Origin of the sequence: Faecalicatena sp. Marseille-Q4148 (assembly GCA_018228665.1) — a bacterium.
Classification (GTDB): Bacteria; Bacillota; Clostridia; order Lachnospirales; family Lachnospiraceae; genus UBA9414.
The window spans coordinates 2,985,300-3,042,970 of record CP073692.1 but is presented as its reverse complement, the minus strand read 5'-3'; the positions used below and the strand labels follow the sequence as shown (position 1 = coordinate 3,042,970).

Genomic DNA, 57,671 nt, shown 5'->3' with positions numbered 1-57,671 from the left:
ATCATAGAGGATGGGACTCCCGGTCCAATAATAGAATCAAGTCCTAATGCCCATTTCACACCGTCTACTTTCTCAATCTCATTTAACATGCTCTCTTTCTCTTTGCTGCTCATACCGTTTTTCACAAGCACCATGTGCACGTTATTCATTTTAAAATCTTCCTGCAGCTTCTTATTCGCCACATTACTCTCAAGAGATGCCGGAAGTGACTTATCAATGTTGTAGTATACTTTTACATTATTATTTCCGTAAACTGCAGGCACGATCAGAATCAGGAAAATCACAAGCCAGAGTTTCTCGTGCTTTGTAATAAATGCAGAAATCCGATCCATATTCGGGATCAATGCTTTATGCTTTGTTTTTTCAATCAGTTTATCAAAGATCAATATCATAGACGGAAGGAGTGTAACACAGCAAAGCACACCGATTACAACGCCCTTTGCCATGACAATACCAATATTCATTCCAAGCTTAAATGTCATAAAGCAAAGTGCTACAAAACCTGCGATCGTCGTAACAGAACTTCCAACAACCGATTTAAATGTATTTGCAATCGCATGCCCCATAGCCCGTTCTTTCTGTCCCGGAAAACGAAGCTTATTATCTTCATAACTATTCAGAAGGAAGATAGAATAATCCATCGTCACACCAAGCTGAAGTACCGCTGTCAGCGCCTGTGTAATATAAGAAATCTCCCCAAGAAAAAGATTGCTTCCCAGATTGTATAAAATCGCAGCTCCAATACTGATCAGAAATAATACCGGAACAACGAAAGATTCCATTGTAAGTCCCAGTACAATGAGACAAAGGACTGCTGCAATGACAACATACATTGGCATTTCTTTCAATGACAGATTTTTAATATCTGTAACAATTCCTGTCATACCGCTGATGAAACACTCTTTTCCAACAAGATCTCTCATCTGGCTTACCGCCTCCATAGAAGTATCTGAAGAAGTCGTATCATCAAACATAACTGCCATCATCGTAGCATTTCCCTGAAACAATACATCCCGAATCTTTTTCGGAAGCATATCTGCCGGCATGGAAAGATCTGCCACACTGTCATACCAGAGTACCTTCTCTACATGATCAATCCCCTCAATCTTTTCTTTCAATGCAGCCACGTTCTTCAAAGGCATATCTTCTACAACCACCATAGAAAATGCACCTGTTCCAAACTGATCTACCATGATTTCCTGTCCTTTGACTGTTTCCAGATCTTCCGGAAGATAACTCAGAATATCGTAATTTACCTTTGTACGCGAGATACCGATTCCAGCCGGAACAAGTAACACAATCGCCAGCAGGAAGAAAAACCATTTCCATTTGGCAATTTTCTTACCTATCTTTACCATCATTTTCATACACCCTTTCCATTTATGACTAATAGTCATTTATTTCATACTATGGTATACGCTTAAAATGACTAAAAGTCAACTACTTCATTTTCAATTTAATAAACTTTTAACAAATTGACTATCAGTCATAAATTTTCTATAAATAAATCAAAAGATCTTAAGAAAATTGTATGAATTTCTTTAGAAAATCGTATCCGTTTCATTATTGAAGTATTCTCTTTTCTTATGTTACAATGCTTTGCGAAGAATTTCATAACTCAGGAGGAAAATTACATGAAACTTCAGAACAAAAAAATAACCATATTTTTGTTTGGTATTTATTTTGCCGCATTGATCTGGATTATCTTATTTAAAATGGATCTGTCCATCCTCTCTTTTCGCCAGCCACGCAGCATGAATCTCATTCCATTTTCTGCATCTGCGATTTCTAACGGCACTATTGATTTATCTGAGCTCTTAAACAACATACTGATTTTTATTCCTTGCGGGATTTATGCCTGTATGTTGCTCCCGGAACGTTCTTTTTTCATTAAAGTACTTCCGGCATTTTTCATAAGTCTTGGTCTGGAACTCTTTCAGTTTCTTCTTGCAGTCGGCGCCTGTGATATTACAGATCTGATCAATAATACCTTCGGAGGAATCATAGGTATTATCCTATATTGGATCTTTTCAAAAATATTCAAAAAGCACACCAATGCCATCATAAATCTCCTGGCATTCACTGCCACAACACTCATGCTTGCCTTTATTGCCATACTTCTTATTGGAAATGCATAAGGAATCTCCGGTCTGCCTTGATCGTGCCGCAACAAACAGTGAAATAAACTAACAGTTAAATTTTCTATTCAAAAATGAACATACAATCAATTGTGGCGTTTCCTGCTGCTTGATATAATAACTATATGAAAAATCAACAAACAGGAATCTGGTTTAACGCATGGAATCAATGCATGAGGTAGGTAGCATATGAAAATAAATGAAATGATTAAACAAAAACGTATCGAACAGAAACTGACACAGGAACAGGTCGCAAAATATCTTGGCGTATCGACGCCTGCTGTGAACAAATGGGAAAAAGGAACTTCTTACCCGGATATTACCCTTTTACCTCCACTGGCACGATTGCTGCATACTGATCTGAACACGCTGCTTTCTTTCCACGAAACACTCACTGACCGGGAAATTTCATTATTTCTCAATGATTTATCCGCAATTGCAGACCGAGACGGATTTCAAACCGCTTACGATACAGCCTTAGAGAAAATCCGCCTCTTTCCGACTTGTGATTCTTTGATTTTAAACAGCGCTCTCTTTTTGGAAGGATGCCTTATTTATAAGAAGGGACATCCTTCCAAAGACACAGAACAATATCAGGAAAAAATCGAAAACCTTTTTCTTCGCGCCGCTGAAAGTAATGATCTTAATGTCAGAAGTCAGGCACAGGCACAACTCATTTCCAAATACATCGAACGTAAAGAGTATGAGCAGGCACAGACACTGATCGATCAGCTGCCGGATGCTATCTGGACAGATAAAAAACAGCTGCAGGCGAATCTCTTCATTGCCAGCGAACGCTACAGCGACGCCGCAAAGCTGGCCGAAGAAAAACTGCTGTCACAGGCTTCCGAACTGCACTGTACACTTATAACACTTTTGGAAATTGCACTCAAGGAACAGCGGAATGAAGATGCCGAATATATTGCAAATGTTTCCAAATCGACTGCAACGGCGTTGGATCAATGGGAGTATGCAGCCTATGTAGCTCATTTTCAGCTCCACTGTGCCAGAAAAGAAAGAATCAAAACACTGAAAACTTTCCTTCAAATGATTCGCTCACTTTCAAAAAAATGGGATCTGAATGCCTCTCCCCTCTATCGCCATATCAAAACAAAGTCTGTCGATACAGCTTTTGGCAGCACAATAAAGAAGACTCTTCTCAACTCACTGAAGGAAGAACCGGAATATGATTTTCTAAATATCAGTGAAAACATCAGCGAAGACACCCTGTCTGAGCTTTTAGCTGCAGAAGAAGAAAAGGAATTGCACCATTAGAAACAGACTCCACAAGAAAAAAACGGAAAGAGCTTATCTCGCTCTCTCCGTTTTTTTCCATATAATATAATTTATCCCAATACATACAAGTGGAAACAAAGCTGCAAGCAGCAGACCGATTCGAAGTCCCGCCTGCTCCGGAGTCAATCCTGCAATCCCAAATACATTTGTGACGCCGGATACCGCAACTGTATCTGTAATCCTTCCAATCAGAAAAGAACCTGCAGAAGCACCCACATCTCCTCCGGCAGACAGAAGGGCAAACATCGATGCACCTGCCAACGGAAGTTCCCGCGCTGCAATCACAACACTTCCCGGCCATAGAAGGCTCACACACAGTCCTGTTAGAATACACGCTGCAATTCCAATACATGGATTATGACTTACTGCAGCTATCACATAACAAACGGTTCCTGCAGAAGCGCCTAAAATCATAACTTTATGAATAGAAATCCGGTCTCCCCAGATTCCATAAGAAGTTCTTCCAATGGCAAGCATTAAAGAAAAACCACAGACACCAACCATATCTCCTAAAATTTTCGGCAAATTTAGTCCCCGTTCTATAAACGCAGAAGACCACTGTGCCATTACAACTTCAGCAGATCCTCCCGTAATGATCGCCAACATCACAAGCAAAAAAACCGGACTTCGAAACAGTTCCCGCACTTTCATGGCTTTCGCTCCACTTACTTTCTGATAAAGTGGAACTTTCGCAAATAACCATACATTCACAAGCGGAACAGCCGCCCAGATACAGGCAATCACCTGCCAGTATTTGGCCTCAGCAAAATAGACAAAAAGCGTAGTAGTCAGTACTCCAAAAATCTGTCCCCACGCAAAACAGGAATGCAGCATACTCATGCGCTTTCCTTTTTCTTCTTCCGGAATCGGAAGTGCATCCATAATCGGACTTAACAGAAGCTCCTGAAGTCCAGCGGCTGCTGCAAACACAAACATTCCAAAGCAAAATCCCGGAAATGGATGCCCGGGAAACAAAAACGGTGCCATCGCAAACAAAAACAGCCCAAGTGCACTTAAAACCGGCGCTCCAATTGCGAAGCGCCGAAATCCATATCGTTCTACCGGTTTGCTAAACAATACATCACTGCATACCTGTGTAATAAAATTAATCGTCAACAGCAATGCAAACTGCGTGTAACTAATTCCATACAACGTGCGAATCGGAATAAACAGCACTGCAAAAATTGATCCGGCTGATTGAAAAAAATTCCCAAGATAACAGGCTTTGATCGTATCTCTGTAAGTAAATTCCTTTTTCATCTGTCTTTCTTACAGCAAATCCTTTCTCTCCAAAATTGCTTCTACCGCTGCACATGCCGGACAATCACAGTATTTTGCTCCTGCTGCTTTGATTTCCCTTGCGTGGGCTGCCACTTCTTTTGCATGATCCGCACCAAATACACCTGCACCTGCTTCTGACTCTGCAAATGCGATCAGACCATCCACCGTCACGATATCTTCCTCAAGCTCTGCAATATATTTCTTTGTCTCTTCTTCCTGACGCTCTGTTCCAAGTGCATCAAGCCAGGCCTGTGCTGCTGCTTTTGCCTCTGCACTGCAGGAAAATGCAGCAATCAGTTCTTCTGTTTTTTCTTTTACAAAATTAACCGCTTCCTGATTCATCTTTCTTTCCTCCTCTTAACAATACTGATCTCTGTTTGGATTCACATCTTTTTCAAGGGCTGTAATCCCAATTATCTCCACACCCTTCTCCCGAATACACGCCTTTACCTGCTCCAACTCCTCTTCTTTTACAATCAGCGAAATCCCGCAGCACTTGCTTGCCTGCCTGGGCGTCGGTGAAATCTGAGACTTCAGCCCTGCTGCCCGCAGCGCACGGTGGAGACGCATTCCATTGTCATGATTCGGGAACAATACATAATGCACCGTTTCTTTCATATCATTCTACCACTAGTTATTAAGCATTTCAATAAACGCGCTGATTCTTGTTCGAAGCTGCTGCGCATCACTGTCCGTATAATCTGTCTCAATACCAAGTTAATGTTGTAAGCACCCTTCTTCAAATGCTCAAACATCGCCTCTGCAACCCCGGGCGCCTTTGAAAATGACGTACTCCCATTGTCAAAATAAATTTGTTCTGCCATATTCGTTCTTGTCTCCTTCACTTTCTTGCTTAGATAAATCATATCAGATCTATGGAAACATTATTGTTATAAGCAATGGCTCAAAAATTCTTCCTCCGGAATCACTGACATACGGACCGCTTTCACAATCGCCTGCTCCATCACTTTTTCACTGAGAAATCCCGCAAGATTTATATCACACGTCTCTTTTCCGATACTGCATGCATAAATACTGTCTCCATCTGCCATCGTTCCAACCGGTTCAATACATCTGGCATAAGCATTTCTTGTCATTGACGCAATTTTATTTAGTTTCGCCTTATCGAACTTGGCATTCGTTATCACACAACCGATTGTCGTATTCATCCGTGCCTCATCATTCCAGACTTTCTCTTTATTTTCCGCTGTTTGAAACAAACTTGTCGGCGCCATTACCATCTGGCAAAACTGTCTTCCGATATCCTCAAAACTCTCACGCTTCGAATCCATCAAACCAGCCAGTTTTTCTCCGCTGTCCGGATCATACACATCGCCAAATGCATTCACAACAACAACTGCCGCAAATTTTAATGCTCCCATCTGAACTGCATGAATTCCAAGGCCCGACTTGGATGCCTGACGCATTCCACATAATTTTCCAACGCTGGCTCCAATACCGGCGCCAACATTTCCCATCTTAGTATCACTGCCTTTCAATGCACGCTCACAGGCTGCATATCCCATCTCAGCGCCTGGACGCACATCATTTCGTCCATATCCAAGATCATAAATACATGACTGGCACACAAGCGGTACACGCGCATAACCGGTAGCAAATCCAATCCCACGCTCTTCCAGACATTTCATAACTCCATCGCTTGCAGCCAGTCCAAATGCACTCCCGCCAGAAAGTACAACTGCATTCAGCGGATTGTCTGCAGTCATACTATCTGTCAGCGGTGTTTCTCTGGAAGCCGGCCCGCCTCCGCTGATATCGCATCCGGTCTGTGCTCCATTTTCAAAATAAAGCACACTGACTCCTGTCTTTGCCTCATCATCCTCAGCATGCCCAATGGAAACTCCTTCCATCTCCTGAAATGGAATTTCACGGATCCATTCTGTCATTTCTGATAATTTCATTTACCGGTCACGCTCCTCTACCAAATCCCGCACAAAACATCGAATAAAATCCTGACATTTTCCACAGCCTGTCCCAAACTTTGTCATCTGCTGCACTTCTTCAAAGGTACTTGCCCCCGCTTTCACAGCATCTTCAATCATTCCATATGTCACATTTTTACAGTGACATGCTTCCTTCGCTCGATTCATACCGTTCCTCCTTTTTCCAAATATTACCGCACAGGTACCAGCAAAACTTTTCCCGTTCCACGATATACATTTACCAGACCTTCTCCGGATGCCGCGGATCCAATCAAACTCTTTCCAGAGCGTTCTACTGTAAAATCAAGACTTCCGCTCCATGCAATCGCAAAGTTTCCATCTACTTTTAGAACATCTTTTTCCAATGTAATCTCTACCAATTCTTCTCTTGGACAAGGTGATTCCAGACAAACAACTCCTCTTCCCTGAATTCCCAGGTTAAACAGACCTTCATTGCCGGCAACTGCAGAAGAAAAATTAGAGCGCATCACCGCCTTATGTTTCAATGTGGCTTCACAGGCAAGAAACAATCCGTCATCCAAAACAATAGAACCATTCCAGTCATCCAAATCTACCAGGAGAATATGCTTATAAGTCGGTTCTAATACAAGCGTTCCACTTCCGGTATACTCCGGTTTGATAGCAGATTCTCCCGTCACAGAACCACGGACTGCCTTCCCAAATAAATCTCCCACACCTTTCAATCCTGTCGTCGCCTTCACATCTCCGACCATCCACTGCATCGCTCCTGCCTGCACTGTCACATTTGCTTTTGCCACATCACAGACAACCTGTCTCTTACGCACATTCATCTGACTTGCATAATATGCTTCCATAGCAGTCTCCGGCATCACACTCAAATCTTTTTGATATTCTACTACCGAAAATGCTCCTAAAGAATCAATTACATTCACATCATCATTTTCCATAAAATTTTTAATCCGATACATAATTATCTCCCTTTTCTTAATTGACTGGTTTCTATCGCTGCATAATCCCCTGTTCCTCTATATACACTATATTATACTATAGGAGTTCTAACTTCAATCAGATTACCGTCCGGATCATAAAACCGAACCATTTTTTGTCCCCAACTAAATGTTTCTAACTGATTCACATACTGAACAGAAGGATAGCTGTGTTCCAGTTTCTGAAGAAGCCTATCTAAATCCGTTTCTTCAAAATACAAAGCGCAGGCATTATTGTTTGGAATTACCTCTTTGCCCAACGCCTCTTTCCAGATCTTCTTCTCCTGAAGCACAAGCCCTTCCGTTAACATTAGATTTCCCTCTTGCTCTAATATCGTATCCAATCCAAATAAATCATGATAAAACTGTTTCGATTTCTCAATATCTTCTACGACAATTAATATGTTCTTCAATCTCATTTCATCAATCCCCTTTCTAAAAGAAAATAGCTTTCTTAAATCTGATATTGATAATAGCTTCCAAACTTTTTAACAATTCCTCTTTCTGCAAATCGCTCTAAAATTTCTTTCGTTTCTTCTTCGTCGCAAAGACATTTTCCTTCCTGACGATACCGGCATTCATATTGATTGTTACAACATTCTCCCTTCATTCCCTGCAGGATTCGTTTCGTTGCCCGCTTCTTTTTCTGATGAAACAATTCTTTCGCAATACATTTCTCTCCATTGTCTTCACAAATTTTTAAAATTATCCCGTCTGGCACCCCTAACAGCGTCAACAGCAGTTCTATACCGCCTGCTGTCAGATTTGTATCAAGAAGCCACGCTAAAAATATAAGGAAACTTTTCTTCATATTAATATAATAATCAAATCCCGGCAACATATAACCATTCTCACTATGATCACTTCTTTTGCGAATAAATGTTTCATCTTCCGGAAAAACCTCTGCCCATAATTCCAGACTCTGAAAAACCCGTTCCACATCTTCAAAAAGTGATAACTGTTCCATCTGCTCCAATACCATTTTCTTGGAACCCTTCATAATAAGCCTGTCACTCATCGTCCATACCACCCTTCTTTTCGCAACAGCCCTGTCAAAATTTCCCCAAACAGCCAAAAATAGAAATAACAGCCCCACCTATTCTCTTTTTCAATAGCCTTCACTCTTCTTTCCCAACAAGGATATCCATTACTTTCTCCATATTTTAAATAATATCCAAACAATTTATTTCTATCATTTTCAAAATATTCCTTCGTATAATCCTTTTTCTTCATCAGAATCTGATTGATCTCTTTCCACTCATCTACACTAATTTCATCCAATTCCATTCCCAATTTACCTGCCCTTAATTCTGCCAGCTGCTTCCAATATTTTTTATTTGCATAAATACTGCTCGCTAACAAATGTACCACTAGCAAACATCCAAAACATAGAGAAATCTCTGCTGCCAGACCAGATTGCAACACTACGGCACAGACAATCAAACATACATAGATCAGTACCAATGAGCCGAATGCTGCTTTTCTCAACCCCATATTTTTATCATCCCGGTATTTAATATGTATCAACTCATGTGCCAAAATCATTTTCATTCCGGCAGATTCCAAATTACTCTTCTGCAGCTCCGAAATAGTACCTCTTCCAACAAGTATATGCCATCTGCCACTCGCTTCTTTAGACACCGACGCCGCAATTTCCCTTTCACATTCTTCAAGAAGAAGATTCTGAATGTGCATCTGACCACACAAATCTTCCATTTCTTCCCGATACTTGCTCAACTCCTCCCCTTCAACTAAAATCTCCTGATCCACTTGTTTCTTTTTCTGTCTCATTTCATGAAACAAAATCCATATTCCCCCTGCTGTGCACACGAAAAAAGCTGCCTTTGACGGTAGAATCTGATATAGCTTCCATGTACTAATCATCATGCTAAATCCGAGCATTACAAGCAAAATCATATATGTAAACTTCTTAACAGACAAAACATTTCTTCTTTCTCTTCATATAGTTTGAACCAAATCATTCCATTCCGGCAGATTTCCCAAATAAAAAACTAAACTCTGCCTTTTATTTCTAACTGTTCCATAAATCTGCTTTAAAATACTACTTTCTCCTGCAAAGCCAATAAATAAAGCCATCCAAATTCCCATATCTTTTGCTGCACCCGATACAAGCACTGACAAAATCATCGGATAACATAATATAATGATAAATTCCATCCCAAAAAGCTCTATTGCTTTCTCCATTTCTATATGTATTTCCTGATGTTGTTCCCTTTCCCGTCCAATTCCTTTCGAAAAGCTTTCTGCCAAATATAAAAACGGCAGACGTATCAGATTAACGCCTGCTCTTCTTAACTCTCTCCCCAAATGCAGTCCCAATAATTCCGGTTTTAGCAGTTTGTTGTAACAAAGCTTTAAAAAAAGCAATTCTATTCCTCCAAAAACTATTATCAGCAACATTTTCAAGCCCTCACTTTTCTCCCGGTATCCTCTATACTTTTCCTAAATCTCTGCATCTGAGAATTCTTCATATTCCATAAGCATTTCCCGCAGTTCATACTTTATTTGAAAATACTGATCTATCGTAAGCCGAAGCGCCCGAATAATTTCCCAGTCTTCCTCTCCGCGATAAAGATGCCGCAGAATCTGATACGATAATTCTCCACAGTTTCTCATATCCATCCAAAAACAACTTGTATTTACAAAATTTCCCTGTATCGGAAATAGTCTTGAATAAACAGGCTCCTTTCCTTCCGCAAATGTCATATCCAGCGATAACATTCCTTCCAGCCTGTATTTACAATTCCTGCTCTTCCGTTCTTTCTGGAACGCTTCCACAATGGCCTTTCTCGCATTTATCCACAGTAATTCTCTGTTATAGAATTCCCCCGGCTCTTTTCGTGTCTTTATATATTCTAACCATGCAATACTCTGACATTCTTCCCACTCTAATCCTTGTCCGTATTGCTTATACAAACGATGTACGAATTTGTTCATCTGAGCAAATTCATACGCTGACATTTCCTGCTGTTTTTTCATAGGCCTGCCTCATTTTCTAAACTTTCGGAGCCTCTGACACTTCCTGAAGCACTCCGATTCAGATTCCCTGCTCCTTATTCCATTCTCCGCAATAAATTGCCGGCAACAGATATCCAAAATTCTGCATCGCATCTTTCCATTCTTTATATTTCATCGTTCCTGCCTTGGGGATTCGAAAATTACCTTCCTGTTCCGGTTTAATCGCAATAGTACGATAGTCCTCCGAATGTCGAAAGTCAACTTTCATTCCTTCATTATCTCGACGCACACCATCTATGATTGATTTACTAAAATAAACCTCTCCCTTCAAGTCTACTTTAATCTTAGATGCGTGATTAGCTCTGGACGGCATTGAAAACTTAACCAACTTATTAAAATCAAATTTCCCATTTCCTTTCACCATAACAGCAACCTCCCTTACCATTTTTTCATATTATAACGCATTTTTTTAAGTGTATAAAGATAAACCCCAACATGAGATATGAAATCTTCCATCATTTAACTACTTCACACTCTCTAGGTGTTCCTGCTTCCTTCTCCGCTAAATCCATCTTTTTCTTCTCTTTAAATCCATCTATCACTTTACAAATCACTTTTGTTCTTGTAATAAACATCACTTCTACCGTAAATTTCTTTTTCACCTTATGTGCGATTCCTCCCGCACTTTTCGTCCCGGTTGCAACCGTATATGGAGAATTTGCAACATAACCAACCGTCCCAATCTGCTTCATTGTAGCTTTAATTGCTTCTCCATCATATGGATTATTTGGTTCTTTGACACATTTGATCTTTTTCCCAATCTTAAATGGTGTAACTCCGTAATAATGATTAAATCCAACAATCGTAATGTACTTTTCCTTCATGAATATCTCCTCCTCAAAATCGTTCTCTTTGATACATTAATAATAAAAAATAAGGTGTACAAAAATCTGTACACCCACACATTCTAATACTCCTGCAAAATCTCCTGCAGATATTTTTTGTATTCTGTTTTCACAAATTCTGGAGATTCTATCTTCATTTTCTTTCCAATACCAGTCAGCCATCCAAAAAATTGACTGCTTACCGCCACCAATAGATGTACTCGAAAATGCTCTGCATCTATTGGAACCAAACTCGTTTCCTTGCCAAAACGATCTATAATGACACCAACTAATTCGTTGCGACAAATTAAAGTTACCTCAACTTCTTTCCCTCCGTACATTCCAAATGTTTTCTTTGCAAATTCAGCCAAATCAAATTTCTGAAACAGCTCTCTGCCCACACGCTCTTTTTCAATCGATTGAACCTGTTGCATTTTATCCACCCTGTAATGCTTGATAACATCTTCTGCTTCATCATATGCAATCAGATAATATTTTTCAGCATCCCATGTAAGCGCCCACGGACTTACTGTATATATGGCTCCATTTTTCTTTGGCACCAACTTTTTCTGCACCGTCCACTCCGCATATTGATACCTGATTTGATGATTTTCTAATATCGCTGTATGTATTTCATTTACATTATAATAAATAGTTTCATTTCCTGTCTTGGAACGATTGTAAATAAACACATTTCGCTGTAACAATTTGGCATCGTATTCATTAGTCAGATTTTCTAGTTTCCGAATCAATTCCTCTGACTTTTTACAACTAATAAATTTAGAAGCCTGTACAGCATCCACAAGCAGCTTTAATTCCGGTAATTCAAATTCTCTGCTGCCGATATAATGTCCACCATTTGTTCCTTTTACTTGTATAATATCAATGTGAAACTCTCTCAATGTCTCAATATCACTATAAACAGTCTTGCGATCTGCCTCCATTCCATAGTTCTGAAGCAGTCGATTGATATCGGTCGCCGAAAGCGTATGCCTTTCGTCCGATTTTTCAAATAATATTTTCATGATGTAAAGCATTCTTAACTTTACTTTCGAAACTGCCATAGTTCTCCCTCCCCAATTATCAACATTGACCAATGTAATCCGTTCTTTCTCCACCAAACCTCATTGGAATGTAAATGTAATCATATTTTAAAAAATTTCATTGAACTTTTCCATCATGCTTTCCTGATATGCCGCTCTTCGTTTCTTATACATCACTTCTTTTATTTCCTGAAGTTCTTGAATATAAATCTGCTCTAGCTTCTTTATCCGCCTGTCACTTAGTTCTACTTCCGATAAATATGTTTCATACAAATTCACCTCATACTTCCAAAGCTTCAGCCTCTCTCCATACCGAAGTTTTAACTTCTGTGCGATCAAAAGCCCCTCCGGATCAAAATCTCCCGCATACCAGAAAATGGTGTCACATGCGAATTTATCCATAAGAACAAGCACTGCCAGACGCAATTGTCCATTCCCACAAATCACAGTCTGCTCCGGATGCTCTCTTATCAATCCAGAAAACACTGCCGGATTTTCTACAACATATATCTGTTGGCTCTGTCCACAAACTTTCTCCAATCTTCCGATTGTCTGTAAAGTCAATTTTACCGGCTCTTGATTCTCAAAAAAACCTTCAATCCCTTCATGCAGACTCCCCTCCGGTTTCCATCCATGAATCCCATATACTAGCACATCATTTGACACTTCATCTTTCAGGATCCCCGCCTCATAATAAATTCTGTTTTTGTATTCCACTCTGGAAAGTCCTTCCTGTTTTAAATCGAAGTTCCTTTCTCTGAGATAATTAAAGAGTAGTTTTTCACCTGTCTTCCCTTCATCAAAATAATGTGGATTCCCTGTAATATTTGCCGAAAACACCGGTAACAATTCTTTCTGGCTTTTATCTTGAAACACTTTCAGGTTTGCAATCCCTGTCATTACATACGTTAAAATGTTCCTCAACTCCTCTGGTTTTTCTTTGTATAACTGCATGATAAGCAAATAGCCCTCTTTCTTTTCTTCCAGTACGCGATGCAGCCATTCTCGTCCACTTTCATCAGAAATACTTTCCAGTATCTCCGTAAAATAATCTTCTCGTCTTTTAGACTCCGCCAGTTCGATTTCCTTTTTTACTTGCAGCGGCTCTCCAAAATAAGTTTCCAGAATCAATTCCCAAGTTAGTCCCGCAAATTTACTGGATGCCAGACACCTTTTCATTAAATCCGCAGAAATTGTTATTGTTTTATTAATTGTATAATCCCTTTGAAAAAATCCTCCCAATTGCTCTTTCTCTTCTCTACTCAGTGACGCAAATAATACTGTCCCGCCAAAATGTCCAAGACCGGCATATTTATCCCTCATTTTCAAAAACAATTTTTGATATACCGGGCGTGCCTTAAAATACAGCATACATTCTTCTAACAACTTGTTTTTCTCTGTTTTATCCATGACTCAAGTCCTTTTCCAGCACCATACTTTTTACGTTTCCATTCCAAACATATCGAATAACCGTAACATATTTTGCATTTTCCGGACGGACAAGCTGATAAATTGCCAGTCCCGGAACCGTATCATAATCCCCCCAAAGAATCTGTGAGTTAATCATAAAATTAAAGTCAAACTCCACCATCAGCCGAAACATGTCTCGAATATTCATCTCATCCACTCCGGCAAAAGCTTCATCCAGTGAAATCAAATACGGTGCATCCTGTCTTGCCCCTGCATATTTTGCTACTACTGCCGAAAATAACGGCACATACATCGCCATGGCCTTTTCTCCACCACTAAAAGTAAAGAATACCCTGTCTGTCAGCTCCCTTTTCTTCTCTCCTGTTTTTTGACATTCCAATTGAAATTCAAACCATTGACGATAATCCAGCACATTTCTCATAATCGCATGAAATGACTGCACATTTCCCAGATCATTTGCAAATTTTCTCGCCTCTTCAATCTTAGACCGAAAATGTCTGGATAACTGCTGCGCCTCTTCCGGACGCATAATCTCAGCATCCTTTTGCAGAAGTTCTACAAGTTCCCTCGTATCCAGCTGCTCTTCTTTCTCTGCCCGTTTATTTTTCCAGCGCAGACTCAGCGTAAGTCCACTGGAAGTCTTCATAGACTCCATCAGTGTATTCATCTTCTCAATCCACCGCTTACTAGCCTGAATTTTTCCACGAATTTTCTTACTGATTGTATTTGCAAGAATGTCTTCAAATAGCTCTCTGTCCTTATCACTCAAAAGCCGGCGTTGCACTTCTGCATCTTCCTTCATTCTGGCAATCAACTCTTTAAACTTGATCGTGATTCCTCTGTATTTAGCCGAAATGTCAATTCGTCTCATACTTGTGTCAAAAACTCCATTCTCCTCATCCAGCTCTTCAAACAATGACTGCAGTGTAACCTGATATTCCAACAGATATCCTCTATTCATATGGTATACATTTTGAAGATTCTCCAAAATTTCACTGTGCTTTTTATTTCCAAAGCTTCCCATAAACATCCTGCATATCTTCTCTGCCTGTTCTTCCGGATCATCGCTCACTGCTGCCTGATACTCTACATATCCAAGTTGATACTCCATTCCAAAAGCAGCACAAAATCTGTTTTTCCGCTGTCTGGATGTTCCGACTGAAACCTCTATATCTCCCAATTTTTCCAAGAGTTGTTTTTCTTTTGTTTCCAAATGAGAGTTTTGCGTAACACTCGCCTCGATCTCTAACGGCAGTTTCTCCAATCGTTCCACACAATGTTCCAATCGTTCCCTGATTTCCTCATAATCCGTCAAAGCAATCTGTTCCAGCACCGAATTTAGACTTCCTCGTTTTTCCCGTTCATTTTGTATCATGTGGTTCAAATCGTAACGAATATCATCTAAATCAGCGTCAATTCCTTCCAGATATTCCTTCTGCACCTTTACAAAACTAATTCCATTCCTATAATTTCCATAGGAAATCTGTACCCTCATCAGCTCTTCTTTATACTCCGCCAAAGCCTTTTCCGCTTCCGTAAACACGTCCAAACGCGGTGTCAGATAACACTTCTGACATACTTCCTGCACCCGCAGCCGAACCGCATCCAGACTTTTTCGTTCTTTTTCTACAATGCCTTTCTGGTTCTGTACTTTACACTCTATCTCTTCCAGAATATTCTTTTTCTTTTCTAATTCTTTTGCCGCAACCTTCAGATCCTGTTCTTTCGGAAATGATTTCCACTCTGTTTCCAGACGGCTTTTCCTTCCCTTTAATTGTGTAATTTCTTCTTCCACTATTTGAATGATATCTTCCAGTCTCTGACTTTCTGCTTCCAGTTCCTGTATCTTCTTTATGCGATACTGTTCTCTTGCAGAAGCTCCTATAAAACATGGAGTATAATTTTTCGTAATCGTTCCTTCGATGATTCCAATTCCATAATTTCCTTTTCTATCAATCCATGTCCTATTTTTTTCTACAGATTCATTTATTGCCGCTTCACCCTGTTCTTTCCATCCAATTGCCGTTAATATGCGGGAAACATTCTGATACAGGAGAATATCCTCTTCTTCATTGTCTACATCCAGAAAATCCATAATGTTATTTCTTACATATGCAGCGTCACTGAAAATATAGCGATCGCATCCCCCTGCATCCAACGCCAGCACCTGTTCTCTATATTCTTCCGAAACAATCAACGCATCCAATATTCCCATATGCAATAGCGCCTCTTCCAGATATGCCCGTTGTGATTCATCCAATTTACTGTCAAAATCAATTACTTTATACAGCTGTAAATATGGAATTTCTTTTTCTTCCAAAAGACGTCGATTCTTTTCCACCGCTTCACTGCATTCCGGCTCCGGTTCCTTTTGCTCCTTCCACTGTTCCAGTTCTTCGTAAATTTCTTCTTTCTCCAAACGCTTATCGGATAATTCCCTGCTCAGCCGCAAAATCTCGCCTGAAAGTTCCTGATTTTTCCGCTCAAATTCACCATTTGCCAATCCGCGGATATCCCAATAATCCGTTTCCGTTGTGTACTTCTCAATCTCTCTTGCCATTTCCTGCAATATCTCTGACTGCAAATGTAACTCCGTATTCTCCTTTTCCCAATGGTAAACTGATTCAATTGTCTCCTGTTTTACTTCATGGAACTGATTTTCATATTGAAAGACTTCTCGTTCTGCTCCGTTCTTTTCTTCCTGATATGTGTCCAATTCCTGCAAAAATTTACTATATCTTTCCTGACACCCCTTTTCTTCTTCCAGCGTCGTTTTTCCAAGATGAACTTTTTCTATATAATCCTTTAATAATTCCGAATGAGATTGAAAAGAATACTGTTCCCCTTTCTGCTCTATCAGCTCTTTCTTCATAAATACAAATTCATCAAAAGGAATCCCCTCTATCTCTTCCTCCATATACTCCAAACTGTTTTCAATTTCCTCCCAAAGCATTTCATTTTTCTGAAATTGAAGTTTCATTCTCTGCTCTGTTTCCTGATATTTTTCTTTTTTCTCCTCTTCTTGCTGCTGTTTCCCGGTAATATTCTTTTTTAACTCTTCTAATTGACTTCGGATTTCAACCTCCCGCTGCTTTAACTTCACTGTATCACTATCAGACAGAGATTCCTTTTCCGCTTGACAAATTTTTTGTTCTTGTTTTAATTCAATATAATGTTTCTCTTCTTTCTCCCGCATTCGTTTACAGTCATCAATTTCCTGCCTCAGCTGTTCTGCCTGTTTTCTAAAACTATCGTATTCTTCTACCGACTTTCGAAACAATAATGCTTTATCATATAACATAATTTCATTATACTGATCATATACTTTTTCTATCTGACCTGCCGCCCCAATACTTTCATCCAATGTATCCAGATTTGTTTTCAAGCCGTCCATATTTTCAATTGCCTCAGACATCGGACGCAGATCATCTTCTGAAAGAGTCTGTAACGAACTGCTTAGAATCTCATTGATCACTGTTGGCTTAAAATCCTTTGATAGCTTTGGCGTTCTCAGCTGAATCAATAGATCCAGTAACTCCTTATATTCTTCCTGCGTTTCAAATCCAAATAAAATCCGGTTTACGCACTGGGCATATTCTCCCTGCGTCTCCATCACGCGTCCGCCGTCTCCAATCCGATTTCGAAGCTCCAGCTTGGTACAGGCAATCTTGCTCTGTCCTTCTTTATACAGATAAAAATCCTTTCCAACTCTCCGTCCATCTGTCAGACAAAAATACCACGACTCCATTTTCTTATTTTTACGCGCTCTCATTCCAATTCCAAGCGTCAAAAATTCATCACTTTCCGTCCGCTTCATTTCCATATACAGATACCCGGTCCGCTCTTCCCGTTCATCATTTTCTTCCAGAAGATAATTTTCCATTTTACGAGCTCTGGAACCAAATGGATCCAAACGCTCCGGACGCATATTTCCATCCAGCAGCAGCGGTATAAAACTCTGCATCGTAACAGATTTCCCGGAACCATTGGCTCCTCTCAGCAGCATCCTTCCGTCCAAAAAATAAAATTCTTCTTCATCATAATACCAAAAATCCACGAGTCCTACTCTGTGTATCTGCCATTTGCTATTCATCTCTTCCTCCGTTCTCTAAAAACTCTTTTGGATAACGTCCTGTAATCTTTCCAACTGCCGTACGGATTCTAACGATATCTTTTTCTAAAAAAATCAGTCCTAGTTCCAACATATACCTTTGCACACTTTCAAAAAAATCTCCTGTTGTCATTTCACGATATGTTTTTATAAATCCTTTCCCATATCGTTCTTTACACTCCTCAAGAATCTCCCGAAATTTTTCCTTCGGAATTTCGATTGTTTCATCCACAGTCACTTCAATCCTTCCCTGCTGTATCCAGTCTGAAATGATGCCATGTATCAAAAGCACGATATCTGACAATGTATTTTCCTCAGGAAAACATTTTCCCATTCTGCAGTCCTCGCCCAAAATAAGAAATGCACTTGTCCTATGCACATGCAGTTCACAATCAAAAAGCTCCGACAACTCGCCCTGAATCATATTGCGGTAGTTCCGGACATAGGCAAAATCTTCCTCTGTCTCGGGACTTTTGTACATTCCCATAGTCATGAGAAGTTTCCGATACACCCGCTGTCTTCTGACAATCCCCCGATCTTCGTTCACATCAATCCATTCCTGTTTTTCAAAATCTTCCGGCGTAGTATATCCCATAATATCCTGTGTGAAATTTTTCATAAAATATCTGGAGACGCCTGTATTTTCATAGAGTACTTCGCTTGTATCATCTCTCGCAAAATTCTCTTCACTTCCATCATTCAAATTCAGGATTCCGCAATTCACACAATACTTAATTACCTTAATCAAATGTCTTCGATACTGATATATCGTCCAGTCAATCTGCTCCTCCCTGTACTGCCCCTGTATATATTCTGTCAGTTCTGAAAGCACAAATTGCTCTTCGGCTTCTTTTTCTTCCAGAAACATTAAAATCATACAGAAAAAAATGTATTCTATTTTCCGGGTAAATTCTTGAATTCCCATCCAGTTCTCCGGTGTCGCCGGCATCTTTTCCACTTTTACAAGATAAGGATTCACGATTACCTGATACCCCAACTTTTCCATCAAGAATTTCTTAACCGTCCCCAGTTCATCCTTTATTTGATAATATAATTCTTTTTCCCGACTCTTTAATATCCAACGCCGTTCCAGCAAAATTTCTAATGCTCTCATAACTTCTTTTCAAATTCCCTTCACTCATTTTTTTCAAATACAATCACATATGCCGGCATTTGCAAATTACCGTCCGGCGATTTCAAAATGCATATTTCCTCTGTATCAGACTTTTCCACATGATAAACCTGCCCATCCTCTGTTTTTCCTTGAAGACTTTTATTCTCCAACGCTTTGGAAAGCCATGTCAGAAATACATCCCTTACATGCGGTTCTATCTCCGGAAGTTTCGCAAACTCCAGACGATTATCCCGAATATAACTTTTCAAAAGCCTGCGTTCTTCCTCTAATCTCTGTATCGTAACAAGTCTCATTTCTTCTTTTTCTTTCGAACGGTCAACAATCCCGCTCCGTCTTGATTTTTCTTTGTATGTGCGAACTCGCGGCGTTACTGTTACAACATATGGCTCCTCCTCGAATACACCACTGTTAATACTCTCTGTCTGACGCCCCGGCAGTCCTTTTAAATGCAGCGGCTTTTCAATTCCAAATACAACAGCAGCTAATCTGTGCGCCTCAAAAATGTCCTTACATTTTGAAAACATCACAGCTACCTTATGATATTCTTCCCGCCGATTTGCCCCTGCATTGCTCATTTCACTAATTCTTGCCGCATACCTTGTAATCTTTCGTATAATTTCATTCGTTGTATCAAATACTTTTGCCGCCTCGGAATCCTTTCCTTCCGCTCCGGTAAACCATTCCTCCAGGCTTTGCCATCGACCATATACTTTATCAGCAATTAAATCTTCCTTTACTTCCACATCGATTCTCGGAATCAACAATTCATATTGTACAACTTCCGCCAGCAGGCACTTCAAAACCTCTCTATCTGTATTCTTCAGGCACTGCTCTATAGATGCTGCATTGACCTGCAGACTCTTCACGAAACTTCTCAAATACTCAATTAAACGGTCTTTGAACACAAGAAACTCTGTCGTCTTCATCATTTCTTCTGCCTTTACACTGTTCAACTCCCGCATATAATCCTGATAATTCTGATTCAATCGCATAAAATCATTATTCAAATCATTCCACCATGCATATATATGCTCCTGATCTGCTTTCGCAATTTCAGAAAATTTACTCAGATTAATACGAAGTCTCTCCAACAATGTTGGTTCCAGCGAAGAACTTTCAATAAACAGATTCTCTACCCGGATAACCATTCGCTCAATTTCTACTGTAGCTTCAGATAACTGATATCGGAACTTTTTATTCTTAAACTCCTCAATAGTCGCAACCTTTTTCGTATCCTGAATGGTTACCAGATTCCCCCATGCAGTCAAAGCTGCCAAGTCCTGCTGACACTGCTCCGGTGTATATTCTCTAAAGTATGCATCTTCCTTTAATTCCTCATATACCTCTTCCTGATACAGCCAATACTTCAGCTTTTCATACTTCAAATAAAAAAGCCGGATGATCGGACGATATCTGTCCGTATTATCCACATTCAGATATTTTGCTTCCGTCATCGGCTTTCTTACTGTTTCCTGTATTCTCATCACTTGCCATGCTCCTCTAAAAGATAAAACTTTGTTATTGTTTACTAAGGATATTATAAAATATCAAGTGTACAAAAGTTTGGACATCTAAACCTTTTTCTGCTTCTTATAATTTCATCAACAATTTCTTTTAAATAATTCTCCTATCTACCACTAGTATATAGCAAATTCTATAAAATTCAACGCAAGATTTTACAGTTTTTTTATTAAAACCAGTATTTAATCTAATTCTTGCATATTCCACGAAACCTTCACACCTCTCTTGCTCAGATGAACTGGAATTTGCAAGTTCTTTATATAAATATTGTCGCTTTGCAAACTCCCTTAGCGCCTCCACGTACTTTCTTTCCAATATCACAACGACTGCCGTGAACAGGATTCGTAAAAAAAGACCCTAAGGTTTTTCATCCCTAAGGTCTGATATTACTTCTGTATTTTTTCTTATCTGCCATTCTTCCCACGCTAACGCTTTTGTTAAAAAGAGGATAACGAAGGTTGTTAAATGACAATAGCAACTATTCAAACTCGGCGTGTTCTTCGTCATTCTTAACTATATTTGTTTATGTTTTATGTGGATACACACCTGTTTTTACTTCAATTACATAAATTATTCTGGCTTACTGATTTTCTGTTGCCAAAATGTTGCCATAAAAATATCATAACATAAACATGCCACTGGAACAACCATCTCTTTGTAAAAATGTTGATTTAATTTCATTTTTCACTCATTTTACTTGCTTTTTATAAATGACCATGCGTATTCTCTAGAATCTACATTTTGTGCAGAAAACGCTTCCTCTCCATGCATCGTAATATCATAAATGATATACGTATTTTGTAATTCTTCTTCTGATACTTCTGACATCGATTGATAATTTCCCTGCCCATTTCCCTCATATTCTTGAGATAACACGATAGAGTATCCGTTAATTTCCCCTATATACCCTGTATATATTGCACCAGATGCATTATATGTCCAGTATACTTTACCATCTTCAAAAATTTCCACTTTTCTTCCTGCCTTAGCTTCCCAAATTCCAATTAGTTCATCTGGAACATTATTTAAATCATATACACTCTCTAATTCACTATTGCTGTTTTTATCACTTAGTTTCATTAATAACACTACATTTCCTATAAGTGATATTACCAAAAAAACACTTAGCACTAATACAATCCTCTTCTTCATTTATTATGTATCATCTCCTATATAGATCAACATTAATTCCATCTCATTTTGTTTATAAAATATTATTTTTCTACAAGTTCCCAGTTTCTTACACCTTTACTGATATCTAAAATATACTTTCGCTTACATTTCTCACAAGAAATATATACATCGTGGTCACGAAATCCAGGTATATTATCATGTTCTTCTTGGTCATTGCAGGCAAAGTTCCCAGACGTTATTTAGAAAAACGCTGGTATGGTTACGGTGCGTAGAAAGGAGAGGTAAGACATGAAAGCTGAAAAGGATCCTAAAACTGGAAAATGGTTAATCCAGTATCGATTTACGGATTGGCAGGGAAAGCGCCGGAAATCAACAAAACGGGGATTTGCTACCAAAAGAGAAGCGGAGGAATGGCTGAGGACTTTCCTTGTCACACAAAAAGCCGATTTCGATATGAAATTTGAGGAGTTTCTGAAGATGTATTACGCAGACATGGAAACACGTCTGCGTGAGCATACCATGAGAACGAAAAAATATATTATCGATTTGAAAATTCTTCCGTACTTTGGGCAGAAACGTGTGAATGATATTACCGCTGCGGACATCAGACGATGGCAGAACGAACTGATTAAAAAAGGTTACTCCCATATCGGTCACAAGCGTTGCCGGAAGTCTGTTACAATTCCAATCTTCTTTTTGAATCTGTATTCCAAACCTTTTACAATGCTCCTGCTTATCTCCTATCACATTTAGCATTAATCCTCTCAGACTGTATGTTCCACCTTCCCATGTTAAAGAATATCCACAACACAATCCACTGTACGCATCTATACAAGCTGTAAGAATCGGTCTGCCTATCAATTCCCCAGCATCATTTACAAGGTAAATATCACAGACCGTTGCATCCAGCATCCCTACCCCAACATGAGGGGCAAACTCCTGTATTCCATCTCCTAAAAGCGGTCTATGATTCTTTTGATAATCCTTTAATCCATTTCTTGATATATAATAGTTCTGTCTTTTCCTGTATTTCTTTTCAAAGTATCGGAATTGATTGATACTCGGATGTTCTGGAAGAATCACACCGTTCTTATCACAATATTTCGCACGTAGCATCATGGTATATGCTGTGGAAATGCTGTTCTTATGCTGATTATAGTAAAACTTGTTTAATCCCCACCGCATGTTCTTTTCATCCTCAGTAAGTTCTTTTTCTTCCTTCTGTTTTGGACAAAAGACAGCTTCATTTTGATATACAAGATACAGACAAAGATAGTTTCGTATAGTCTGCTTGCTTACATTCTTTTCAGCAGCTATTTGATTAATAATATAGGTTCTCTGCTTAATATCCGATACAAAAGGAAGTACAGGGGCAATCATTGTAAAATGCTCTCGGATAAACCGTCTGCTTTCTGCATCCAAACACTCTATATCTGGAATCACCACACCTGTTTCTTGTAGCATTTCTGATTCTGTACATTCTTCATATCCTGAAAGAGAATCCGCTATAACCCAATAGGGCATAGACCTTTTTACACAATCAATCACAAAGACCTTCTCATTTTTCAGTTCCAGTACACGAACTATCTGTTCTCCTGATTTCCACAAACTATTTTTCTTCATCTATCACCAACCCCCAATCCGTAACACCATGATTCAACCAATAGTTCCGACTTGCATCCAGTAACTTTACTGTCATAGGTTTTGTAAGGAATTTCCGATAGACACATTCCCGTACCATCAAATCACCATCTGATTTTACACATACAAAATCAGAAGTATAGTCTCCCACCTCTAATCCTTCCAGTAATATGTTACATCGTATTTCTTTGATTTCCTCACAATCCTGTAACCTATTAGCGTATAGTGCCTGTATCTCATCATATAGCCTACAAACTTCTGTGCTTTTAGCAAGTACACGCTTCTCGCACCTTCCCTTGTAATTCTTTCTTCTCACTGTTCCGTTATCCTTTCATGTCCGTATTTCAATCCTTCCTAGCATCTTCCCAAAAACGTTCCCAAAAATGAAAGAATTTCCCCAAAAACAAGTTTTCTTCTTCCCAAAATGGTTTTGGGAATTTTCCCTAAAATGGCTGGAACCCTTGATTTTCCTAGTGATTCTTGTATTTTCGCTTTTTCCCAAAAACGCTATTTTCAAAAACCACTATGTCGTTTAACAAATCCCGTTAGCGTCTTTTTAACAAACTCCGTTAGCGTCTCCCCGAATTTCTGTCCGACTTTCTTAACGAATTTTCGCACTGGGATTTCGTTCAAGATTTTCTTAACGAATATTCATAAAAGATATTCGTTCAAGGTATTCGTAAATGCTCGAAAGTATTGATTTTACAAGGTTTCTGATAGATGATACGGTCAGAAAATTCGTTAAAAAAAGACCTTAAAGGATTTCTCCTTCAAGGTCTTTTCATACTCATTTTCTTTGTATTATTTTTTATGCCTGCCATTCTTCCCACGCTAACGACTTTTGTTAAAAAGAGGATAACGAAGGTTGTTAAGTGACAAATATATTATTCAAATTCGACAATTACTAATCAATTTTGTTTAGAGATTATTCATTGTCGTATTTATAGTTCTTTTGATTATTTGATTTATCCATATTATCCTGCCTATACATGCTCATGTTATCATTTTGTTATCGGCATTGATAACACACGCTCTGAAACTGTGGATAATAGCAATATATTCCGACTCAAATTATAAGCGGTTTTGCTTAGAAATACAATAAAAATTTCCGGTCTTCCTTCACAAATTATTTTTCCAAACTAATCCAAATTTCTGGTGTTAAATTCAGAGCCACCGCCGCCTTTTTAAAATCATTTAATGCATCCAACAGATGAAATGATTTAAAATCTGAAAGTTTGGTTAACCTCTTTCGATTAACTAACATCCATAAGCATACACTGCGTCCATTAAACACATTTTCCCCTATTTCTCCCGCATTGGCTAATCTCAAAGATGTTGTAGCCTGTTTTACCAAATAAACTAAATCTGCCTGTTGATGCTGATCCTTTATCATAACCACGCTCTCATCATCCATAAGATCTGCCTTCTCTATGCAATATTTTCCATTAATATACACATTGTCTTTGTGTAATTGTGTATATTTACCACTTGCTACCAACGAATCAATTAATTCCGTTTCCGTTTGATTTGTAGATTGTTTTATATGAAAATTAATACTATCAACTTGCTCTTGGATAAATTTAACATATGATTCACTAAACTCAACCCATTCATTTTGAAAGAAAACATAATATTTTCCATTAAACTCCACAGTAATTTGCAATAGTTCCTTTAATTTCTTGGAAAATAAAGCTTCGTCATTTTCATTATAAAATATTACCCTGATAGAATTATATTTTCCTTTAATTTTTTCTTTATTATCAGAAATTGCTTCACGAATATAATTTATATCCAAAGTATCACTAATATCTGACAAATCCGTTTTGAAGAGTTTAAGTGAATATCTATAATCATTCGAAAAATTAAAACTAACTCCTGTCAACCAGTAATCACTAACATCAACATCCATAACAAAATCCCCAAAATGTTTATCTAATTCTTCATTTAAAGAATCAAGAACATTCTTATCAATAACTTTATGATATCTTGGAAGTTTAATATTTACTTCTGCTTTCAATGCTTTTTCAATCTCATCCGTAAAACGATAAAGTTCCAGTGGACTTAAATGAAAACTTTTTCCAAAAGAAAATCGTGCAGATTCACCAAAATCAGCACTTTCGCCCCACAGTTCCTTATCTATCGTTTTACATTTTACATAACTAAATGCTTCTCCATAATCACGAGAATCATCAAGCTTTCTATTTTGTAGATATGATGTTATATCTTTTTTCCCAGCTGACGTAAATGTTTGGGAATGTTTCATTTTTAGTCCTTGTGGATCAAGGATTCGTTCTGCAAGATTTAATCCAAAATCCTTATCACAATATTTACGAACAATAAAATGCGTCTGTCCATAGGAAAATGCATATGAATAATCATTTTTCTGTATTAGGAAAAGTCCTGAAACGGATTCACTGCCTATATTTTCAGTGTAGTATGCAAATTTTTCTTCTGATAATAACTGCTGATAATATTCCAACCAGCCTCTGTTTTGGGAATGTTTTTTTCGCAAATATAATGCCGAATAACTATTTTTATCTTCATTATCTGCCTCACATTCAAATCCATTATCTTCCAATTCAACTGTCAAATCACCAACTTTGTCATTTTCAATTCTAAAAACATTAACCTTCATATAATCCCACCTTCTTCCCTCAAAAAATTTATCACATTATCTGTTTTCTAATTGTTTTTTCCTGTATCTTCAATAAGATTCCGTTTCAATACCTGTATCGTTTCCTGATTCTTTTTAAGAATTTCAAGTTGTCGATATGCCTTTTCTCGTAATATCTTTAGTCGTTCAATTTTAGGCACATCCTGTCTTATCAAATCTGCATTTGTATCCTCCAGATTGATAAGCACAACCAATTCTTCCGCAGAAGCAAAATCTCTGATATTAGGAGTTTTAGCTTTTATTCCTTTTTCATTTCTCCATTGTGCTGCTGTTTTTCCAAACAAAGCCATATTTAGAATATCTGCTTCTGAAGCATATGTATATGCCATTTCCTGCGGAGATAATGTGGGCGTTATCAAAAATTCTTTTACCGCATCTGTATGGATACGATAATTTATTTTTGAAAGTTCTCTCTTTACATCCCATCCGATTGCTAACCGATCTGCTTCATCTTTCTTTAATCGCTGATAATCTTTGATGATATAAAGCTTAAATTCCGGCGAAATCCATGAAGCAAACTCAAACGCTATATCCGTATGAGCATAAGTGCCGCCATATCGTCCCGATTTTGATACTATACCAATTGCATCCGTTGCTTTTATCCATTGCTGCGGTGTCAACGTAAAAGCATTATCTCCAGATTCCGCTTTAAACCTATCGAATTCGATAGGTTTAAATTTGGGATTGTGAATTTGTTCCCACAAGCCCAAAAATGAAATCGTAGAATGATTACGCATCCAATTTGCCACCACGATAAAGGCATTATCCGGATTTTTATATTTGGCAATGTCAGTAAGCGAAATATAAGCGTCTTCATTAACAACATCGCCCATCACTCTGATTTCTGTTCCATTGGCATCTATTTTCATATTTTTCATAGAGTCTTTATCTCCTTTTTATCAGCGTTTTCTTAAATAGGAATCTGAAAAAACTTATTTCACTCTATCAATACTTGTCTGTCTTTTTACCATTACAGTCTTTACAAAGCATTTGACAATTTTCAGGAATAGTCTGTCCACCTTTACTCCACGGCTTAATATGGTCGCCTTCCATTTCATTAAACTCAAAATGCTGTCCGCAAATAGGACAAATTCCATTTTGTCTACTATACGCTGCCATTTTATCCCGCTTATCAAATGCTCGTAAATTTAATAATCGTCCTGCATATGGGTCTGTTTCCCTGCAAAGCAAATATTCATAAATTCCTTTCGACTTCTGCACATCCTCATCCTCATGCAAACGCTTTACTTCATCATTCATTGCAGACGAATTGTATGAACGGTCGTGATATTCATTATAAAGATAGCACCAGTCTAATCCTTTCATATCTGCATAATATTTGGGGAAAATTTTCTGTGCCCAGTAAATAACATCTTGAAAATATTGCCACAATTCATCGGCATCTGCGTCCGATTTATGCAAAGCCATATATTCCGTAATATCCTTTATTCCCTGATATTCACAGATACCTCTAAGAGCTTTTTCAAGAAGCTCCTGGCGATTAGGATCACCCGTAATATATTTATCGGATAAACCTTTTGCTGCACAGTTTCTCTTTGAAAAATGCAATTTTGCATCTGAAAGCCACTCTCCTGTATAACTAATATTTCTAATTTCCTGATCTGTCAGTTTTTCTCCCGCTATATTTACAACCGTAAACCAGTCTAATTTTTCAGAATCCGTTCCCTCGCAGATATAAATCATAAAATCATAATTCATAATTGCATTATATTTATCGTCTGGCAACGCATCCCAATAAAATTTCTTGCCATCAATCGTAATCGGAAACTGATGCTTTAAATATTGCATTACTGACAAAGTTCGTTGCTGACCGTCAAGAACTTCGTACTGTTCATCCCCAGTTTTTACCCAATACATAACATTTAATGGAAAGCCTTTCAAAACTGTATGAATGACCGCTTCCGCTTGCTTTTGGTCATATACAAATTCTCTCTGATATGGAGGACGAATAGCCAACCTTCCACCATACGCAAATACTCCATCATCGCCATTATCTACATAACTTTCAAACACATCTCTGATTTTAATTGATTTTGGCTCAATTTTCATTGCCGTTTCTCCTTCTGATTAAAATTCGTGGATATATACTTAATAAATATCCATCTACATTATCTGCCGTATAGTACACTGTACCAGTCGGTTTATCTTTTACACAAAGTGCAGCACGTGTATTCACTTTACTACCACCCTGTAATGTGCCATTTTTATTATGCTGGACAGCATTTTCAAAAAGTGCAGTCATTTCATAATCAACTGTGTTTCCTAATGTGATACCCAAAATTTCAAATTGTTTCGGATTATATTTATCCAAAAAAGTAATTGGTACACCCATTATCCCGTTACATCTTACGCCTAATAACGATTCTGTCATAGAGTCGTTTATACTCTGCGCTGTCTGATGACAATTCTGTCGTATAGGCAACGGTAGAGCTGCTCTGCTCTGCTCTGCTCTGCTCTGCTCTGCTCTGCTCTGCTCTGCTCTGCTCTGCTCTGCTCTGCTCTGCTCTGCTCTGCTCTGCTCTGCTCTGCTCTGCTCTGCTCTGCTCTGCTCTGCTCTCAGATTGTTATTGGTTTCTTCAGCCTTGTCAAGTGGTAAATAAAATCTCACTCCGCCTGCAACATAGCTCCCTTTTGGTGCAATTTCTGACATAGGTCTTCCTAACCATCTGCTTGCCCCAATAATCTCAAACTGTTCAGGGTTGTGCTTGTCCAGATATGTAATTGGTACACCCATTTCCTCAAAATAATCGCAAGGAATATCAGCAACCTTATCTACATTAATGGCATCATAATTCGCATAATGCGGATAATCTTCTTCATTACCATAATACTTGCGATACAAAATCAGTTTCTCATGTCGTTTACCATGATCAAGATTGGTAAACCAACGAACTCCTTTAACACGAATATATTTTCTTCCATTTTCATCTACACCGCATCCCGCTGCTCTAAGCGGATAATTATCAGGTACATAAAATTTTCTATCGCCACTATGAATACTAACCCCTAACCACAGTTCGTCATTTTGAATTAGTGGAAATATTTCTTTGTATGTAATTGCATTGACGTTGCCTATAATCAAAAACTTCTTCTCATATTTCATTAACAATGCAACATATTCTCGGAATAAACTAAATGGTGGATTTGTAACTACAATGTCCGCTTGTTTTAAATACTCAATACATTCATCTGAACGAAAATCGCCATCCCCATTCAATTTCTTAACTCCACGTTTTTTGGATTTTAACAATTTATCAATATCTTCATCTGATACACCACGACCATTCGCCATTGGAACTTCTTTTATATCCATAACGTAACCGTGTCCATTTTTTGTCGTAACCTGTTCGCCAAGATAATCCCATATTGTCATTTGTCTCCACGCCACTGATGAAGTACTATATGATGTACAAATCAAACGTTTCAATCCAAGATAATTAAAATTCCTCAAAAAGAACTTACAGAAATTACTTTCAAATGGGTCATCGCAATTACATAAAACTGTCTTTCCCTTAAAGTGCTTTTCATAATGATTTAATTCACTCTGTATATCCTCATATTGAGTATAAAATTCATCCTTTTTTGCAACACCAGCTGCATGTAAATTCGCATTATTTGCCATTACTTTATCTCCTTGTTTCACTGTTCAACTTCATCATCTACAAATTCCATAATATCATTAACATCACAATCCAAAGCTGAACATATCTTATATAAAACATCAGTAGAAACATCCTGCCCTTTTACCAGTTTAGACAAGGAATAATGGGTCAAATGTGCTTCCCGTTCCAGATCACTTTTTTTCATATCTCTATCAATCAAAAGTTTCCAAAGCCTTTTGTAACTGACTGCCATTCAGAAATCCTCCCGTAAATAATTCGACATACACAGTATAGTGCATAAAAAATCTTTTTTCAATTATTTTTGATGAATTTCATACATTTTTTTCGATATTCAAATATATAATGCAGCGGTAAAAACATATCATATATCTTCATGTTCTTTACCGCTGTTCGAATTATATATAGATTATCTGATGATTCACAATCTCCCTCGCACATGCCTGTATGTCATTCATCCTGCCTATCCATTCCCAAACGTTCTCTACCTTTAACTGTTCCGTGATTCCCTGTGCCTGTTTCATCTGCTCTATAATCCTTTCAAAGCGTTCCTGTGCTTGTTCCTCTATATCTGCAAGATAACTATTCAGCCTGCCACTTGTAAGCAGAGTAATATAAACCGCTCTCTTATACTCTTTCAAATAACGTAAATGTCTTTGTCCCCATACGCCTACAAACCTCTGTTCTTCCTCCGGCAAGGTAAGACAGGGGATAAGATAATCCCCATGTCTGATATAAGTGCCGCCTATTTCTTCAAATATTGTTTTCTTCATAATCGTTTCCACCTTTCTTATCGTTCTCTATCCATAGATTTTTTCTTGACTGACCGTTTCGGCTGCTGTCTGCCTTCCTGCTGATAGCGGTGCAGCTTTTCCAATACGCTTGTTTTTTTCGGTTGTTCTAACAGTTTCTCTCTCTTCTGTTTTGTCTGATTTTTCCATGCCCTTAGTTCTTCGTTGTATTCTATAATCAATCCTTCTGTCTTGTTATAAACCTTCTGAAAGGCTTGCACATTGGGATAGCCTTCCCGCTTTACTATCTGTTCCAAACTCTTGTGCAGACGTTTCTCCAAATCCTCTAACAGTTCAATTTTCCCCTCCAAAGATTTTCGCTCTTTGCCTTTAAATAGTCCTCGTAACTCTGACAGTTGCTTTTTCAAAGAAGAAATATCCTGCTGTGTGCGTTTTATCTCCATGGACTGTCTCTGCAATTCATACATGAGCTTCTGCATATCTTTCCATTCCTGCAAATCAATCTTGGGTACAGGTTTCGGCGGTAGTTTAAATTTGAAAATTACCTCCTGCAAAAAGTCTTTCGCACCTCGGATAATCTGACGTAACATATCCGGCAGCCAACCATGTATCCTGATAGATTGCAGCGTTCTGTCTGTGATTTTTTCCTGCTTGATTTTCAAAATATCTTCTTCAGGAACGCCTTCAACTAATGCCACATCAACTGTCCGATTCCATTCCTGCCTTGCCGCATTGTCTGCCTTTATCTCCTCTGCTTTCGGATTGTTCTTTCCGATTTTCTTCGTTGCCAGATATACGCCACCCTGTTGGAATACGGATAATTTTTCTGATTCCTCTTTTACATATCGGTTGATCGTATCGGTAAACAGTTCCTTGACTTCTTTGGTAAATGCTTTGTTCTTAAACCATTCATCCTTTTTCGTGAAGATATGGCTTTCATAAATTTCGCCTTTGGGGATAATACTGCACCCTGCCCGGATATTTCCCTGCTCGTCTAAAATCTCTTTTTTCGTGCGTCTATGCTTTCCCTGTTCATCATAAAACATATTTCGGGTGGCAATCTTCACTTCAGGCTGCTCCAACATTTTCCGTTCACTGAATACCAGATGAATATGATAATTCGTCTTTGCCTTGTTGTGATGAAGGGCAGCGATGCACTCCACACCGTATCTTTTATGGAAAGTCTCCGTAAAAATCCTTACCACATCATCTGCCCTGTACTGAACAAAACTTTCTGGAAGCGCTATGATAAACTCACGCCCTTCAATACATTTCCCTGCTGAACCACTTGCCTTAAAATCCAACTGATTTTCTCTTGCAAGATTTTTCCAAAACTCCGGTGTTACTCCTTCTGTCTGATAGGTCGCATAGAGATATTCCTGCCGTTTCGGATTAGAGATATAATCAATCCTTCCTGCCACATCGGACAGCTTACTTTGTCTGATAAATGAATGTCTGCCTATAAGCATCCTCCTTCCCCGGCTCTCGCCGACTTTATTGTGAGTAGGTGCATAGGCACCTGTTTACGAACTGATTGCCGTGTCCGGCATAAGCCTCGCAGAGCGAAATACACAGAGTATAAACCGTAGGTTTGTGCGATGGGTGTATTTCGCTCTCAAACGCCGAGGGCTTGTTTTTATTTAACAAAGTCCGATTACTTCTCGGACTCACGCTTAAATTTATGGGCGTATCCGCCCTTTTTCTCTGCCCGTATCCGGGCTACTTTTTCTTTCCGACTTCTTTAAACCTTTGAACCACACCATTCATAATGAAATCGAATTTATATCCACTTCCTGCCTTATCTGTTATTCACAGGGGTGTGCCACACCCCTGTCCTTATCATCAAGGAAGAATTACCAACGGAAACTCTCCGGCACTCCTCGCCTGTCCAAATATTCTTTTCTTGCCTGTTCCCGTTCTTCCTCTGTCGGTGCAGTTTTTGATTTTCCAAACAGGTCACGCATGACCATCTTGTCCAACTTTTTTTCCAACTCCTGCTTAATCTCTTTCTCGCTACTCTCATCTTCCATCAAGTGAAAGCGGAGCAGCTGCATAAATAATTCCTGTGATATTTGCACGTTTCTCATCATATCCCATCCTCTCCGTGACGGTATGTGACAGTTGTGACGGTTATTTCGATACCGCCCCCGCTGTCAAAAATACCGTCACAACCGTCACCAACTGTCACGCTGTTTCCGTATCGTCTTTCCAAAACCGTATTTTTCTTCCATCGTGGGTGCGGTTGCTCTTATAATAAATGCCATGCTCTGCATACAATCGCCCTGAAAGAACATTCAGTTTTCGTGTGATGACATGGGGCTGAATTTCTACCTTTATCAGCGAAACCAGTTCCGTTGCTGAGCCTTCCCAAAAGGATTTATCCTTCATAATAAGTTCGTCAATCTCATCCAGTAAAGGCTCTGGCGGTTCCTTCCACAGTTCAGTTTCTGCCCTTTGCAGTTCCCACAATAACGTTTCTGTATTGCGGATAAGATATAGCTTTTGGTCTTGCTGATCTCTGCCCGATACTTCCAAAGTTGCTGCATTGCCTGTCCGTTTTTCTTTCTGAAGGAGAAATGCTCCGTCTGCCGCACCAAGCAGTCCGCTTGTTCCCGAAATCATATCAAACTTATCATCCGCCGTCTGTTTCCTTGTGTGGTGTACGAGCAGGATACAAAGACCGTGGGCGTCTGCAAAGCTTTTCAGCCTTGCCATAATCTGATAATCGTTGGCGTAGCTGTAATTATCTCCGCCGACCTCACGCACCTTTTGAAGTGTATCAATGATAATCAGTTTCGTGTCCGTATGCTCCGCCACAAACCTTGCAAGCTGTTCATCCAGCCCTTTCCCTAGCTGGCTGGCGGAAGCAGAAAAGAAAAGATTGTCCGCACTCTCTGTTCCAAACATCCGATACAGACGTTCCTGTAAGCGGCGGTAATCATCCTCAAGGGCAAGATACAGTACCGTTCCTTTTCGGGTGGTATAATTCCAAAGCGGTGTTCCTGTGCTGACGTGATAGGCAAGCTGTGCCATCAGAAAACTCTTTCCCAGTTTGGGAGAACCTGCAAAAATATATGTGCCGGGGTAGAGCAGACCGTCGATCAACGGCGGCTTGCTCTGATACTGGGTGTCAAACAGCTCATTCATGGAAACTGCTTTGAGATAGGAGGGGTCTAAACTCAACTGCATTTCTCTCTGCATTTCCTCAAAACTCTTGATATTTTCCTCATACTCGGATATACTATTTTCAGCGATTTTTTGAATTGGCTGCCTTTCATCTGCGCCAACAGATGGATTAAAGGCAGTCTTTTCTTTTTTATTCTCCATTCTCATCCTCTCCTTTCAGACCGCCAAGAATAATGGCAATCAGTTCAATTACATTCAGTAGTTCCTCATCCACGCTATTCCCTGCTTCAATCCGCTTTAACTCTGTAAGGACAGCGGCAAGTTCCAGTTTGAGTGCCTTATACACTCTCGGATTGCCCTGTACCACCACATCCTGATTCAGACAGCGGCGATAACAATATTCCTGTTTGGGCAGCCCCGATAAGGCAACCGCCTTGTTGATGCGTTCATTTTCTTCGGGAGATACCCGAAATCCTACTGTGATGTTTCTCCATCGGTTTTTGTTATCCCTGTTCTTAGCTGACATTTGCAATCTCTCCTTTCCCTAAATCATCTAATCTGTCTGCCATTTCCGTCTGTTTTGACGGGAACAGATGAGCGTACTGGTAAGTGATGTCAATGCTTTCATGCCCCACACGGTCTGCAATCGCCACCGCCGAAAATCCCATATCAATGAGCAAACTGATGTGGCTGTGCCTGAGATCATGAATGCGGATACGCTTTACACCTGCGGCTTCTGCCCCTCTGTCCATCTCGTGATGGAGATAACTTTTTGTAACTGTAAAAATGCGGTCTTTCTTTTTCAATCCGTAGAGCATTTTCAAATACTCCTGCATTTCTTCACAAAGGAACTTCGGCATTTTGATCATGCGGTTGCTTTTCTTTGTTTTCGGTGTAGTAATCACATCTTCTCCGTGTAGCCGCTGATAAGATTTGTTAATTCTGACCGTTTCTTTCTCAAAATCAAAATCCGCTGCGGTCAGTGCAAGCAGCTCCCCTTCTCGGATACCGCACCAGTAAAGCATTTCAAAAGCATAAAAGGAAACTGGCTTGTCCATCATCTCAAAAGAGAACTTTTTGTATTCTTCTTTTGTCCAAAACAGCATTTCCTTGTGTTCCTCACTTCCCATATTTCCCACCTTTGCGGCAGGATTGGAACGCAACTCATAATAACGTACCGCATGATTAAATATGGCTGACAGTTGATTATGCAGCGTTTTTAGATAGGTCTGTGAGTATGGCTTTTTCTTCTCATCCCGATAGGCAAGCAGTTCATTCTGCCATGTGATAATCTCCTTTGTGGAAATCTCGCTGATTCTTAACTTGCCAAAATACGGAAGTATCTTCGTGCGGATGATATGCTCCTTTGTCAGCCACGTGTTCTCCTTCAGACGGGTTTTCACATCCCGGATATACAGTTCGGTAAAGGCTTCAAAGCTCATATCAAGGTCAGACGCATTCTGTAACTGGAACATTCTCTCCCATTCCTGAGCTTCTTTCTTGGTGGCAAAACCACGTTTGCATTTCTGCTTACGCTCGCCTTTCCAGTTCACATACCTTGCCATCACATACCATGTTCCATTGTCCTCATTCTTAAATACCGGCATTACTTTTCCTCCTTTCCTGCTCCGTAGAGCCTTTCGTAAAAATATTGGCGGTTCACACGCCCTGTAATCGTAATAAAACCTTTGGCTTTCAGTTCCTCATTCAGCTGTCGGATTAACTTATAGGCATAAGGCTTTGATACGCTTAGTTCCTGTGCCACTTCTTCGGCACGAATAAATTTGTTCTCCATAGATTGCCCTCCTCTTTCTCTAAACTTATTTGTTTAATTTTGAACCTATTATACTAAGCATATTTGTTTGTGTCAAGTGGTTTTCGGAAGAATATTAAACTTTTTTGTTTTGTATTATCTTGACTTTGCCTAAACATATCTGCTATACTGATTACACTACATATACAAGGAGCGATGATTATGGCGATTGGAGAGAGAATACATTTTTTCCGCATTCTGCGTGGAATGACACAAAAATATCTTGGTACGATTGTCGGTTTTCCTGAGCGAAGTGCCGATGTACGTTTAGCACAATATGAAACAGGAACAAGAAAACCAAAAGCGGAACTTACTGCTGCACTGGCACAGGCACTTGATGTTTCCCCTCATGCCCTCGATGTACCCGATATTGACAGCTATATCGGACTGATGCACACTTTGTTTACCCTTGAAGATTTATACGGTCTGACTGTCAGCGAAGCAGACGGAGAAGTCTGTCTGAAAGTCAACAAGAACAAAGGAAAAGACGCTCACGAACTACTGAAAATGCTCTATGCTTGGAAAGAACAGGCGGACAAGTTATCTTCCGAAGAAATCAGTAAAGAAGAATACGATAACTGGCGTTACCACTATCCAAAGTTCGATACCACACAGAGATGGGCGAAAGTGCCATCACAGGAACTTAGTGACGCCTTAGTTGAAATGTTCAAAGATCAACTCAAACCAGATAAATAAAGACGACAAAAAGCCCTTAGCCATGAGTTTCATACCCACAGCTAAGGGCTTAGTTTATAATATGGATTTATTTGTTACACAACCGCCTGTCAATCATTCTCTAACCATAAAACCACTGGATTACAAGAATAATGGCTCTTATGCAACTGTTATCAATTTGTTATCAAAAGACTTTTGAAAGTGCCGCAAACCCGCATAAATGTGAGGGTTTCGTAAGGATGGTTTTTTAAGTAAGGATTTGCGGTATGGCATTTTTGGTGCTATACCGCTTTTCCTTTCCATAAAGTGACCTTTGAATGGTCGAATGTTCCGATGTGATTGTAGATAATCTCGATTTCCTGTAAACGCCGCCCGCTGCTTTTGTCTGGGGCATGAACAATTATCCTATCCACAAACTCATGCAGTATTTCAGGTGTAAGCTCTGTTAGGTTGGTGTACTTCTTCACAATGGAGAGGAAACGGTCAACATTGACACTCTGTTTTTCTGCCTGCTGGATATGCTCCTGTAACCTTGTCATTTCTTCCTGCAAGTCAGCCTGTTCTGTGTCATATCCCTTTGACAGTTTCATAAACCGTTCATCCGACAGTTTGCCGCTGATGTTGTCCTCATAGATACGCTGGAAAAGGTTATCCAGCTCTTTCATGCGGCTTTGGATTTCCGACATTCTCTTTTTCTGTTTTGTCAGTTCCTTGTTCCTCTGGCGTACATCCGTATCCATCACCATGCGGATAAATTCATCCTCATACTGTGACACATAGCCGATCACTTCCCGCAGGTTGTCAAGAACAATCTGTTCAACAACTACATTACGGATATAGTGCATGGTACAGGATTTTGTATTCCCGCGATAATTGGAACATACATAGTTGTGTTTCTCGGCAGGTTCATCCACCCTGCGGTGAAAACTCATTTTGCTACCGCAGTCCGCACAAAAGAGCAAACCAGAGAACATGGGCATTTCCCCCATTTTAGTAGGGCGCTTTTTGCCCTGACGAATTTTCTGAACAATATCGAAAGTCTCCTGATCGATGATCGGTTCATGGGTATCCCTAAAGATTTTCCATTGGGAGGAGTCATTGTCGATCTTCTTTTTCACCTTGTAGGATTTAACATGGGTTTTGAAGTTGACGGTATGCCCCAGATACTCCATGCGTTCCAGGATTTTTGATACTGCCGGTGCGTTCCATTGATAAGGTATTTCAGGAACCACCGAAGGCTGTTTCAGTCCTTTGCTTACCGCATACATAGTAGGGCAAAGGATTTTTCTTTCTGTCAGAATGTTGGCGATCTGAGTAGGACCGTATCCTCCAACACATAGGGAAAAGATTTCTCGGACAACTGCCGCTGCCTCATCATCCACCAGCCACTCTTTGAGATTATCAGGATTTTTTCGGTATCCATAAGGGGCATGAGAGCCGATATGCTCGCCGGCCATTCCTTTGGCCTTTTTTACGGCTCTGATTTTTTTGCTTGTGTCCTTTGCATACCATTCATTGATGATATTGCGAAAAGGTGTGAACTCGTTATCCCCCTGGGTACTGTCCACTCCGTCATTTACGGCGATAAAGTGAATGTCATGGTCCGGGAAGATGATCTCGGTGTACATTCCCACCTGCAGGTAGTCACGGCCAAGACGGGACATATCCTTTACGATAATCCTTTTTATCTTGCCTGCCTCAACATCTGCAATCATCCTCTGAAAATCGGGGCGGTTGAAATTAGTTCCTGAGTATCCATCATCAATATAATACAGATAGTTGGAGTAGCCGCGGTCCAATGCGTATTTTTTGAGGATTTTCTTCTGGTTTACAATACTGTTGCTGTCACCCTCCTGTTTATCATCCTGGGATAGACGGCAGTACAGAGCCGTTATATCATCAGTCAGAAGTTCCGCCGGATTGCGAAGTACATTGAATGTGTTTGACTGCTGTAACATAATAACCTCCTTATCCGACAGTCAAACAGACATTGCTTTGCTTACCTTTATTATACCGCGCTGTCTGGGAACTGTCTGCTGCTTTCAATGCCTAACTGGAAACATTTTTTCGGAGATCATTTCTGATAAGTCTTTTTACCTTTGTCACAGCGTCCTCCGTAGCTGTTTCTTTTGAACGAGAAGACACCACATAAGCGGTGTTCCCGATTTTATATTCACGCACCATGTCAGGTGCCTTTTTTTTTGTTTTTTGCATATAAATCCCTTTCTACTGTAAAAAACGATAGATAAGTAGAAAATAGGCTGGTCCAAACGGCCTTTAGCAAGGCTCCACAGGAATTTCACCTCCGCATGGTTCTCATGCGGCCCTACCCATTGCCTGCGACGCCTCACGGTTCCCGGACCGCTGTACGCTCGGACTGTGGCTATAAGGGAGTATCTGCCCCTCTGCGAGTTATCGCCCACAGGATGCTACACCTGTTCCATGGCATGGTACTGATCGCTCGCCCGGAACGGGGTCATGGCGTACCTGCCGCATGGCTCGGCACAGAGGGAATGTATCTGGCTGCCCTATACTGTCACGGAATTATCAGCCGGACTTTCTTTGTCAAAGAGCGATCTCGGAACCGGTCAGGCTCCACCGCAGAGGCGAGGAAAGGGAGAAAAACACGCCTCGTTGGTATGTACCTTAGATCGGCAGAACCTTGAAACCTGTTACAATGCTATACAGCAACTTTGCCTCCAGGCGAAGCCTCATATCTTCGTCCACACAGAGGTGTTCGTTGCCGTATTCATCTTTCATAGGTCTCATGGCGAGGAAACGAATATAGCCCTTGTAATGATTGAGTACAGCATTTAAGGCTCTCTCGTCACCCTCTGAGGCTGCCAGGATCACCGGCAGCGGTATGGGCTCTCTTATGTTTCGGGCCATTCAAATCCCTCCTTTTCCAAATACTCACGCAGTTCTTTAAGGATACCGCTGCGCCGTTTACTGATAGCCTGGCGGACCACATTAAGCTGCTCGCTTATTTCACGGTCCGTCATTCCCAGGAAGTAGGACAGCAGGATCACGTCCCGCTTGTCCTCCGGCAACTGCGACAGAGCCTCTGCCAGCAGATCACCGACCACAAACACTTTCTGTCCAAGCACTTCAAAGACATATTCGTCCTGAAAATACTTGTCATAGGAGGCGGCCTGTGCCAGCTCGTCCGGCGATAGTTCATCCAGAGATTTCTCATGGTCACGCTGCCTTGTATATTCTTTAAGAATATCTTTGGCTGCGTTTTTCAAAACCCTGGTACAAAATCCGCCAAACTGATTTTGAACACGCTGCTCATAGGAGTTTTTCATTTTCTCACCTCCTTTCGCAACCGCGGCGAAAGCGGGTGATAGATTTCCTCCCTTTCGCAGGGGTAACTGCGAAAATTGGTTTTTGGCAACCAAGATCGGAGAAAAATTTTGAAAAGTTCCTGCAGGAAGCCGGATACTGTCCAAAAAGCAGAAAAGCCCGACTGCATAATGCAGCCGGGCAAGATAAAAACTGCTATATGATGATGTGTGTGTTCATCTTCATAGCCGTAATGATCTGATTTATCAGTCTGGCTTTTTTTGATAAGTTAGAAGGATGAAAAACAAATAAGGACATGACGATACCTCCTGGATACCGCCGTGTCCTTAAAAATGGGTGACTTTAATACACCCTCCGTATTCTCATTTTGAAAAAGGAAAACGGCGGCTTTGATTTATAAATTTCAAAGCCGCCGTAAGGTAAACCAGTAGCGGCTTTCCCTTAAATAAAATGCCTATTTTTTCAGTTGGTAGAAATCATAAAATGCAGCGTGTTTTGCAATAAGAGTTTCAAATGTGCCATGCTCAATGATTCTTCCGTCTGCCATAAAAATAATCTCGTCATAGAGTTCAAGAATGTCTTTACTCATATTGTGTGTGATTGTAAGCAGCGTTAAATCAGATATTGCTAATAACCTGCTTTCAATGTCATACGCAGTCTGCATATCAATAGCAGAAGTACCCTCGTCTAAAATTAACAGCGGCTTTTTACGAATTAAAGCTCTTGCTACCGCAATTCGCTGTTTCTGCCCGCCGGAAAGGTTATTACCATTTTCCCCAACATGATAATCCAGTCCGTTTGGTACTTGTTCAATGAAATGCAATAAGCCACTATCAGATAGTACAGATTGTAATTCTTCTTTGCTATAATTTTCATGCAAGCAAATATTCTCTAAAATGCTTTCGTCAAACATATAGACGTTCTGATGAATAACCGACGACAAAGAGGTTACTTTATCAATATCCACAATAGAAAGATTATCTTCATCATACAGAACATTGCCTTTGAAATCAGAATAATATCCGGCAATCAGCTTGATAAGCGTAGATTTTCCGCAGCCACTTTTACCAACAAAGGCATATTTTTTTCCTTTTTTAATGGATAATGAAATACCGTTTATGACGTCATTTTCTTTATCATAGGAAAAATGCAAATCCTCTACACAAATCATTTCATTGAAAGTAGGGGGCTTTTGGGTATCTGTGTCTTGTTTCTTATAATCTGAAAATTCATTTAACTTCTGTGCAATCGGCTTGATACTTTTAATTTTGGGAATATTACTAAAAATAATTAAAAGCGGATTTGCAAGGTTACTGCTAACCTGTACCATACCTAATAACGCTCCCGCACTGATACGCCCAATAATAATGAAGTATGCTGAAAGGAAAACAACAACAACTTGAACAAGAAGTGCAAGAACCATAGAAACTGCTTCATTTGCAGCAATCGCTTTATCAACGGAATATTTTGCTTTTATCGTGTCCTCGTTGCTTGCCTCAAATCGTGAGAGAACATACTTTTTCATTCGGTAGGACTTAATAACTTCAAAACCGGATAACAGATCTTTTACATGGTTTGTAAAATCGGATAGCATATCAGAATATTTATCCTGTCGTTTAGAGAGCAGTCCTCCGAATAGACTGGGTACAATAAGCATGATAGCGATTGCAATAATCACGCAAACTGTAACGATAATGTCAAAGTAAATCATTACGGCAAGGGAAGCTATAAAAATAATCGTATACTGGATAACTTGCAGTAGAGGAAGTAAATAGTTATCTTCAATCATTTTTACGTCATTGGTAATTGCGGATAGATAATCAGCAGTATTATTTTTTGAGTAGTCCTCAATCGTGTGCCGTTCAATTCCTATAAAGGTTTTAGAACGGACAGCTTTCATGATTTTACAAACAAATTTTTTACTGAACAAAGATTGTAGGTACATGAATACTCCCATAAGAGCAAAGTAGACTAAAGAAAAGAGCAATATTCTGATAAAGCCGTCCATATCACCCATAGCTACAATATCCATAACCTGTTGCAATAAGATAGCAATAAATACATAGGATAGGGAACTGATTGCAGTAAATAATACCGTAAGGAACAGCAACAGTTTGTATTGTTTCAAATAGCGTATCATATATCGGTGTCCTCCTATTTCCTGTTAAAAAGTAAATCACAAACAAGTCCTACTGCCCCTAAACCAAACAGACAAGTAGCTGTTGATTTATAGCCTTTTTCAGATAAGTGTGCAGCTCCTATCATCAGTCCGATTTCTGCCGCAGCAGATATAGACTTAGATACAATGCGGAATGACCGCTTTTTCCATGCTTCATTTGCGGCAACTTCAATTTTGTTTGCAGCATTTTCGATTTTTTGGTCTAAGTTTGACATACTATTCTCCTTTCATACATTAAGACGGTATGTATCTGTTAAAAAAAATAATACCTTACGAATGAATGTAATGTTTGAAAATAAAACTGCCTTTTTCAAGGCAATTTTATTTACTCGCCTACATTTAAGTGTTCAAAGTAATTCTGTGCCATACCGAAAATTTCATCATCAATAATCGGTAAGTTCATACTATCCAACAGGTACTTAATGAAAGCAAACTTTGAAAGTAATTCTTTCGGAGTTGTGGGATAGACCGACGGAATTAACCAAAAATTTGTAAGCAATGGCAAAAGTTCTGAAAGTTCTTTTGCATAGTCGGTTTTGATAGAGCCGTCTGCTATTCCCTCTTGAATAAGCTGTAACCAAAGCGGTGCAATCAATTTTCTGTTTGTGTCAGCCAGTTCTGCTAACAAACGAGGATTTTTCAAAAGAGGAATACTTTGTTTTCCAAGTTCTGTTCTATCAATATCTATATGGTTTAACTTAATGACCTCACGCATTTTTTGTAAACCGTTTAAGTTCTTTTGCTTTTGTACGGTAACAAATGGGTTATTGTCAAAAAAGAGTTTTTCCCCCAATGCGTCAATAATTTCCTCTTTCGACTTGAAATGATGATAAATCGCTCCTTTAGTCAATCCTCCAAGCTCATTTACAATGTCTTGAATAGTTGTATTATCGTAGCCCTTTTCCATGAATAACCGCTGTGATACTTCCAATATCTTTTCAACGGTTACTTCGGGATATTTATTTCTCGCCATTGAGAAACCACCTCCAGCCTTTTTTCATTCGTTTGGTATGTATTTATTATAATCTCAACTCCCTACATTGTCAATATACATTCTTGTGGTATTTATAATACTTTCAAAAGCAAATAATATGCTCTATTTCAGTCAACACTATGATATGTGTACTCATATCATAGAAGAAAGGTGAACGGTAAAATGTAGTTGGGTGAAGTAAGCATGAAAAGAACAACAGAACTATATGATTTCAAGGCGTTCGGCGCCGCTATCAAGGCCGCACGAAAAGCCAAAGGAATATCAAGAAACCAGTTAGCAGATAAGATGGGGATTGCCCCACGGTATATTGCGTCCATAGAAAACAGCGGGCAACATCCAAGCCTGCAAATCTTCTATGAGCTGGTGACATTTCTAGAGGTCTCTGTCGATCAGTTCTTCTTTCCGGACAAGGAAGTGGATAAGTCTACCCAGCGTCGGCAGCTTGACAGCCTGCTGGATGGGATGGGAAGTAAGGAACTAACGATTATGACCGCCACGGCCAAAGGCATACAAGAGGCGAACCGGGAGGAAGAATAACCCTCCGGCACAACTGAACAGAAGTATAAGGACACTATGGGAAATCTGCTCTCATAGTGTTTTTTCTTACCCTTTTAGGTAGCCAAAATGAGGTTTTGAAGGTTACACAAGTACGAAGAACTAAAGAACAGCAAGCACAGCAAACGAGTACCCGTTTGCGATTTTTCCGATTTTCAGGTCCCTTGCCCGAAAATGAAAAATGCTTGTTGGGATAATCCCAAACCCTTAGAAGAACGGAGGAAACCGATGGCGAACCGAAAGAGAAATATCCAGATGAAATTTTGGGTGACAGCCGAGGAAAAAGGGCTGATAGATGAAAAGATGAAGCTGCTCCCCACACAGCGGTATGGGGCGTATCTGCGGAAGATGGCGATTGACGGATACATCATCTACACCGATACTACGGACATAAAGGAGATGAACAAAATCCTGTCAGCCATCAGCCGGAACATCAACCAGATCGCAAAGCGGCTCAATGCGGGAGGTCCAGCCTATGCAGCAGACATTCAGGAGATCAGGGAAAGGCAGGATGAGATATGGCAGTTACAAAGACACATCCTATCAAAACAACGCTAAACAAGGCCATAGCCTATATCTGCAATCCTGGGAAAACGGATGATACCCTCCTGGTATCCTCATTTGGGTGTTCTGCTGAAACTGCCGACATAGAATTTTCCTGGACCCGCCGACATGCCATAGACAAGGGCACCAACCTGGGCCGCCACCTGATACAGGCATTTTCCCCTGGGGAAGTCACACCGGAACAGGCTCATGAGATCGGCATGAAGTTGGCAAATGAGGTGCTGGGCGGCAAGTATGAATTTGTCCTCACAACCCACATAGACAGGGGGCATATCCATAACCATATCATTTTTAACTCTGTCAGCTTTGTGGATTATCGGAAATACCATTCCAATAAGCGGAGTTATCATTTCATCCGTCGCACCAGCGACAGACTTTGTAAGGAATACGGTCTGTCCGTGATCGTGCCGGGGCAGGACAAAGGAAAGAGCTACATTGAGCATACCACCGAGAAAGCGGGAACCAGCTATAAGGCAAAACTGAAAGCCGCCATTGACCGGCTCATTCCCCAGGTATCGGATTTTGAGGAACTGCTGAAACGGATGGAGGCAGAGGGATACGAGATCAAGCGGGGCAAGTATATTTCCTGCAGAGCCACAGGGCAGGAACGGTTTACCCGTATGAAAACCCTGGGCGTGGATTACACGGAGGAAGCCGTTGCCTTCAGGATTGCCGGAGGTTCCCGTCCATCCAGACAGCCGAAGTTAGGCAGTCAGAAGATCAGCCTGCTCATTGACATACAGAACAATCTCAAAGCCCAGGAAAGCGCCGGCTTTGCACACTGGGCGAAGATCAACAACCTAAAAGAGGCGGCCCGCACATTCAATTTCCTCACGGAACACAGCATTACCCATTATGAGCAGTTGCAGGGAAAGGTCGATGAAGTGATGGCCGAACAGGACAGACTCCTGTCCTCCATCAAGGCAAAGGAACAGCGGATAGGCGAGATTGGCCTGCTGATAAAACACGTTTCTGCCTACCGGGAACACAGGCCGGTCTATGAGCAGTACAGAAAATCCTCCGACAAGGAGAAATTCCTGAGAGGTCAGGAAAGCCAGATTATCCTCTTTGAGAGCGCCGCCAAAGCCCTCAAACAGATGGGTGTCCAAAAGCTGCCGGATATTGCCACCCTAAAAAAAGAGATGGCCTCCCTCACCACAGAGAAACAGCAAGAGTATGGGAACTACCAGAAGATCAGGACCCAGGCAAGGGAACTGGATACCATCAAGCGGAATGTGGACCAACTCTTAGCAGTCCCGCAAAAGGAAGGACGGGAGAAGAATCAGGAACGGAGGTAGACTTACATTGAAACGGAAAAATATACATGCTATAATTTATAAAAAAGATTTTCCAGGTGGAGTACAAATTGTATCCCACCTGGAGAATGGAGCAAATGCCGGAGGAAAAAAAGATGCAGATAGGTTCTAATACATATAAATTGATATTACTTGATACAAATGCTATTAGAGAAATTGTGATGAATGTTAACTTGTCAGGAAAAGGATTTTTAGAAAAATTTTTTACCGAGCAACAAAATAAATATGCACCTTGTTTTTCAATTTATAATGTAATTGAACTTATGCCCTATCAAGACATTTATGAGAAGTTTTTAGAATTTTTCTCAATCATTCCTTGTCTTATGATATTTCCGGTTAAAAGCATATTTCAAAAAGAAGTCGAGTGTTACTTTACAGAAAAGGGGTTTGTAATTGATAATCAAATTGCCAATGCTTTTACACCTTTTGTTTCTAAAGATAATTATAATTGCAAAAAGTTTTTTGAGATATTGGCAGAGCAGCCAGTTTTAATGAATAATATTGCTTTAGAGGTAAAACAATTTCCTGCTATAGCTAAGGCATGGGAAGATAAAAGAAAAAGTGCAGAACTTATGTTAAAGGCTCAACACTTGCCATTGAACATGATTGATGAAAAATTTTATAGGGTTCACGAAAGAGAAACCATTATAAAGGACTTAATGAATTTTGGTATTGCAGTTCCAGAAGATATTGATATTTCACAGTTGCCAGCCTCAAGAGTGATGGAATATTCTCAATTTGTCCGCATTTTTCAAACTCAAAAAAGCCTTAAAGCAAATGATGTAATGGATATTCAGATTAGTTCTATTATACCTTATGTAGATGCAGTAATAACAGAAAACTTTCAAGCAGATGTTTATAGAAAAGCAAAAAGGATAATATCTCAAATGAAAGGACTTGAAATATATACATTGAAAGATATTAGACTTAATTAGAATTGCACCGTGGAAATGTGCATAACGGACCATTCCACCGATGGAAAACACATTCACAGCACATGGAAAAATCAGAGCTTTCCCACATCCTGCAAACATCGTTTCCCACAGTTCCATAGTACGGCCAGTTATACGCATTCCCACAGCGCCTACTACTGCAAACATCCATCCTTTCTTTCCTACCTGGATAAAAGAAAATAAGAGCATAAAAAAAATAGGGAGTACAGCCACCACCACACAAGCGGTAACTGTACTCCTGTTTTCGTGTTTGGAAAAGTGGCGAAAATCGACACTTTTTCCTATCATTTTGAGCCATAGGGGGGCAGAGGATAAATCCTATTACCTATGTATTTTGAGCCTCACAGAGCCGAAAAAATCCTTTGTTTTCAACCCTTTTCCCGCCTCTTTTTTGCCCTATCTGTCTGGTAGAGAGGACAGGCGACTATTCCGGCTCGGAAACTCTGCTTGCAGTTATGGATACATTTTCTGCAAATCTTGTTGTACTGCCGCCTGCCGTTCTCCCCAAGAAAGAAGCTCCATTCCTGTTTCCACTTTTTACTTCGGCTCATAGTTCTGGCCCATCCTTTCCGGGCTTGCCGATCTCCGGGGGCTTTCGTTCGGCACATTCCTTTTTGGCCTGGGAAAGCTGTCCCAGGACAGAGGGCTTATCTGTAACGGGTTCCTTGTCCTTTGCCCGCTCCCCGTTGTTGATAATACCGTCAATCATGCCGTAGTCGTCCTCCACCTGGACCTCTGCATTCTTCAGAGGATTCTCCGGGCTTGTGAGATTGAGCAGGAAATTTTCCCGATCATCCACGGTCAGATCAGGGAGAGCTTTTACCAGATCGACCACCGCCGTCTGGACAAGAGAGTTCTCCTTAAAATGTTCTATCAGGCAGAGGGTGTCCAGATCAAGATGGTTTCCCTGTACCAGGGGATACTCCATACCGCTGTATATACTGCCATCCTCCAGGGTAAAGCCGATACCTTTTATACCGTGAATCCGGTCTGCTGGGATTGCCTGGTATGCGGTGACCGCCTCCTGCAAAGTCAAGTTGTCATGGTATTCTCCCAGAGAGGGGAACTCCATACATTCCGCTGCATAAAAGGTGATCTGCCCCATATCCAGTTCCGCCTTTTCTGCCTGCTGTTCCAAAAACTCCGGTACTTCCTTGTCTCCAAATCGGTCACAGAAATGGGCGGTCTCTTTCCCATATTCCTGCAGGATCACCACATCCGAAACGGAGAGGCTGTGCCCCCGGAAGTTCTCCGGGCGGTGGATATTGAGATCAGTATAAATACTTTCCAGGTTCTCCCCAGGGGTGAGTGGGGCGGCGTAGACCGCCTCATAATTTCTCCGGTCAACGGAAAGCCCGGCAGCCTCCAAATACTCGCTGCTCTCAAAACGGTATGGATGAAGTTCCTCCCCCTCCTTTAGCTGGTACACGGTGTAGGTGTTGATACCATATTCCTTTTCATAATCGGTGAGCCGCCCAATCAGCGGGGCAGTTTCCTCTCTGAGGTCCATTTCACGGCTCATATTGAGAAGCCCGGTTTTGATAAGGGAAGTGTTCCCGTCAAGGAGGGCGTCAGCGATTGCCTCCCTCTGTACCTGCTCTTTGGGAAATGCCTGTTCATAATCGGCACTGTATCCCCGGAAATGTAAATCCAGATCGAGGGCAAGTTCCGTCGATACATCCAGGCGATCAAAGTCAGGTTCCAGTTCCTCCACATCCTCCGGGGAGACCATCACACGGTATTCCTCCGGGATGTTCTCGCGGTCTCCGTCATAATATTCCTCAAAGCGGCTCTGATTGTCATACACATAACCGTAATCGGTGAAAGCTCCCGTGTCTCCCAGGGCAATATCACGCCCGTATGCCTCATAGTCGATATAGTTCTGCAGGTACTCCGGCACCTGCATGGTTCCCAGCTCGTCAATGTAATACCGGCCCAGATCGTCGTAGTCGTCAATGCCAGGGTACACATCATATTTATCCAGATTATCGGTTAGGTTGATCAGGTCTTTTATGCTGCCGGTGTAGTCGCTGATCTCCATGGCGGCCTGGAAGTGTTCATATTCCGACTCGCCCAGTTCTTCCAGTTTGGAAGCCAGGTAGTTGAGCTCATCCAGGTTCTCATATTCCCCTAAGAGGTTATAGAGCCCATCTACATAGCAGTCATAGTCCGTGATGAACCATTCCTCATAGGGATTGCCGAAATCATCCGCAGAACCAATACCGATACGCTCAAATACTTCCTGCAGCTTTTCCGGGGTAGTGGGGAACTTTACCCATTCCCCCACAAGCTCGCCCTCGTTGTACTTTCCCAGGTTTGTGATAAATGCTGCAAACGGAAATTCGCTGTCATGGCTGTATCCCATATAATTGCACCTCCTTACAGTTCCGGCCCGTGTTTGTCTGCCTTTGGCGGCAGCACCTCACGGGCGGCACATTCTTTCTTTGCCTGTTTCAAAAAATCCTTGACGGAGGGTTTGACCTCCTTGTCCTGTTTCACCGTAGGTTTTTCCCGCTCCCATTCATCCCCGGATAAGAGGACATACCCCTTATCCGTGAAATATCCGTTGTCCTGTTCCCGGACTTTGCGACCGAAAGCCTCCGGGTCAATGCCGGCTTTCCACACCTCCGGCATTTCTACCATGCCGCTCTCATAGAGCTGGTAGCGGCCCAGAGCCTCATCACTGTTCATCCCCGGAATGAGGATGAAATAATCAAAGTTGTGGGGATACTCTTTGAACTGCTCAAAGTCCGTCAGCCGCAGGGGTGTTTCCTGGACGGCCATCAGCTTGTTAAATTCATGGTCGGGCAGATCGGAAAGTTCCTGTGCCAGCATTGCCAGATCATCCACATGGGCGTACATGGGGAGAGCCAGCCTAAGCCCCGGTACATCCGAGACATAATCATCAAAGAAATACATATCCGGTGTAGCAGAGATCGGCAGTCCAATCTCTGTAAAGGCAGCGGTGATTTCCTCTGCATTTGCCGGGAAATAGAGCCAGGTTCCGGCATTGTCACGTTCTCCGCTGTCATAGGCAGCCGTGTTGGTGATATACGCCTTGAAAATATAATCAGAGGAATTATCCTGCATTAGCGGCCTCCTTTCCCTTTGGTGAACTCGGTCTTAAAGTTGATATACTTCCCGCCTGTATCCTCCATCACGATAACCGCGTCATAGGTGGTATCTTTCTTTTCGGAATAGAGCCCCTTGACTTTGGTTTTCCCTTTAGAGAGCAGATCGGCGGCCATCTTCTTTGTCAGCTCTTTTCTGCGGGAAGTCCAGAAACGGTCATTCTTCCACAGAACAAAGCTGCAGCCCCGGTCTCCGCAGTAAAAATTCTTCTTTCCCTCAAAGACCGGCTGGCCGCAGCGGGGACAGATACCCACAGACTCTTTCTGCGGGGCAAACAGCTTTTGCTTGTCCTCGGAGATATGGGAGTAGCGGGCGATCAGTTCTTTTGCCATGCTTTCAATCCCCTCCATGAATGTTTCCGGGGAAAGTTTTCCCTTTGCCACTAAGGACAGCTTATTTTCCCAGTCGGCGGTGAGCTGGGGCGAGGTCAGGACTTCCGGGAGGACCGTTACCAGGTTGATACCGTTCCTGGTGGGGATAAGGTTCTTGCCCTTACGTTCCACAAAGCCGGAGGACACCAGCTTTTCAATGATGGAGGCCCTGGTGGCAGGTGTGCCAAGCCCTTTCCGCTCCACATCATCCGGCATATCCTCTGTTCCTGCGTGTTCCATAGCGGACAGCAGGGTATCCTCCGTATAAGGTTTGGGCGGCGTTGTGAAATGCTCAGTTACCGTGGCGGTCACATGGTCGAATACCTGCCCCTTTGTCAGCGCCGGGAGGACCGCCGTATCTTCCTGGTCGTCTGCCGGTCTCTCTTTCAGGGAAGAACCAAACGCCTGCCAGATTTCTTTCCAGCCCTGGGAGATAATCTCTTTCCCTTTGGCGGTAAAGGTATACTCCCCACAGGTGAACACCGCCGAAACGGTCTCATATACATGGGACTTTGCCAATGCACACAGCAGTTTGCAGCAGACCAGGGTAAACAGGCTCCGTTCACCGGCCGGCAGGAGGGACATATCCTGTTTTGCCAGTTCCAGCGTGGGGATAATGGCGTGGTGGTCGGATACATCCTTATCGGAGATCACCGCCGCCACATCAGGAGTAAATCCACCAACGGAGGAAAACAGGGGCAGCCCTGCGGCCAGTCCGGCAACCGCAGAAACAGTTTCCGCCATATCCCCGGTGAGATACCGGCTGTCCGTCCTCGGATAGGTGAGCAGCTTTTTCTCATAGAGTGCCTGGGCATAGTCCAAAGTCTCTTTCGCGGTGAACCCAAAGAGGCGGTTCGCCTCCCTTTGCAAGGTGGTGAGGTCATAGAGTTTCGGGGGCTTGACGGTCTTTTTCTCCCGTTCCAGGGAAACACAAACGGCCTGCCCGTTCTGGCAAGCCGTCTGCATGGATACCGCTTTCTCTTTTTCATCCACCCTGTCGCTTACTGCCTCCAGACCGTTCAGGTCCAGCCGTACATGATGGTATTTCTTTTTCTGAAAGAGCATAATCTTTCCGTCACGCTCTGCCAACATTGCCAGGGTAGGCGTCTGCACGCGGCCTACATTCAGGGTCTTGTGGTAGAGGACCGAAAAAAGGCGGGTGGCGTTAATGCCGATCAGCCAGTCCGCCTTAGAACGGCACAGGGCCGAATGGTAAAGCGGTTCATAGCGGCTGCCCGGCTCCAGGTTGGAAAAGCCCTCACGGATGGCAGTATCCTCCATAGAGGAAATCCAGAGTCGCCAGACAGGTTTTGTGCAGCCGGCCATTTCCACCGCCAGACGGAAGATCAGTTCTCCCTCACGCCCGGCGTCACAGCCGTTCACCAGCTCCGTCACGTCCGGGCGGTCCATCAGGGACTTTACAATGGAAAACTGCTTTTTCTTTCCGGGAGATACCACATGCTGCCAGACTTCCGGGAGAATAGGCAGGTCCTCATAGTTCCATTTCTTGTAGCGTTCCTCGTAGGCTCCCGCCTCCGCCAGGGATACTAGGTGTCCGATACACCAGGTCACCAGATAACCGTTTCCCTCCAGGTATCCGTCTTTTTTATTCTTTGCACCCAGGGCAGCGGCATAAGCCGCCGCTACGCTGGGTTTTTCAGCGATAATCAGTTTCATACGCTTTCATCCTCCTTTGGTGTGTCGTCCAGATACTCAACCTCGGTATCCTCATATTCATCCTCAAAGTCATATTCCCCCAGATCGTCATTCCCTTTGGTGGAGGATTTGCCCTTTACGAACTTGAAGTAATAGAACGCACCGCCGCCACCGATCAGAAGCAGGGACAGGAGGATGAGGGCGGGATTAAATCCTCCTTTTTCTTTGGGTTCTTCCTTAGGTTCCTCGGCTGCCGTTTCCTTGCCTACACAGCCGGAACGGTCATTCTTGCAGACTTCACAGTCCATCTTTACACTACCGGCCTCGCATTTTTCCGCACAGGTGCAGACCGCCGGTGCTGTCTGCGGTTCTTTGCCCTCGGTGAGAGCCAGCAGGTCCGCCTCATCCACCTGGTTCAAAAAGTGGACCGTATTTTTTCCATCTGCCGCCCGGTCAATGATAATGTAAAAGGTATTACCGCTTTTGCTGGTAACGGTGATAAACTGTTTATCCTCGCTGCCGGCCGACTCTATATCATCTACCAGGGACAGGTTGCCCTCCGGGGTGAGCGGCACAGGCTCCGGCGGGGTTTCCGTTTCTGCCGGGGGTGTTTCTGCAGGCGGGGGTTCCACCGCCTCTCCGCCACCTGCATAGGCGGTCACAGAAAAAGCCGTCATGGAGAACATAACGGCTGCCAGTACCAGGAACTTCCTGAAAATTCTCTTATTCTTCATCTTCAGTTTCCTCCGTTTCTCCGGAGTAATCTTCCTCCGGCAGGGTGATCTCACCGCTTGCATAGGCTTTCAGGAAAGCAGACAGCTCTCCACGGTCCATCTTGACTGCCTTAACCATGCGGACAATCTCCAGGTTTTCTTCCTCGGCGATCTTCTGCTCCAGGTCACGGACTTTCTTCTGCAGCTCGCCGATCTTAGCTTTCGCTTTTTCAATCTCACTTCTGTATTTCTCAATCGTCGCCATAAAAATATCATCCTTTCTGAAATTTGTTACCAGTTCATCAGGCCGTAGCCGTGGATATACTGACTGTTAAGAGGGTAGCTCTTAATCTTGCAGGCGTCGCCGCTGTTTCCCTCCACGGTATAAACATTGGTTCCGTCTGTTCCGATCACAAGGCCTACATGGTCGGAACCGCCGCCGTCCCAGTCGAAAAAGATCACATCACCGGGGGCTACATCCGTGTAGTTGCCTGCCGCCCATTGCCCGTGTTCCTTGAACCAGGGAACACCCTGGGAGGCACAGGCAGCGAACCTCGGCTCGCTGTATCCCGCCTGGTTGATACACCAGGAAACGAAACAGGCGCACCATTCCACACGGCTGTCAAATCCATACCAGGACCAGTAAGGCTGTCCGCCTACATTTCCCACCTGGGCTTTTGCCAGGTCAATGATTTCCTGATTGCCCGGACGGGTGCCGTTTACAAACTCCACGCCGCTTAGATCGGTGGATGGGCTGGTGTCGAATGAGCCGCCGCCAAAGAGCAGGGGCATATTTCCGCTGGTGTCCCGGTAAGCCCGGTACATTTCAAGCTGTTCTGCGGTGAGGGTTTCTTCCGCCACATAAAAAAGCCCGTGGTTTTTTAAGGTCACGGTCATAATGTAGTAAGTATAGGGGACTTCCACCTCGTAGGTATCGTTATGGGTATTCCCATCCTCATCCGTCCAGGTGTCGGTCCTCGTTTCGGTGCGGTAGCGGATTTCCTCCGTTTCCGTTTCGGTAAGCTCATACTGCAGGTCAAAAACCGTTTGGAGTTGCCCTTGTGCAGACGCCGTGGTGTAGGCTCCGCCAAAGTAAGCGGAAAGATAAGCCGCCAGTTCGTGAGGGTCATGGTGGATACCGTCCAGTTCAAAGCGGTACTCATCATATCCTGGGTTCAGGCTTTCGTAGTTGTCAAGCTCATACTGTAAATCCTGTTCCATAGCGGTGTAAGCCGCCTCCACCGCTTTCATATCCTGTTCTTCTGACGGATAGGAGGTGGCGGTGACAGCACCCAGGCCGCCGATCACCATATTGGTGCAGGAGGAAATGCCGCCGGCCAGTACCAGGATAAGAAGCCCGATTGCCAGGACCAGGAGAGCCCCTTTCCAATGCCTTGCAATAAAACGGGCTCCTTTTTCCCCTGCCTGGGCGGTTTTCTTTGTGGCTGTACTTGCCGCCTGTCCGGTTTTTCCGGCTGCTTTGCCAGCGTTTTTCACATCCTTAGCGTAATTATGCTTGATCTTCTGTTTCTGCAGGAACCGGGAGAGCGGGTTGGAGGAAAGGTTTGGGTTCTCCGATAGGACCTTGTGATACTGGAAATTCACATTGGTCTTATGGAGAGCCTGTTCCGCTTTGGCAGCCTCCCGGTAGGGCTTTAAGCGGTGGTTACGGAGGGCGGTCTTTGCCATACCGGAACCTTTGGAAAGAGCCCGCTCACCGGTCCGTTCAATACTGTGCCCTGCCTCCACGCCGGAATTTTCTTTTTCCACTTCATGGATTTTGCCGTGGGCTTTGCCCGCCACCATGCGGCCCGCCAGGGAAGCCGGACGGGAAACAGGGTTTGTCTTTGCGACTTCCGACATGGGCTTTTCCACTTCCTCAAAACGGAGTTTCGTTTTGCCCTTGCCCTTTGCCTCATCATAGAGCCGTTCACGGGTCAGCTTTTTCTTCTTTGGGATACGCTCCCTGGCAGCCTCCGCTTTATCCGCCGCCTGTTCCGCTTTGCGGATATAGCGGTCCAGTTCCGGCATGGCACGATCTTCCTCGGTAAAGTGAAGCCGCCCGGAAAAATCCGCCTCCTTTTCTTTGCCACTGATATTTTCGCTTTTGCCCGTGGTCTGGTTTTCCTCCACCGCACCCTCACGGGTAATCTTCTGGGTCACCTTGTCACGGGGCTTATACTGTTTCATGTTCCATCACCTCCCAGATACAATGTTTTTTACACCTGCCGGTCAGTATCTCCGCCATAAAGTGAAAGATAGGATACGCCTGGGGAGGGCAGACCGCATTCCCCAGGGTCTTTAAGCGGAGTGCCCGGTCTTTGGTCTGCTCCGTTATGCGGGGCACTCCCTCCGGCTCCCTGTTCCAGAGGACAGCTCCGTCCATCCTTTCGGGAAGCCCATAAGCCATTCCACCCAGTCCGGGTTTAAGGCCGCCTTGTCCGAGAGGGGATTTTCCTGGAAGATCACCTGGGCTGCCAGGTTCCCGTTCTTCTTTTTCGGGTCGTAGGCAGATGGTTTCAGGGTAGAGCGGAACCCGTCCGAGGCTACCGGCGTCAGGTAGAACACCGCAGCCGATAGGGGCAGGCTCCAGATCGCCCCGCTTTTGTTCTTCTTTCGGAAAATCCCATTGTCCGACAGGTACACATCCAGGCTTTGGGCGTCCTTTACGGTCCCCTTGTCGGAGGCAAGGGGCGTAGGAAACATCAGCCGCGATGATAAAAGTTCGCTGGCGCTCATGCCATGCGCCGACGCCGCAAGCCGGAAATACGAATGGGAGAACAGCGTATCCCGCTTTTGCCAGGTCAAAGATCGTTTTGTCGAGCCCCATATTGATGAAGCCAGCAACATTTTCCCCAAGCACGAAACGGGGCTTAAGTTCTGTAATAACCCGGCACATCTCCGGCCACAGGTAGCGTTCATCCTCAAATCCTTTCTGCTTTCCTGCGGTGGAGAAAGGCTGGCAGGGGAAGCCTCCGGAGATGACCGTGACGGTTTCAAGTCCTGTTTTTTCAAAAAATGCCTCCTTTGTTAAAGTGGTTATATCCCTGAATTTCGGAACGTCCGGCCAGTGCTTTTCTAAAACGGCGTAGGGATAATCCGCCCATTCACACTGGCAGACCGTTTCAAAGCCGGCAGCCTCCGCCGCCAGGTCCAGACCGCCGATACCGGAGAACAGGCTTAAATGGGTCAGTTTGATTTTACAAATTTTATTCACCTCATTTCTGGGCATAAAAATAGCACCCATGCTCTTTACATGAGTGCTAAATCTACAATCTTTCTATTCTGTTGGAGTAGATTTTAATATGCCACTAATTAGATATATTTCGGTCAATCCTTTATTAACCTTGCTTGATTTGCTGCCATACAAATCTGATCGCATTGCTTTGATTAGGTTGGTAAATGCTTTAGTATATTGAGTTTCGTAATCAGCAACACTATTATTTTTTAGGTGGTTTATCAATAAGTCTGCAAATTCATATAGAGACGATAAAACTTTAGGACTTGCGATAATAGTCAAATTATTGAAAGCATGGTTATATCTTATGGTTGCCTCCGCAGACTCTGAGTTATTCATATTTTCGCTTAACGCATGAATAAATTCTAAATAGTATTGCTCTTTTAATTTTCGTTCTTCAAATTTCAGCTTACTACGTTTGTTTAAGAAATCAGTAATAATGGCTGTGACAATGGCAGTAAATGTCGCTAAAAGAGCAACGATTATCGTTGTGTTCATATCAGTTCACCTCGTGCATATTATACCTCCATTCCCTATAAAAGTCTATTTGTATTACCTTAGGATAATTTTAACTCACTTCCTCCGGCTTTGTCGTCATAATGCGGTAAAGCTCCGTATCCTGCGGGAACCGGTCCACGAAAGGTAAAATCACATTTCCGTAGAAGATTAGCCCCTCGCCAGGTCCTGAATGTGTCACATAGGAGAGCTGCTGCGGGGAGATACCCAGTTTCTTTGCAAGGATTTCCCGGTCACCGGCTGCCTGGTTTAACATATACACGAAGTCCGAGTTCTATAGTGATAGGTAAGCCTCTGATATCATCTCGGGCTTTTCCCCCACTCCACACCGTGCATGCGACTTTCACCGCACACGGCGTTCCATCGGTTAGTATTTTTCATTGTCTAAACAATCAACCTTTGAATAGAATAAAAACTGTAGTAGTTGAAATAAGATTAAATAGGTTGCATGGAAGCCAACTCACGAAGGTGGTTAACCTTTATAAGCTGTTTGATATCTAGCTGTAGTAAATCCATATATTTGTAAATAGTTTCCGCTTTTGAAGCATGAATGAGTTTATGTACGGAATTCTTTATGAGAATAAGATTCTCATAGGCATCCGTACCGCCTAAATGTCGGGGTAACTTATGATGGCAATGAATTTCCCCAACAGAGGAGAATTCAACACCTGTTATAGCACATTTTCCCCATTGGGCTGAGAAGAGAGATATTCGATTGTCTGCGTATTCCGCACTATTGGAATAGGCTGGTTGACGCATGAGAGCCAACATCATAGGGATGTTGATTCTCAGACAGTTGTGAATACCTTCTCTTCCTTCGGGAGTGTAATAATTCCAGCTCTTCTTACGGAAAAGTGGGTTTTTGTGCTGTGTGTATCCTATTGGATACACGGGCTCATTCGTACCAGCGACATATCGCATCATTTTGGATTTACCAAAACGGGCTTTTTCAAACTCCGTAAGCTCTCGCCCTGTTTTCACAAGACGGTTGCCTGTGCGAGTGCTAAGCCTGTTTGTCAGCAAGGTCATGACTGTGCGGTTTAGGGAAGCACAATCATGATTAACATGTGTGGCGATACAGTAATAATTCTGCATGCCAGTAACCATACTGTTATAGAGTCTGATTTCCCCCTGTTCGCCATATATTTTGCGAGGGTGAACGATTCTCTTTGCCTGTTCTTTAAGCTTCTCCCTTTTGTGCTCGAGATTTTTATCTGCGATATGAGATATAACCACGAGTTTGTTGCCTTTTCTGTGAACTTTCATTTTGAATCCGAGAAAATCAGAGTAATGATTTCTTACATTGACAATCCTCGTTTTCTTTTCAGAAATTTCCAGTTTGAGCCTTTCTTTCAGCCACAGAGTGACTGCACATTTGGTGCGTTCAGCGGAGTCCTTTGTCCTACAAAAGATTCGAAAATCATCTGCATAGCGAACAATGAACATTTCCTTCAGGTTAGATTTCTTAGCCTGTCGAAAGCCGTTTTCAGGTCTAGCATTCCGTTTGCAAATCGGACACCATTGCCATTGACTTTCTACCCAGTGGTCTAATTCGTTAAGCACGATATTAGCCAGAAGTGGCGATATAATACCTCCCTGTGGGGTTCCTTTGTCGGGTGTGATAAAAGTCCCATCTTCCAGTTTGATTGGTGCTTTGAGAATTCGTCTTATGACAAATATCAGTTGCTTGTCATGAATACCCATAGCCCATATCTGTCGTATCAGCTTGGCATGATTCACGTTATCAAAGAACCCTTTTATATCGAATTCAATGACATAGTGAAGATTGGCATGTTGAAGTAGCTGATAACTTCTTGCTATAGCGTTCTCAACCGAATGGTTCGGTCTGAATCCATAGCTGTTTTTGCTGAACTTAGCCTCACAAACAGGTTCCAATACCTGTTTGATACATTGTTGAACAAGTCTATCCCATATACACGGAATCCCTAAGGGTCTCATTTTACTTGGGTCGTATGGTTTTGGTATCTCCTT

General features: G+C 41.8%; 56 protein-coding genes and 4 pseudogenes (2 of these 60 cut by a window edge). 8 read left to right on the top strand and 52 right to left on the bottom strand.

From position 1 onward, the window contains the following. Nucleotides 1-1,358, bottom strand: the 5' portion of a protein-coding gene (locus KFE17_14745; GenBank protein ID QUO33742.1) for an MMPL family transporter. The gene continues 754 nt to the left of window position 1, outside the view; 1,358 of the gene's 2,112 nt are visible here — the first part of the coding sequence; the start codon lies at nt 1,356-1,358; its stop codon lies beyond the left edge, outside the window. A 276-nt stretch (nt 1,359-1,634) separates the two neighbouring features. Between KFE17_14745 and KFE17_14740 the strand changes: the two genes are divergently transcribed. Continuing rightward, the gene (locus tag KFE17_14740; GenBank protein ID QUO32035.1) at nt 1,635-2,138 is read left to right on the top strand and encodes a VanZ family protein; all 504 of its coding nucleotides are present in this window, start codon (nt 1,635-1,637) and stop codon (nt 2,136-2,138) included. 189 nt (nt 2,139-2,327) lie between these two features. Continuing rightward, nucleotides 2,328-3,413, top strand: coding sequence for a helix-turn-helix transcriptional regulator (locus tag KFE17_14735; GenBank protein ID QUO32034.1), 1,086 nt, complete (start codon nt 2,328-2,330; stop codon nt 3,411-3,413). 33 nt (nt 3,414-3,446) lie between these two features. Here the strand turns inward: KFE17_14735 and KFE17_14730 are convergent, their stop codons facing one another. The 19 genes from KFE17_14730 to KFE17_14640 form a co-directional block, all read right to left on the bottom strand. Next, on the bottom strand, nt 3,447-4,694 hold the full coding sequence (locus tag KFE17_14730; GenBank protein ID QUO32033.1) for an MFS transporter: 1,248 nt from the start codon (nt 4,692-4,694) through the stop codon (nt 3,447-3,449). A gap of 9 nt (nt 4,695-4,703) precedes the next feature. Beyond that, entirely contained in the window at nt 4,704-5,057 is a 354-nt protein-coding gene (locus KFE17_14725) for a molecular chaperone Hsp90 (GenBank protein QUO32032.1), read from the bottom strand. A gap of 15 nt (nt 5,058-5,072) precedes the next feature. Next, nucleotides 5,073-5,333, bottom strand: coding sequence for a DUF3343 domain-containing protein (locus tag KFE17_14720; protein ID QUO32031.1), 261 nt, complete (start codon nt 5,331-5,333; stop codon nt 5,073-5,075). Between the two features lie 272 nt (nt 5,334-5,605). Further along, the gene (locus tag KFE17_14715; protein QUO33741.1) at nt 5,606-6,622 is read right to left on the bottom strand and encodes a P1 family peptidase; all 1,017 of its coding nucleotides are present in this window, start codon (nt 6,620-6,622) and stop codon (nt 5,606-5,608) included. Nucleotides 6,623-6,637: 15 nt separating this feature from the next. Further along, a complete protein-coding gene (locus tag KFE17_14710; GenBank protein ID QUO32030.1) occupies nt 6,638-6,826 on the bottom strand; it encodes a (2Fe-2S)-binding protein in 189 nt (62 codons plus the stop codon). A gap of 23 nt (nt 6,827-6,849) precedes the next feature. Beyond that, nucleotides 6,850-7,608: an AIM24 family protein gene (locus KFE17_14705; GenBank protein ID QUO32029.1), complete on the bottom strand. Its 759-nt coding sequence runs from the start codon at nt 7,606-7,608 to the stop codon at nt 6,850-6,852. 71 nt (nt 7,609-7,679) lie between these two features. Next, entirely contained in the window at nt 7,680-8,045 is a 366-nt protein-coding gene (locus tag KFE17_14700) for a VOC family protein (protein QUO32028.1), read from the bottom strand. A gap of 35 nt (nt 8,046-8,080) precedes the next feature. Further along, the gene (locus KFE17_14695) at nt 8,081-8,644 is read right to left on the bottom strand and encodes a hypothetical protein (protein QUO32027.1); all 564 of its coding nucleotides are present in this window, start codon (nt 8,642-8,644) and stop codon (nt 8,081-8,083) included. Then, nucleotides 8,641-9,543: a M48 family metalloprotease gene (locus KFE17_14690; GenBank protein QUO32026.1), complete on the bottom strand. Its 903-nt coding sequence runs from the start codon at nt 9,541-9,543 to the stop codon at nt 8,641-8,643. Before KFE17_14690 ends, KFE17_14695 begins: the two co-directional genes overlap by 4 nt. A gap of 42 nt (nt 9,544-9,585) precedes the next feature. Continuing rightward, the gene (locus tag KFE17_14685; protein ID QUO32025.1) at nt 9,586-10,014 is read right to left on the bottom strand and encodes a hypothetical protein; all 429 of its coding nucleotides are present in this window, start codon (nt 10,012-10,014) and stop codon (nt 9,586-9,588) included. Nucleotides 10,015-10,089: 75 nt separating this feature from the next. Next, a complete protein-coding gene (locus KFE17_14680) occupies nt 10,090-10,626 on the bottom strand; it encodes a hypothetical protein (protein ID QUO32024.1) in 537 nt (178 codons plus the stop codon). Nucleotides 10,627-10,684: 58 nt separating this feature from the next. Next, the gene (locus KFE17_14675; GenBank protein QUO32023.1) at nt 10,685-11,029 is read right to left on the bottom strand and encodes a hypothetical protein; all 345 of its coding nucleotides are present in this window, start codon (nt 11,027-11,029) and stop codon (nt 10,685-10,687) included. Between the two features lie 91 nt (nt 11,030-11,120). Beyond that, entirely contained in the window at nt 11,121-11,489 is a 369-nt protein-coding gene (locus KFE17_14670) for an HIRAN domain-containing protein (GenBank protein QUO32022.1), read from the bottom strand. A gap of 83 nt (nt 11,490-11,572) precedes the next feature. Beyond that, nucleotides 11,573-12,553 carry a WYL domain-containing protein gene (locus tag KFE17_14665; GenBank protein ID QUO32021.1) on the bottom strand — a complete coding sequence of 327 codons (981 nt, stop codon included), beginning with the start codon at nt 12,551-12,553 and terminating at the stop codon, nt 11,573-11,575. An 87-nt stretch (nt 12,554-12,640) separates the two neighbouring features. Beyond that, nucleotides 12,641-13,942 carry a DUF2399 domain-containing protein gene (locus KFE17_14660; protein QUO32020.1) on the bottom strand — a complete coding sequence of 434 codons (1,302 nt, stop codon included), beginning with the start codon at nt 13,940-13,942 and terminating at the stop codon, nt 12,641-12,643. Beyond that, complete coding sequence (locus KFE17_14655) at nt 13,935-18,056, bottom strand: TIGR02680 family protein (protein QUO32019.1); 4,122 nt, start codon at nt 18,054-18,056, stop codon at nt 13,935-13,937. Before KFE17_14655 ends, KFE17_14660 begins: the two co-directional genes overlap by 8 nt. Beyond that, on the bottom strand, nt 18,049-19,188 hold the full coding sequence (locus KFE17_14650; GenBank protein ID QUO32018.1) for a TIGR02678 family protein: 1,140 nt from the start codon (nt 19,186-19,188) through the stop codon (nt 18,049-18,051). Before KFE17_14650 ends, KFE17_14655 begins: the two co-directional genes overlap by 8 nt. 20 nt (nt 19,189-19,208) lie before the next feature. After that, complete coding sequence (locus tag KFE17_14645) at nt 19,209-20,693, bottom strand: TIGR02677 family protein (GenBank protein QUO32017.1); 1,485 nt, start codon at nt 20,691-20,693, stop codon at nt 19,209-19,211. Nucleotides 20,694-21,423: 730 nt separating this feature from the next. Beyond that, the gene (locus KFE17_14640; protein ID QUO32016.1) at nt 21,424-21,882 is read right to left on the bottom strand and encodes a hypothetical protein; all 459 of its coding nucleotides are present in this window, start codon (nt 21,880-21,882) and stop codon (nt 21,424-21,426) included. A 270-nt stretch (nt 21,883-22,152) separates the two neighbouring features. Here KFE17_14640 and KFE17_14635 point away from each other — a divergent pair. Then, nucleotides 22,153-22,509, top strand: a pseudogene (locus KFE17_14635) (Arm DNA-binding domain-containing protein). Nucleotides 22,510-23,473: 964 nt separating this feature from the next. Here the strand turns inward: KFE17_14635 and KFE17_14630 are convergent. The 13 genes from KFE17_14630 to KFE17_14570 form a co-directional block, all read right to left on the bottom strand. Beyond that, nucleotides 23,474-23,821 carry a hypothetical protein gene (locus KFE17_14630; GenBank protein QUO32015.1) on the bottom strand — a complete coding sequence of 116 codons (348 nt, stop codon included), beginning with the start codon at nt 23,819-23,821 and terminating at the stop codon, nt 23,474-23,476. Nucleotides 23,822-24,631: 810 nt separating this feature from the next. After that, entirely contained in the window at nt 24,632-26,140 is a 1,509-nt protein-coding gene (locus KFE17_14625) for a TIGR04141 family sporadically distributed protein (protein ID QUO32014.1), read from the bottom strand. Between the two features lie 47 nt (nt 26,141-26,187). Further along, nucleotides 26,188-27,057 (bottom strand): KilA-N domain-containing protein, encoded by an 870-nt coding sequence (locus tag KFE17_14620; protein QUO32013.1) that lies wholly within the window; start codon nt 27,055-27,057, stop codon nt 26,188-26,190. 67 nt (nt 27,058-27,124) lie between these two features. Then, nucleotides 27,125-28,249, bottom strand: a complete 1,125-nt coding sequence (locus KFE17_14615) for a DUF262 domain-containing protein (protein ID QUO32012.1) — start codon at nt 28,247-28,249, stop codon at nt 27,125-27,127. Continuing rightward, the gene (locus KFE17_14610; GenBank protein ID QUO32011.1) at nt 28,239-29,822 is read right to left on the bottom strand and encodes an adenine-specific methyltransferase EcoRI family protein; all 1,584 of its coding nucleotides are present in this window, start codon (nt 29,820-29,822) and stop codon (nt 28,239-28,241) included. Before KFE17_14610 ends, KFE17_14615 begins: the two co-directional genes overlap by 11 nt. A gap of 17 nt (nt 29,823-29,839) precedes the next feature. After that, nucleotides 29,840-30,055, bottom strand: coding sequence for a helix-turn-helix transcriptional regulator (locus KFE17_14605; GenBank protein QUO32010.1), 216 nt, complete (start codon nt 30,053-30,055; stop codon nt 29,840-29,842). Nucleotides 30,056-30,218: 163 nt separating this feature from the next. Then, nucleotides 30,219-30,593, bottom strand: a complete 375-nt coding sequence (locus KFE17_14600) for a TnpV protein (protein QUO32009.1) — start codon at nt 30,591-30,593, stop codon at nt 30,219-30,221. Between the two features lie 17 nt (nt 30,594-30,610). Then, nucleotides 30,611-32,041 (bottom strand): MobA/MobL family protein, encoded by a 1,431-nt coding sequence (locus KFE17_14595; GenBank protein ID QUO32008.1) that lies wholly within the window; start codon nt 32,039-32,041, stop codon nt 30,611-30,613. Nucleotides 32,042-32,425: 384 nt separating this feature from the next. Beyond that, complete coding sequence (locus KFE17_14590; protein QUO33740.1) at nt 32,426-32,659, bottom strand: complexin-2; 234 nt, start codon at nt 32,657-32,659, stop codon at nt 32,426-32,428. Between the two features lie 97 nt (nt 32,660-32,756). Continuing rightward, nucleotides 32,757-33,899 (bottom strand): AAA family ATPase, encoded by a 1,143-nt coding sequence (locus KFE17_14585; GenBank protein QUO32007.1) that lies wholly within the window; start codon nt 33,897-33,899, stop codon nt 32,757-32,759. Further along, nucleotides 33,889-34,224: a hypothetical protein gene (locus KFE17_14580; protein ID QUO32006.1), complete on the bottom strand. Its 336-nt coding sequence runs from the start codon at nt 34,222-34,224 to the stop codon at nt 33,889-33,891. The genes KFE17_14585 and KFE17_14580 overlap by 11 nt, the downstream gene beginning before the upstream one ends. After that, the gene (locus tag KFE17_14575; GenBank protein QUO32005.1) at nt 34,214-35,305 is read right to left on the bottom strand and encodes a site-specific integrase; all 1,092 of its coding nucleotides are present in this window, start codon (nt 35,303-35,305) and stop codon (nt 34,214-34,216) included. The genes KFE17_14580 and KFE17_14575 overlap by 11 nt, the downstream gene beginning before the upstream one ends. Next, entirely contained in the window at nt 35,305-35,493 is a 189-nt protein-coding gene (locus tag KFE17_14570) for a LysR family transcriptional regulator (GenBank protein QUO32004.1), read from the bottom strand. Before KFE17_14570 ends, KFE17_14575 begins: the two co-directional genes overlap by 1 nt. Before the next feature lie 180 nt (nt 35,494-35,673). Here KFE17_14570 and KFE17_14565 point away from each other — a divergent pair, with 180 nt between their 5' ends. Further along, on the top strand, nt 35,674-36,207 hold the full coding sequence (locus KFE17_14565; GenBank protein QUO32003.1) for a helix-turn-helix transcriptional regulator: 534 nt from the start codon (nt 35,674-35,676) through the stop codon (nt 36,205-36,207). Between the two features lie 260 nt (nt 36,208-36,467). Here KFE17_14565 and KFE17_14560 read toward each other — a convergent pair whose 3' ends face one another. From KFE17_14560 to KFE17_14530, 7 genes are all read right to left on the bottom strand, one after another. Next, on the bottom strand, nt 36,468-38,144 hold the full coding sequence (locus KFE17_14560) for a DUF4368 domain-containing protein (GenBank protein QUO32002.1): 1,677 nt from the start codon (nt 38,142-38,144) through the stop codon (nt 36,468-36,470). Nucleotides 38,145-38,235: 91 nt separating this feature from the next. Then, the gene (locus KFE17_14555; GenBank protein ID QUO33739.1) at nt 38,236-38,370 is read right to left on the bottom strand and encodes a transposon-encoded TnpW family protein; all 135 of its coding nucleotides are present in this window, start codon (nt 38,368-38,370) and stop codon (nt 38,236-38,238) included. 462 nt (nt 38,371-38,832) lie between these two features. Beyond that, on the bottom strand, nt 38,833-39,075 hold the full coding sequence (locus tag KFE17_14550; protein QUO32001.1) for a helix-turn-helix domain-containing protein: 243 nt from the start codon (nt 39,073-39,075) through the stop codon (nt 38,833-38,835). After that, nucleotides 39,060-39,494 carry a sigma-70 family RNA polymerase sigma factor gene (locus tag KFE17_14545; protein ID QUO32000.1) on the bottom strand — a complete coding sequence of 145 codons (435 nt, stop codon included), beginning with the start codon at nt 39,492-39,494 and terminating at the stop codon, nt 39,060-39,062. Before KFE17_14545 ends, KFE17_14550 begins: the two co-directional genes overlap by 16 nt. Before the next feature lie 452 nt (nt 39,495-39,946). After that, nucleotides 39,947-41,632, bottom strand: coding sequence for an ABC transporter ATP-binding protein (locus KFE17_14540; protein QUO31999.1), 1,686 nt, complete (start codon nt 41,630-41,632; stop codon nt 39,947-39,949). Between the two features lie 14 nt (nt 41,633-41,646). Beyond that, complete coding sequence (locus KFE17_14535; GenBank protein ID QUO31998.1) at nt 41,647-41,886, bottom strand: hypothetical protein; 240 nt, start codon at nt 41,884-41,886, stop codon at nt 41,647-41,649. Nucleotides 41,887-41,996: 110 nt separating this feature from the next. Next, nucleotides 41,997-42,644, bottom strand: coding sequence for a TetR/AcrR family transcriptional regulator (locus KFE17_14530; GenBank protein ID QUO31997.1), 648 nt, complete (start codon nt 42,642-42,644; stop codon nt 41,997-41,999). Between the two features lie 204 nt (nt 42,645-42,848). On the opposite strand from KFE17_14530, the gene KFE17_14525 reads away from it, so the two are divergent. The 4 genes from KFE17_14525 to KFE17_14510 all read left to right on the top strand — a co-directional run bounded on the left by KFE17_14525 (nt 42,849) and on the right by KFE17_14510 (nt 46,035). Further along, nucleotides 42,849-43,202: a helix-turn-helix domain-containing protein gene (locus KFE17_14525; GenBank protein ID QUO31996.1), complete on the top strand. Its 354-nt coding sequence runs from the start codon at nt 42,849-42,851 to the stop codon at nt 43,200-43,202. 246 nt (nt 43,203-43,448) lie between these two features. Then, the gene (gene mobC / locus KFE17_14520; protein ID QUO31995.1) at nt 43,449-43,778 is read left to right on the top strand and encodes a plasmid mobilization relaxosome protein MobC; all 330 of its coding nucleotides are present in this window, start codon (nt 43,449-43,451) and stop codon (nt 43,776-43,778) included. Beyond that, the gene (locus tag KFE17_14515) at nt 43,739-45,082 is read left to right on the top strand and encodes a relaxase/mobilization nuclease domain-containing protein (protein QUO31994.1); all 1,344 of its coding nucleotides are present in this window, start codon (nt 43,739-43,741) and stop codon (nt 45,080-45,082) included. Before mobC ends, KFE17_14515 begins: the two co-directional genes overlap by 40 nt. Nucleotides 45,083-45,177: 95 nt before the next feature. Continuing rightward, nucleotides 45,178-46,035, top strand: a complete 858-nt coding sequence (locus KFE17_14510) for a hypothetical protein (protein ID QUO31993.1) — start codon at nt 45,178-45,180, stop codon at nt 46,033-46,035. Nucleotides 46,036-46,600: 565 nt separating this feature from the next. Here the strand turns inward: KFE17_14510 and KFE17_14505 are convergent. The 12 genes and pseudogenes from KFE17_14505 to ltrA all read right to left on the bottom strand — a co-directional run. After that, on the bottom strand, nt 46,601-47,158 hold the full coding sequence (locus tag KFE17_14505) for a DUF4316 domain-containing protein (protein ID QUO33738.1): 558 nt from the start codon (nt 47,156-47,158) through the stop codon (nt 46,601-46,603). 33 nt (nt 47,159-47,191) lie between these two features. Next, a pseudogene (locus KFE17_14500) lies at nt 47,192-47,575 on the bottom strand (hypothetical protein). 33 nt (nt 47,576-47,608) lie between these two features. Continuing rightward, a pseudogene (locus KFE17_14495) lies at nt 47,609-48,418 on the bottom strand (antirestriction protein ArdA). Nucleotides 48,419-48,432: 14 nt separating this feature from the next. Beyond that, nucleotides 48,433-49,143, bottom strand: coding sequence for an antirestriction protein ArdA (locus KFE17_14490; GenBank protein ID QUO31992.1), 711 nt, complete (start codon nt 49,141-49,143; stop codon nt 48,433-48,435). Further along, nucleotides 49,143-51,233, bottom strand: a complete 2,091-nt coding sequence (locus KFE17_14485) for a DNA topoisomerase 3 (GenBank protein ID QUO31991.1) — start codon at nt 51,231-51,233, stop codon at nt 49,143-49,145. Before KFE17_14485 ends, KFE17_14490 begins: the two co-directional genes overlap by 1 nt. Next, on the bottom strand, nt 51,230-51,946 hold the full coding sequence (locus KFE17_14480) for a DUF4366 domain-containing protein (protein ID QUO31990.1): 717 nt from the start codon (nt 51,944-51,946) through the stop codon (nt 51,230-51,232). The genes KFE17_14485 and KFE17_14480 overlap by 4 nt, the downstream gene beginning before the upstream one ends. Next, a complete protein-coding gene (locus KFE17_14475) occupies nt 51,936-52,190 on the bottom strand; it encodes a DUF4315 family protein (GenBank protein QUO31989.1) in 255 nt (84 codons plus the stop codon). Before KFE17_14475 ends, KFE17_14480 begins: the two co-directional genes overlap by 11 nt. A gap of 26 nt (nt 52,191-52,216) precedes the next feature. After that, nucleotides 52,217-54,076, bottom strand: a complete 1,860-nt coding sequence (locus KFE17_14470; GenBank protein ID QUO33737.1) for a CHAP domain-containing protein — start codon at nt 54,074-54,076, stop codon at nt 52,217-52,219. 25 nt (nt 54,077-54,101) lie between these two features. Continuing rightward, nucleotides 54,102-55,157 (bottom strand): DNA (cytosine-5-)-methyltransferase, encoded by a 1,056-nt coding sequence (gene dcm, locus KFE17_14465; protein ID QUO31988.1) that lies wholly within the window; start codon nt 55,155-55,157, stop codon nt 54,102-54,104. A gap of 48 nt (nt 55,158-55,205) precedes the next feature. Further along, nucleotides 55,206-55,661 carry a hypothetical protein gene (locus KFE17_14460; GenBank protein ID QUO31987.1) on the bottom strand — a complete coding sequence of 152 codons (456 nt, stop codon included), beginning with the start codon at nt 55,659-55,661 and terminating at the stop codon, nt 55,206-55,208. 70 nt (nt 55,662-55,731) lie between these two features. Then, nucleotides 55,732-55,953 (bottom strand): annotated as a pseudogene (locus KFE17_14455) (hypothetical protein). A gap of 161 nt (nt 55,954-56,114) precedes the next feature. Beyond that, on the bottom strand, nt 56,115-57,671 hold the 3' portion of the coding sequence (gene ltrA / locus KFE17_14450; GenBank protein ID QUO31986.1) for a group II intron reverse transcriptase/maturase. Its footprint extends 327 nt past the window's final position; the window shows 1,557 of its 1,884 coding nt (coding positions 328-1,884); its start codon lies beyond the right edge, outside the window — the gene reads right to left on this strand; the stop codon is at nt 56,115-56,117.

What these genes read in the sequence shown, in the direction of transcription:
- KFE17_14740 (QUO32035.1), top strand. Translation starts at nt 1,635, where the DNA reads ATGAAACTTCAGAACAAAAAAATAACCATATTTTTGTTTGGTATTTAT.
- KFE17_14735 (QUO32034.1), top strand. Translation starts at nt 2,328, where the DNA reads ATGAAAATAAATGAAATGATTAAACAAAAACGTATCGAACAGAAACTG.
- KFE17_14730 (QUO32033.1), bottom strand. Translation starts at nt 4,694, where the DNA reads ATGAAAAAGGAATTTACTTACAGAGATACGATCAAAGCCTGTTATCTT.
- KFE17_14725 (QUO32032.1), bottom strand. Translation starts at nt 5,057, where the DNA reads ATGAATCAGGAAGCGGTTAATTTTGTAAAAGAAAAAACAGAAGAACTG.
- KFE17_14720 (QUO32031.1), bottom strand. Translation starts at nt 5,333, where the DNA reads ATGAAAGAAACGGTGCATTATGTATTGTTCCCGAATCATGACAATGGA.
- KFE17_14715 (QUO33741.1), bottom strand. Translation starts at nt 6,622, where the DNA reads ATGACAGAATGGATCCGTGAAATTCCATTTCAGGAGATGGAAGGAGTT.
- KFE17_14710 (QUO32030.1), bottom strand. Translation starts at nt 6,826, where the DNA reads ATGAATCGAGCGAAGGAAGCATGTCACTGTAAAAATGTGACATATGGA.
- KFE17_14705 (QUO32029.1), bottom strand. Translation starts at nt 7,608, where the DNA reads ATGTATCGGATTAAAAATTTTATGGAAAATGATGATGTGAATGTAATT.
- KFE17_14700 (QUO32028.1), bottom strand. Translation starts at nt 8,045, where the DNA reads ATGAGATTGAAGAACATATTAATTGTCGTAGAAGATATTGAGAAATCG.
- KFE17_14695 (QUO32027.1), bottom strand. Translation starts at nt 8,644, where the DNA reads ATGAGTGACAGGCTTATTATGAAGGGTTCCAAGAAAATGGTATTGGAG.
- KFE17_14690 (QUO32026.1), bottom strand. Translation starts at nt 9,543, where the DNA reads ATGATTTTGCTTGTAATGCTCGGATTTAGCATGATGATTAGTACATGG.
- KFE17_14680 (QUO32024.1), bottom strand. Translation starts at nt 10,626, where the DNA reads ATGAAAAAACAGCAGGAAATGTCAGCGTATGAATTTGCTCAGATGAAC.
- KFE17_14675 (QUO32023.1), bottom strand. Translation starts at nt 11,029, where the DNA reads ATGGTGAAAGGAAATGGGAAATTTGATTTTAATAAGTTGGTTAAGTTT.
- KFE17_14670 (QUO32022.1), bottom strand. Translation starts at nt 11,489, where the DNA reads ATGAAGGAAAAGTACATTACGATTGTTGGATTTAATCATTATTACGGA.
- KFE17_14665 (QUO32021.1), bottom strand. Translation starts at nt 12,553, where the DNA reads ATGGCAGTTTCGAAAGTAAAGTTAAGAATGCTTTACATCATGAAAATA.
- KFE17_14660 (QUO32020.1), bottom strand. Translation starts at nt 13,942, where the DNA reads ATGGATAAAACAGAGAAAAACAAGTTGTTAGAAGAATGTATGCTGTAT.
- KFE17_14655 (QUO32019.1), bottom strand. Translation starts at nt 18,056, where the DNA reads ATGAATAGCAAATGGCAGATACACAGAGTAGGACTCGTGGATTTTTGG.
- KFE17_14650 (QUO32018.1), bottom strand. Translation starts at nt 19,188, where the DNA reads ATGAGAGCATTAGAAATTTTGCTGGAACGGCGTTGGATATTAAAGAGT.
- KFE17_14645 (QUO32017.1), bottom strand. Translation starts at nt 20,693, where the DNA reads ATGAGAATACAGGAAACAGTAAGAAAGCCGATGACGGAAGCAAAATAT.
- KFE17_14640 (QUO32016.1), bottom strand. Translation starts at nt 21,882, where the DNA reads ATGAAGAAGAGGATTGTATTAGTGCTAAGTGTTTTTTTGGTAATATCA.
- KFE17_14625 (QUO32014.1), bottom strand. Translation starts at nt 26,140, where the DNA reads ATGAAGGTTAATGTTTTTAGAATTGAAAATGACAAAGTTGGTGATTTG.
- KFE17_14620 (QUO32013.1), bottom strand. Translation starts at nt 27,057, where the DNA reads ATGAAAAATATGAAAATAGATGCCAATGGAACAGAAATCAGAGTGATG.
- KFE17_14615 (QUO32012.1), bottom strand. Translation starts at nt 28,249, where the DNA reads ATGAAAATTGAGCCAAAATCAATTAAAATCAGAGATGTGTTTGAAAGT.
- KFE17_14610 (QUO32011.1), bottom strand. Translation starts at nt 29,822, where the DNA reads ATGGCAAATAATGCGAATTTACATGCAGCTGGTGTTGCAAAAAAGGAT.
- KFE17_14605 (QUO32010.1), bottom strand. Translation starts at nt 30,055, where the DNA reads ATGGCAGTCAGTTACAAAAGGCTTTGGAAACTTTTGATTGATAGAGAT.
- KFE17_14600 (QUO32009.1), bottom strand. Translation starts at nt 30,593, where the DNA reads ATGAAGAAAACAATATTTGAAGAAATAGGCGGCACTTATATCAGACAT.
- KFE17_14595 (QUO32008.1), bottom strand. Translation starts at nt 32,041, where the DNA reads ATGCTTATAGGCAGACATTCATTTATCAGACAAAGTAAGCTGTCCGAT.
- KFE17_14590 (QUO33740.1), bottom strand. Translation starts at nt 32,659, where the DNA reads ATGAGAAACGTGCAAATATCACAGGAATTATTTATGCAGCTGCTCCGC.
- KFE17_14585 (QUO32007.1), bottom strand. Translation starts at nt 33,899, where the DNA reads ATGGAGAATAAAAAAGAAAAGACTGCCTTTAATCCATCTGTTGGCGCA.
- KFE17_14580 (QUO32006.1), bottom strand. Translation starts at nt 34,224, where the DNA reads ATGTCAGCTAAGAACAGGGATAACAAAAACCGATGGAGAAACATCACA.
- KFE17_14575 (QUO32005.1), bottom strand. Translation starts at nt 35,305, where the DNA reads ATGCCGGTATTTAAGAATGAGGACAATGGAACATGGTATGTGATGGCA.
- KFE17_14570 (QUO32004.1), bottom strand. Translation starts at nt 35,493, where the DNA reads ATGGAGAACAAATTTATTCGTGCCGAAGAAGTGGCACAGGAACTAAGC.
- KFE17_14565 (QUO32003.1), top strand. Translation starts at nt 35,674, where the DNA reads ATGGCGATTGGAGAGAGAATACATTTTTTCCGCATTCTGCGTGGAATG.
- KFE17_14560 (QUO32002.1), bottom strand. Translation starts at nt 38,144, where the DNA reads ATGTTACAGCAGTCAAACACATTCAATGTACTTCGCAATCCGGCGGAA.
- KFE17_14555 (QUO33739.1), bottom strand. Translation starts at nt 38,370, where the DNA reads ATGGTGCGTGAATATAAAATCGGGAACACCGCTTATGTGGTGTCTTCT.
- KFE17_14550 (QUO32001.1), bottom strand. Translation starts at nt 39,075, where the DNA reads ATGGCCCGAAACATAAGAGAGCCCATACCGCTGCCGGTGATCCTGGCA.
- KFE17_14545 (QUO32000.1), bottom strand. Translation starts at nt 39,494, where the DNA reads ATGAAAAACTCCTATGAGCAGCGTGTTCAAAATCAGTTTGGCGGATTT.
- KFE17_14540 (QUO31999.1), bottom strand. Translation starts at nt 41,632, where the DNA reads ATGATACGCTATTTGAAACAATACAAACTGTTGCTGTTCCTTACGGTA.
- KFE17_14535 (QUO31998.1), bottom strand. Translation starts at nt 41,886, where the DNA reads ATGTCAAACTTAGACCAAAAAATCGAAAATGCTGCAAACAAAATTGAA.
- KFE17_14530 (QUO31997.1), bottom strand. Translation starts at nt 42,644, where the DNA reads ATGGCGAGAAATAAATATCCCGAAGTAACCGTTGAAAAGATATTGGAA.
- KFE17_14525 (QUO31996.1), top strand. Translation starts at nt 42,849, where the DNA reads ATGAAAAGAACAACAGAACTATATGATTTCAAGGCGTTCGGCGCCGCT.
- mobC (QUO31995.1), top strand. Translation starts at nt 43,449, where the DNA reads ATGGCGAACCGAAAGAGAAATATCCAGATGAAATTTTGGGTGACAGCC.
- KFE17_14515 (QUO31994.1), top strand. Translation starts at nt 43,739, where the DNA reads ATGGCAGTTACAAAGACACATCCTATCAAAACAACGCTAAACAAGGCC.
- KFE17_14510 (QUO31993.1), top strand. Translation starts at nt 45,178, where the DNA reads ATGCCGGAGGAAAAAAAGATGCAGATAGGTTCTAATACATATAAATTG.
- KFE17_14505 (QUO33738.1), bottom strand. Translation starts at nt 47,158, where the DNA reads ATGGGGCAGATCACCTTTTATGCAGCGGAATGTATGGAGTTCCCCTCT.
- KFE17_14490 (QUO31992.1), bottom strand. Translation starts at nt 49,143, where the DNA reads ATGCAGGATAATTCCTCTGATTATATTTTCAAGGCGTATATCACCAAC.
- KFE17_14485 (QUO31991.1), bottom strand. Translation starts at nt 51,233, where the DNA reads ATGAAACTGATTATCGCTGAAAAACCCAGCGTAGCGGCGGCTTATGCC.
- KFE17_14480 (QUO31990.1), bottom strand. Translation starts at nt 51,946, where the DNA reads ATGAAGAATAAGAGAATTTTCAGGAAGTTCCTGGTACTGGCAGCCGTT.
- KFE17_14475 (QUO31989.1), bottom strand. Translation starts at nt 52,190, where the DNA reads ATGGCGACGATTGAGAAATACAGAAGTGAGATTGAAAAAGCGAAAGCT.
- dcm (QUO31988.1), bottom strand. Translation starts at nt 55,157, where the DNA reads ATGCCCAGAAATGAGGTGAATAAAATTTGTAAAATCAAACTGACCCAT.
- KFE17_14460 (QUO31987.1), bottom strand. Translation starts at nt 55,661, where the DNA reads ATGAACACAACGATAATCGTTGCTCTTTTAGCGACATTTACTGCCATT.